Below are 57,671 nucleotides of genomic sequence, written 5' to 3'. Positions count from 1 at the left end.
TTGAAAAAAGGGGCTGCTGCGCGCCCCGGCGGGGATAAATCCCCTCTCCACAAGTGCGGTGCAAATGTTACGAAGCTGTAATCCGCCAAATCCCGAACGGCTGATACGCCGGGTCAATACGCATGAACTGATATTTGCCGTGCCAGTCCCAGCGATGGCCGTTCATCAAATCTTCGCCATGGGTGGTGGCATCATCCGGCAGGCCCATTTCCCACAGCGGCAGTTCGAAATTCGCTTCCTGCACGTTATGCGGATCGAGGCTGACCGCGACCAGAATGAAATTGCTGCCATCGGCGCTGCGCTTGCCGAAGTACAGAATGTTGTCGTTCCAGGCGTTGTAGATTTTCAGCCCCAGATGGGTGTGCAGCGCCGGGTTCTGCCGGCGGATGCGGTTGAGCTGGGCGATCTCGGCAATGATGTTGCCGGGCGCGGTGAAATCGCGGACACGGATTTCGTATTTCTCCGAGTCGAGGTATTCCTCTTTGCCCGGCACCGGCGCCGATTCGCACAATTCGAAACCGGAATACATGCCCCACAGCCCCGAGCCCATAGTCGCGAGCGCCGCGCGAATGAGGAAACCGGGACGCCCCGACTCATGCAAAAACGCCGGGTTGATGTCCGGGGTATTGACGAAGAAATTCGGCCGGTAGCATTCGCGCCACGGCGACTGATTCAGTTCGGTGAAATATTCCGCCAGCTCGGCCTTGGTATTGCGCCAGGTGAAATAGGTGTAGCTCTGCGAATACCCGACCTTGCCCAGACGCGCCATCATCGCCGGCGTGGTGAAGGCCTCGGCGAGGAAGATCACTTCCGGATAAAGCGTGCGCACATCGGCGATCAGCCATTGCCAGAACGGCAGCGGTTTGGTGTGCGGGTTGTCGACGCGGAAGATCTTCACGCCTTCCTTGACCCAGCCGACGACGATGTCGCGCAACTCGACCCACAGGCTCGGAATCGCGTCCGGCGCATAGAAGTCGACGTTGACGATGTCCTGATACTTCTTAGGCGGATTTTCGGCGTATTTGATCGTGCCGTCCGGGCGCCAGTTGAACCAGCCCGGATGCTCCTTTAGCCACGGATGGTCCTGGGAACACTGGATGGCGAAGTCGAGAGCGATTTCCAGGCCATGATCGGCGGCGGCAGCCACCAGGCGGCGGAAATCTTCACGGGTGCCGAGTTGCGAGTGAATCGCTTCGTGGCCACCCTCCTCGCTGCCGATCGCGTACGGGCTGCCGGGATCGTCCGGGCTGGCGGTCAGGGAGTTGTTGCGGCCCTTGCGGTGGGCACGGCCGATCGGATGAATCGGCGTGAAGTACAAAACATCGAAGCCCATGTCCTGAATCATCGGCAGACGCGAATGCACATCGTTGAAAGTGCCGTGACGCTGGGGATCGTCGGTGATCGAGCGTGGAAACAGCTCATACCAACTGGCGAACTCGGCGAGTTCGCGCTCGACGTCCATGGGGAATTCGGCGCTGACGCTGAGGTAGGCGCGGTGATCGGCCTGGGCCATCAGCTCTGCACTGCGCGAGTGCAGAAACAACGCGACCTGCTCGGTTTCGAGCAGGCCCGACAATTCATGGTGCAGCGCGGCGAGCTGCTCGCTGAGCTGGCCTTCGCTGCGTTCGGCGGCCTGTTGCACCATCGTGCGGCCTTCCTGCAACTCCATAGAAACCGGCACCGCCGCGCTGTGCTTCTTTTCCAGTTCGTACTGGAAGCTGGCGAAATGGTCGATCCACGCTTCGATGCAATACAGGTAGCGGCCCTGCTCCTCAGGGCGGAACTGGCCTTGCCAAGTGTTGTTGCCCTGATCGGACATGACCTCGGTCTGCCAGGTTTCCTGGCCTTCCTCGCGCCAGCGAATACGCACGGCGAGCTTGTCATGGCCGTCGGCAAAGACTTTGCTGGTGACCACCACTTCGCGCCCGGCAATCGATTTGGCGGCGAACTGGCCGCCGTCGAGAGTCGGCATGGTGTTTTCGATGACGATACGTGGCAGCAGCAACGCCTGCGACAGCGGCATGTGCGGGTTGTAACTCAGCTCTGAAGGTCTTTCAGCAGTCATTGAGCATCTCTCCTTAACGCCCCAAGGACGCTCTTGTGCCGGAACAGTATTCGCGACAAAGCGCCGGCCCTGTCATGAACTCACTTAGGTTCCGAGCAACCGGCGCGGGGAAAAGTTCAGATGAAATTAACAAGACAAACCTGCGGATCGAATTTGTCGTGGCCGGGTCAACTCACTTAAGCACGTCCCACGCCATGTGCCATACGGAGGTCACCTGATGAGCATCCCGATCCCGGCGGAAACGCCCGATCCGAACATCGACAAACCCACCCTGCCGGACACCGAACCGCCACCGGTGCCCGAGCAAGAGCCGCCAGGCACCACGCCACCACCGAAAGAAGAGCCACCAAGCACGATGCCGCCGGTGATCGTCTGACCCCTGTCGCCTGATCGTTCCCATGCTCCGCGTCTGATCTGATCGTTCCCACGCGCAGCAAAGGAATGCAGCCCGGGACGCTCTGCGTCCCATCCAGAGCCGAACGCGGAGCGTCCGTTGAAGCAATCCCACGCGGAGCGTGGGAACGATCATCAGCCGGCGGGGAGTCAGAGGTGGTCGTTCTTGTCGACATCCTTTTCGAACACTCTCACCACGTACGGCATCACGCTGAAGATCGCCAGCGCCAGAATGGTACTGAGCAATGCCGTCGCTTCCTTGCCCAGCCCCGCCGCCACGCCGATCGCTGCCGTCATCCATAAACCCGCCGCCGTGGTCAGGCCTTTGACATGGGCCTCGTCGCCCTGCTGATTTTTCAGAATGGTGCCGGCGCCGAGAAAGCCGATCCCGGCAATCACGCCCTGCAAGACCCGACTCATGGCATCGGATTCTGCGCCCGAGGTCTGCGGCACCAATACGAATAGCGCAGCACCCAATGCCACCAGCATGTGCGTGCGAACGCCCGCTGCCTTGCCTTTATGCTCGCGCTCAAATCCGAGAATCCCGCCGAGAATCGCCGCCATCACCAGACGTACGGTGATCCGGGTCATTTGCGAGGCGTCGCCGATATCGGCGAACTCGGCTTGCATCGTGGCCCACACTTCATCCCACCAGTCTTCCATCGTGCCTCCCTTGTTATTGGCTTGATAAGCGATGGACAACAGCGACCATTAATCGGTTGCGCAGAACGATCGGCGCGCTGCGCTTCCTAATATGCAGACCTCCCTGGAACAAGGACTGCCGCCATGCCCGTTCGAATCGATGAATCCAACCCCGAGCAGAAAGTGTGTTTTTTTACCGTCGAGCATGGTGAGGAAATTCGCATCTGCGACACCCTCGAAGTCCTGACCGATAGCGACAAAGCCATGTCGTTCGTGGAAATCGAAGGCAAACGCACCTACATCACCGAAGCAGAAGCCGATGCCTTGACCGTCGCCGGGGCCAAGGATGGGCGCAAACATCTGAAGGCTGATGACAGTGATTCGGTGGTTTGATTGACCTCGATCAACATCCGCCGCAGACGCCTGCAATAGGCGTTTGCGCCGCGCCTGGCAGGTTGCTTCAAGTTGTCGCAGGCACTGCGCCAAACCTCATCTGATCCGCTTTTTATTGCCAAACCTGAGTCTGTTCTGCAAACAGATCGGCGCTCATAGTGCATCGGCCTGATGGAGGCTGATGAGCGAACGAACATGAGCGAGCAAATCCCCGTCCGAACCGTAGAAGCAGCGCCGACGATAAGAAGCGTACCCGCGCGCCCACTGAAAGCGACTGCCGGATCCACCGACAAGCAGATCCACACTCGCAGTTTCACCGGCCTGTTCCGCAACCTGCGTATGAGCGGTGCCGGACTTCTGTTCGTGCTGTTCTTCGGCACCGTGTGGCTGAACTGGGGCGGTCGGCAGGCGGTACTGTGGGATCTGGCGGAAAGCAAATTCCACATCTTCGGCGCGACGTTCTGGCCGCAGGATTTCATTCTGCTCTCAGCGCTGTTGATCATTGCTGCGTTCGGACTCTTCGCCATCACCGTGTTTGCCGGTCGCGTCTGGTGCGGTTACACCTGCCCGCAGAGCTCGTGGACGTGGATCTTCATGTGGTGCGAGAAGATCACTGAAGGCGAGCGCAACCAGCGCATCAAACTGCAAGCGGCGCCGTGGAGCCTGAACAAACTGGCGCGGCGTGCCGCCAAACACACGTTGTGGCTGGCAATTAGCGTGATGACCGGCCTGACCTTCGTCGGCTATTTCACCCCGATCCGGCCGCTGGCCGAAGAGCTGCTGACCCTGCAGATCGGTGGCGTCAGTTTGTTCTGGGTGCTGTTCTTCGCCGCCGCCACCTACATCAACGCCGGTTGGCTGCGTGAGGCGGTATGCATGCACATGTGCCCGTATGCGCGGTTCCAGAGTGTGATGTTCGACAAGGACACGCTGACCATTGCCTACGACGCCGCACGCGGCGAAAACCGGGGTCCGCGCAGGCGTGACGTGCGCCCGGTCGAAGCCGGCCTGGGTGATTGCATCGACTGCCAGTTGTGCGTGCAGGTCTGCCCGACAGGCATCGACATCCGCGATGGCTTGCAAATGGAATGCATCGGCTGCGCAGCATGCATCGACGCCTGCGATTCGATCATGGACAAAATGCATTACCCGCGCGGCCTGATCCGCTACAGTTCCGAGCGCGAATTGCAGGGCGGCAAGACCAACCTGCTGCGTCCGCGTTTGATTGGCTATACGGCGGTGTTACTGGTGATGATTGGAGCGTTAGCACTGGCACTCATCGAGCGGCCAATGGTGTCGCTGGACGTGACCAAGGATCGCGGGTTGTTCCGCGAGAACGCTCAAGGCCAGATCGAGAATATTTATTCGCTGAAAGTGATCAACAAGACTCAGCAACGGCAGGATTACCGGTTGAGTCTGGTTGATGGCGACGGGTTTGAGTTGCAGGGCAAAACAGCATTGAGCCTGGCGCCCGGGGAGATTGTCGATGTGCCGGTGTCGGTGGCGATGACCACCGAGCGCCCGGCGAGCAGTTCGCAGACATTGAGTTTCAGGATTGAAGACAGTGACGAGCCGCAGGTATACAGCGTGGCGAAGAGCCGCTTTGTGGCGCCGATGAATCGTTGATTGCCCTTAGACTGCGGTGCTTTCATTCGCGAGCAGGCTCGCTCCCACAGGAAATCGCGGTCGTTGTGGGAGCGAGCCTGCTCGCGAATGGAGGCGACGCGATTCCTTAGAGACCCCATTCGGATCCACCATGAAACGCTACGAAAAATTCGCCGACGACATCGCTGAACTGATCCGCTCCGGCGTCCTCGGCCCTGGCCAGCGGGTACCGTCGGTGCGCTATGCCAGCCAGGCTTACGGGGTCAGCCCGTCGACAGTATTCCAGGCCTATTACCTGCTCGAACGCCGCGGCCTGATCCGCGCCCGGCCGCGCTCCGGTTACTTCGTCAACGCCCATACACCGAGCACATTTTCCGAGCCGGTGATCAGCAGCCAGGTCAACGAATCCACCGAGGTCGACGTCAGCGAACTGGTGTTCTCGGTGCTCGATTCGATCAAAGACCCCAACACCGTGCCCTTCGGCTCGGCCTTCCCCAGCCCGACGCTGTTCCCGCTGCAACGCCTGTCGCGCTCCCTGGCCAGCGCCGCGCGGGAGATGGACCCGCGCATGGTCGTCACCGATATGTCCCCGGGCAACCCGCAACTGCGCCGACAGATTGCCCTGCGCTACATGGTCGGCGGGCTGATGTTGCCGATGGAAGAGCTACTGATCACCAACGGCGCTCTCGAAGCGCTGAACCTGTGCCTGCAAGCAGTGACCGAGCCCGGCGATCTGGTGGCCATCGAGGCCCCGGCGTTCTACGCCAGCCTGCAAGTGTTGGAGCGCCTGAAGCTCAAAGCCGTGGAAATCCCCGTGCACCCGCGTGACGGCATCGACCTCGGCGTGCTCGCGCAAACTTTGGAACGCCATCCGATCAAGGCCTGCTGGTGCATGACCAGTTTCCAGAACCCGATGGGCGCGACCGTGCCCGAGGCGAAGAAACAGGAGCTGGTCGAACTGCTGCGTCAGCATCAGGTGCCGTTGATTGAGGACGACGTCTACGCCGAGCTTTATTACGGGCAACAGGCGCCAAAACCGGCCAAGGCTTTTGATACCGAAGGATTGGTCATGCATTGCGGCTCGTTCGCCAAAAGTCTCGCCCCCGGCTACCGCATCGGCTGGGTGGCGGCCGGGCGTTTCGCGCAGAAGATCGAGCGACTGAAGCTGATGACCTCGCTATGCGCTTCGATGCCGGCGCAAGCGGCAATTGCCGATTATCTGCAACACGGCGGCTACGATCGGCATCTGCGCAAACTGCGTTATGCCCTGGAAGAACAGCAGAGCGCGATGCTCGCGGCGATTGCTCGTTATTTTCCGGCGCAGACCCGGGTCAGCCAGCCGGCGGGCGGCTACTTTCTGTGGCTGGAATTGCCGGAGCAGATGGATTCGCTGAAGCTGTTTCAAATGGCATTGGCGCAAGGCATCAGCATCGCGCCGGGGCCGATTTTCTCGCCGACCCAGCGTTTCAGAAATTGCATTCGCTTGAATTACGGCAGCCCGTGGACCGAGGAATCGGAAAAGGCCATGGAGACGTTGGGGCGGATTGTGCGGTCGTTCTGAGGGATAGATTTTGTCTGGACTGGCCCCTTCGCGAGCAGGCTCGCTCCCACAGTTGATTTGTGAATACAGAACCAATGTGGGAGCGAGCCTGCTCGCGAAGAGGCCGGCGTTAACACCGCAAATCCACCGGCTTAACGCCCACCCCCCAAATCCACAAACGTCCCGGTCGCATAAGAAGCCTTGTCCGACAGCAACCAGACAATCGCTTCCGCCACTTCATCCGGCCGCCCGCCCCGGGCCATGGGAATCGCCGATTCGAGCTTGCTGACCCGATCCGGGTCGCCGCTCAGGGCATGGAAGTCGGTGTAGATGTAGCCCGGACGCACGGCATTGACGCGAATGCCCTCGCCCGCCACTTCTTTCGACAGACCGATGGTGAAGGTGTCGAGCGCGCCTTTGGATGCGGCGTAATCAACGTACTCGTTCGGCGAACCGAGGCGTGCCGCGACCGAGGAGACGTTGACGATGCTGCCGCCCTGCCCGCCGTGTTTGGGCGACATGCGCAGGATCGCGTGTTTGGCGCAGAGGATCGGCGCCAGCACGTTGGTTTTCATGATTTTGAGGATGCGGAATTCGGACATTTCATCGACTCGCGACTTCTGCCCGACGGTGCCGGCGTTGTTGACCAGGGCGGTAACCCGGCCCAGTTCGGCGTCGACGCGCTGAAACATCGCGATCACTTCGTCTTCGATACTGACATCGGCGCGGACCGCGATGGCCTGGGCGCCCAGGGCGCGAACCTGCTCTAGTACGTTGTGTGCGGCCTGTTCATCCGACTGATAGTTGATGCAGATCCGGTAGCCCTGTTCGGCTGCCAGCAATGCCGTAGCCGCGCCGATTCCGCGCCCGCCACCGGTGATGACAATGACTTTATCCATGCTGGCCTTCCCCCACTTGCACACGTAACAGTCGGGGGAAGAATAACTGCGATTGGCGGGTTTTGCATGTGGCGCCGATCCGGCCGCCTTCGCGAGCAAGCTCGCTCCCGCAGGGTCTCTCAGACCACCGCCAGCCGTTGCCCGCGCACGATGTCCTGCATGAAGCGCTCCGCCGGCATCGGGTGGCCAAGCAGATAGCCCTGCAGCGAATCACAGCCCAGTTTGGTCAGGAAATCCTGTTGCGCGCCGGTCTCGACACCCTCGGCGACAATCCGCAGATCCAGGGCCTGCCCCAGCGCGACAATCGCCGAGACGATCGCCGCATCATCGCTGTCGTGCTCCAGATCACGGACGAAACCACGGTCGATCTTCAGCTCATTGGCCGGCAGGCGCTTGAGGTACATCAGGCTGGAATAACCGGTGCCGAAGTCGTCGATCGACAGGTCGACGCCCATGTCCGACAGCTCTCGCAGGACGGTCATGCTCGCGTCAGCGTCGCTCATGGCCGTGGTTTCGGTGATTTCCAGGGTCAGGCTGTTGGCCGGCAAGTGGTGGGTCGCCAGCGCCTTGGCCACGCTTTGCACCAGCCCGGCATGGCAGAACTGCAAGGCCGAGAGGTTCACGGCAATGCGCCAGTCGGTGTAACCGAGCACGTACCATTCGCGCATCTGCCGGCAGGCTTCATTGAGCACCCATTCGCCCATCGGAATGATCAGCCCGGTTTTCTCCGCCAGATCGATGAATTTATCCGGCATCAGCATGCCATGCAGCGGATGCTTCCAACGCAGCAGCGCTTCGGCACCGACGGGGCGACCGTTGGCGGCGTCGAATTTGGGTTGGTAATGCAGGCAGAACTGGTTGTGCTCGATGGCCGCGCGCAGGTCCTGCAACAGTTGCAGTTGTTTGCGCGCGTTGGTGTTCATCGACGCATCGAAGAAGCTGTAGCCGTTTTTGCCGCCGCCCTTGGCGTGGTACATCGCGGCGTCGGCGTTCATCAGCAGTTCCTGGGCGTTGGCGCCGTTGCCCGGATACAGGGCAATGCCGACACTGGCGGAAATCTGCAGATCATGCTCGGCGACGCGGAACGTGCGACCGATCAGGCCGACCTGACGCGCGGCCAGGCTCAAGGCGTCATTGGGCTCGCTCAAGCGCACCAGCAAAACGAACTCATCGCCGCCGATTCGCGCCAGGGTGTCCTGGCTGCGCAAGTCTTCACGCAGACGCGCGCCGACCTCACGCAGCAATTGGTCGCCCATGTGATGGCCGAATGCGTCGTTGACCGGTTTGAAACCGTCGAGGTCGATGAACATCAAGGCGAAGCAGCCGCCCTGCTCTTCAACTTTTCTGATCGCCTGATTGATGCGGTCGTCGAGCAACATGCGATTAGGCAGACTGGTCAGCGGATCGTGCAAGGCCAGTTGGGTGAGTTCGCGGTTGGCTACGGTCAACGAGTGCGCCAGATCAGCGGTGCGCGCTTCGAGGCGGGCATCGAGAATCGAGGTCAACAGGGCAATCGACAGCACCGCCAACGTGGTGACCACGACCAGACTGTCGAGGCCATTGCCCTTCAAGCCATTGAGCGTCGCGCCGCAGAAACTGCCGTCAGGAAATTGCGCCGCCGCCATGCCGGTGTAGTGCATGCCGACAATCGCCACACCCATGATCACCGCCGCGCCGGCACGAATCAGCCGCACATAGGGCGAATGCTGGCGCAGGCGAAAGGCAATCCACAACGCCGCCGCCGAGGCGCCGACGGCAATCAGCAAGGAGGCGCTGAACAATGTCGGGTCGTAATCGATGCCCGGGGTCATGCGCAGCGCGGCCATACCGGTGTAATGCATGGCGCTGATGCCCGCCCCCATGATCAGCGCACCGAAGGCCAGTTGCGCCAGGGGCAGCTTCGGCTGGCTGACCAGCCACAAGGCGAAACCGCAGGACAGCACCGCGATCAGCAGCGACAACGCAGTGAGGGCGAAGTCATAGCCCAGGTCGATCGGCAATTTGAAGGCGAGCATGCCGATGAAATGCATCGACCAGACGCCAACGCCCATCGCCAACGCCCCGCCCGCCGTCCAGAAATGCACGGCCCGGCCTTTCGCCGTGGCGATGCGCCCAGTCAGGTCGAGCGCCGTGTAGGAAGCCAGAATGGCCACGCACAACGAGATGAAAACCAAAGTGAAGGAATAGCTGCCGATGAGCATGGACGTTCTCGTGACAAGCCGAAACCGTACTGCTTCCATTCTCGGTCGGGCAAATGCGGCGATTGTACTGATTGCGCGGAAGAACGCACTGACAAAGTAACCAAATTGCCATCAAGCCGATGAAACGCTTGTTCGATCGTCCTACAAGGCTCTGCACTGGGCTTTAAGCACACCCTGTGAAAGCGATCTCACGCCATACACTAATCCCTGTGGGAGCGAGCCTGCTCGCGAAGGCGTCGGCACAGCCAGCATCGTAGTTGCCTGACCCACCGCTTTCGCGAGCAGGCTCGCTCCCACAATTTTTCAGCGTCCAGCCACCCCTCACCATTCGAACTCGAATCCCTGTGGGAGCGAGGTTGCTCGCGAAGGCGTCGGCACAGCCACCATCGTAGTTGCCTGACCCACCGCTTTCGCGAGCAAGCTCGCTCCCACAGGTTCAGCGGTTGTCGCTGACGTCCAGTTGGCCGTCCCAGCCGCCGCCCAGTGCGGCGATCAGTTGCACGCTGGCGATCAGTCGGTTCTGCAGAATATTCAGCACACTGCGTTCGTTGCTCAGCGCCGTGGCCTGCACAACGACTACGTCGATATAAGCAATCAGGCCCGCCTTGTACTGGTTTTCCGTCAGGCGCAGGGAATCGCGGGCGGCATCCAGCGCTTCCTGGCGTACCGCCGCTTCGTCTTCATACACCTTGAGCTGGACCAGGTAGTTTTCCACCTCGCGGAAGCCGTCGAGCACGGTCTGCCGGTAGCGGGCGACGGTTTCGTCATAGGCCGCCTCGCTGCGGTCAACCTCGGCCGAACGAATGCCGCCGTCGAACAGCGGCAGAGAAAGCTGCGGGCCGACCGACCAGAAACGGTTCGGCAGGCTGATCAGGTTTTTCGAGGTACTGCTGCTGTAGCCGCCGCTCAGGCTCAGGGTCAGGTCCGGGTAATACGCGGCTTTCGCCACGCCGATGTTGGCATTGGCGGCAATCACCGAGCGTTCGGCCGAAGCGATGTCAGGACGGCGTTCCAGCAGTTGTGAAGGCAAGCTCAGCGGTACCTGCGGCAGATTCGGGATGCTCTGGCTTTCGGCAATGCTGAAGTTGGCCGGTGCTTCGCCGGTCAGTACGGCGATGGCATTTTCAAACTGTGCGCGCTGCCAGATCAGATCGACCAGATCGGCCTGGGTGCTTTTCAACTGGGTTTGGGCCTGCGCCACCGCATCGCGCCCGGAAACCCCGGCACGATACTGGTTCTGGGTCATTTTCAGCGAGCGTTCATAAGCGGCAACGGTGGCCTCGAGCAGACGCTTCTGCTGATCGATGACGCGCAGTTGCAGGTAGTTCTGCACCAGTTCCGATTGCTGACTCAGACGCATCGCTGCCAGATCGGCAAAGCTCGCCTGGGCGTTGGCCTCGTCGGCCTCCAGGCCACGGCGCAGCTTGCCCCAGACATCGGCTTCCCAACTGACGCCCAGTTGCGCGGTGTAGGTATCACGAATACCGCTTGAGGAACTGCTCAGGCTCGAACTGCTGCTGCCGGTGCCCTGACTCGAGCGGTTCTTGCCCAGACTCAGGTCGACACTGGGGTAAAACGCCCCGCGTGCACTACGCACCAAAGCCTGCGCCTGACGAAACTGCGCTTCGGACTGGGCAACGGTCTGGTTGGAGCTGTTGAGTTTTTCGATCAAGGCGTTGAGCTGTTGGTCGCCGTACAACTCCCACCAGGCGCCACGGGCCAGCGAGTCGCTGGGATTGGCCTGACGCCAGCCCTCGGCTTCCTTGAACTGAGCGATTTCGGCAGTTTGCGGGCGCTGGTAGTCCGGGCCGACTGCGCAAGCGCTGAGCAGCGCCACGCACAGTGACAGGCTCAACAGGCGCGAGCCGCGAACGGTGGCCAATTGGATAAGCGAACGGTCAGTCATAGCGGAGTTTCCAGAGCGGCATCAGTGCGCACGCCACGCCATTTGTTGAAGCGATGGCGCAGCTTGTCGAGATAAAGGTAAACCACCGGGGTGGTGTAAAGGGTCAGGACCTGGCTGAACACCAGGCCGCCAATGATCGTCAGTCCCAGCGGCTGGCGCATTTCCGCACCCTCGGCACGGCCGAGCAGCAACGGCAAGGCGCCGAGGATCGCCGCCAGCGTGGTCATCAGAATCGGTCGCAGGCGTTGCAGGCAGGCGCTGCGGATCGACTCCAGCGGCGACAGGCCCTCATGCCGCTCCAATTGCAGCGCCAGATCGATCATCAGAATGGCGTTCTTTTTCACCACGCCGATCAGCAGGAATATCCCCAGCAGGGAAATCAGGCTGAACTCGCCCCCCAGTGCATAAATCGACAGCAACGCGCCAACCCCGGCCGAGGGCAAAGTCGAGAGAATGGTCAGCGGGTGAATGTAGCTTTCATACAGCACACCGAGCACCAGATACACGGCCAGCAACGCACCGAGGATCATAAATGGCTGGCTCTTCTGCGTGGCCGCGAAAGCATCAGCGGTGCCGGCCATTTTCGCAATCACATCCTCCGGCAGGCCGACCTTGGCGATCGCCCGTTCAATGGCGGCACTGCCCTGCTCTACGGTCACGCCTTCGGCCATGTCAAAGGAAATGCTTTCGGACGCGAACTGGCCTTCATGACTGACCCGGTCGTTTTCCAGGCTGTTTTCGTAATGGGCGAACGTCGACAGCGGCACCCGCGCACCGTCAGCGGTAATCACCTCGACCTGCTTGAGCGTCACCGGATCCTGGGCGTATTTCGGATTGACCTCCATCACCACCTGGTACTGGTTGAGGCTGTCGTAGATCGTCGAAATCTGCCGCTGGCTGTAAGCGTTATTGAGCACCGCGGTGACCATGTTCATGTCGACCCCCAGGCGTTTGGCCTGATCCCGGTCGACAATCAGCGTCACCTGTTGCGCCCCGGCACCTTCGCGGGCATCGATGGCGGTCAGCTCGGGCAAGGCACGCAACGCGGTGACCACTTTCGGGAACCACTTGCGCAGCTCGGCGAGGTCGCCGCTCTGCAGGATGTAGGTGTATTGCGAACTGGTCTGCTCGCGGCCGCCACCAAACTGCAGATCCTGGTCGGCCATCAGCATCAACTGCGCCCCGGGCACTTTGGGCATTTCCTTGCGCAGGCGTTCTATGACCTTCTGCGCTGAAAGCTGGCGCTCCTTGATCGGCTTCAGGCGCACGATCATGAACGCGTTGTTGGTGCCGTTGTTGCCGCCGATGAACCCGGCCACGCTTTCCACCGCTTCATCCTTGAGCACGGCGCGGCGGAAGGTTTCCATTTTCGGCTGCATGACGTTGAACGACAGACCGTCGTCGCCACGCACGAAACCGATCAACTGGCCGGTGTCCTGCTGCGGCAGGAAGGTTTTCGGCACCACCACATAAAGCGCGATGTTGACGCCAACGGTGAGCAGCAGACTGAACAAGGTCAGACGGCGATGACGCAATACCCAGTCGAGGCTGGTGGCGTATTTGCCGACCATCCAGTCGTTGGTCTTGTGGCTCCAGCGTTGCAGGCGGTTTTCCTGGCCCGGCGTGTGCGGCTTGAGCCAGCGCGCGCAGAGCATCGGTGTCAGTGTCAGGGACACCACCAGCGACACCACGATTGCCGCCGCCAGGGTGATGGAAAATTCGCGAAACAGGCTCTCGACCAGCCCGCCCATGAACAGGATCGACAGGAACACCGCCACCAGCGAGACGTTCATCGACAGCAGGGTAAAGCCGACTTCCTTGGCCCCGAGGTACGCCGCCTGCATCGGTTTGACGCCTTCGTCGATGTGCCGGGAAATGTTTTCCAGCACCACGATGGCGTCGTCCACCACTAGACCCGTGGCGAGAATCAGCGCCATCAGCGACAGGTTGTTCAGCGAGAACCCGTACAGGTACATCACCGCAAAGGTACCGACCAGCGACACCGGCACCGCCAGGGTCGGGATCAGCGAGGCGCGGAAGTTACCCAGAAACAGGTACACCACCAGCACCACCAGGGCGACGGCGATCAGCAAGGTCATCTCGGCTTCATGCAGCGTAGCCTTGATCACTGGCGAGCGATCCATGGCCAGATTGAGTTTGACGCTGGCCGGCAGCACCGCTTGCAGCGCGGGCAACTGCGCCTTGATCTCGTTGACCGTCTCGATGATGTTGGCGCCGGCCTGACGGTTGATCACGAGCAATACCGCCGCGTCGTCGTTGAAGAAACCGCTGTTGTAACGGTCTTCGACGCCATCGCTGACTTTCGCCACATCCTTGAGACGCAATGCGGCGCCGTCGGCGTAGTGAATGATCAGCGACTCATAATCCTTGGCTTTCTCCAACTGGTCGTTGGCCTGGATCTGCCACAAGCGCTCGCCGTCCTCGACCGAACCCTTGGGCCGGCGCACGTTAGCGTCGGCAATGGTCTTGCGTACATCGTCGAGGGCCACGCCGTACTGGTTGAGGGTCTGCGGTTCGAGTTCGATGCGAACCGCCGGCAGCGAACTGCCACCGATCTGCACTTCACCAACGCCCTGCACTTGCGACAGGCTTTGCGAAAGGATGGTCGAGGCCAGGTCGTAGAGCTGGCCTTTTTCCAGCACATCCGAGGTCAGCGACAGCACCATGATCGGCGCCTGCGACGGGTTGACCTTTTTATACGTCGGCATGCTGCGCATCCCGCTCGGCAGCAGATTGCGCGAAGCATTGATCGCCGCCTGCACCTCCCGCGCCGCGCCGTTGATGTCGCGGTCGAGGTCAAATTGCAGAATCACCCGCGTCGAACCCTGACTGGAACGGCTGCTCATGGTGTTGACGCCGGCAATCGCACCGAATGAACGCTCCAGCGGCGTCGCCACCGTCGAAGCCATCACCTCGGGACTGGCGCCCGGCAGACTGGCCTGAACCACGATCACCGGGAAATCCATCTGCGGCAATGGCGATACCGGCAACAGACCGAAGCTGACCCCGCCGAGCAACATGATGGCCAGCGAGAGCAGCATGGTGGCCACGGGGCGTTTGATGAAGGGACCTGAAAGATTCATGCGCTCCAGCCCCTACCGCCGAACCCTGTGGGAGCGAGCTTGCTCGCGAATGCGGTATTACATTCAACATTGAAAGTGACTGACCCACCGCTTTCGCGAGCAAGCTCGCTCCCACAAGGGATATATGCTGATTGCGGGGTCATACCGCGACCTCGTCACCTTCGGCTTTGGCTTTGCCAAAGCGCCTTCCGAGGCGGTCGAAGTACAGGTAAATCACCGGCGTGGTGAACAGCGTCAACACCTGGCTCACCAACAAACCGCCAACCATCACCAGCCCCAACGGCTGACGCAATTCAGCGCCAGACCCGGTGGCCAGCATCAGCGGCACTGCGCCGAACAACGCGGCCAGTGTAGTCATCAGAATCGGCCGGAAGCGCAGCAACGCCGCTTGATAGATCGCCTCCGCCGGGGCCATGCCCTGGGTGCGTTCGGCGTCGAGGGCGAAGTCGATCATCATGATTGCATTCTTCTTGACGATACCGATCAGCAGGATGATGCCGATGATCGCGATCATGCCCAGGTCGTTGCCGCTGAGCAGCAACGCCAGCAAGGCACCGACTGCGGCGGACGGCAAGGTCGAAAGAATGGTGATCGGGTGGATGTAGCTCTCGTAGAGCACGCCCAGGACGATGTACATGGTCACCACCGCCGCCAGAATCAGCAGCAAGGTGCTCGACAGCGAAGCCTGGAACGCCTGCGCCGCGCCCTGGAACTGAGTCTGCACGCCGACCGGCATGCCGATGTCCTGCTGTACCTGCTCGATGATGTCCACGGCGTGCCCCAACGCCACGCCCGGCGCGAGGTTGAACGACATCATCACTGCCGGAAACTGGCCGATGTGGGTGATCGCCAATTGCGCCTGACGCTCTTCGACATGCGCCAGACTCGACAAGCGCACCTGCGCGCCGTCGGTGGTCTTGACGTGAATCTGATCCAGCGCCTGCGGGCCGATCTTCTCCCCGGCCTGGGCTTGCAGCACCACGCGATACTGGCTGGCCTGAGTATAAATGGTCGAAATCTGCCGCTGGCCGAAGGCGTCGTACAGCGCATCGGTGATATTCGCCACCGACACGCCAAGGCGCGATGCGGCGTCGCGGTCGATCACCAGATAGACCTGCAAGCCTTTGTCTTGCAAATCACTGGCAACGTCGGTCAACTCCGGACGCTGCGCCAGGGCTTCGACCAGACGTCCGCTCCACTGGCTGAGCAATTCCGAGTCCGGCGAAGACATGCTGAACTGATACTGGGTGCGGCTGACCCGATCCTCGATGGTCAGATCCTGCACCGGCTGCATGAACAAACGAATGCCGACCAGTTTGTCCAGTTGCGGTTGCAGGCGGGAAATCACTTCGCTGGCCGTCAGATCGCGCTCGCCATGGGGCTTGAGGTTGATCAGCAAGCGGCCGCTGTTGAGCGTGGCGTTGTCGCCGTCGACGCCAATGTAGGACGACAGGCTCTGCACCGCCGGATCTTCGAGAATGATCTTCGCCAGTTGCTGCTGCCGTTCGCCCATCGCCGCGAAGGAGATCGACTGCGGCGCTTCGGAAATACCCTGAATCACGCCGGTGTCCTGCACCGGAAAGAAACCCTTCGGCACGATCACGTACAGGAACACGGTCAACGCCAGTGTGCCGATGGCGACCAGCAAGGTCAGCGGCTGATGCTTGAGCACCCAGCGCAGCATCCGCCCGTATTCGTTGATCATCCAGTCGATGAACGCACCGCTGGCGCGGTAGAAACGGCCTTGCTCGTGCTCCTGCGGTTCACGCTTGAGCAGGCGCGCGCACATCATCGGCGTCAGGGTCAGCGACACCACCAGGGAAATCAGGATCGCCACCGCCAGGGTGATGGCGAACTCGCGGAACAGGCGCCCCACTACATCGGCCATGAACAGCAACGGAATCAGGACGGCGATCAGCGACAGGGTCAGGGAAATCAGGGTGAAGCCGATCTGTTTCGCGCCCTTGAGCGCGGCCTGCATCGGGCTGTCACCCTCTTCGATGAAGCGTGAAATGTTCTCGAGCATGACGATGGCATCGTCGACCACGAAGCCGGTGGCAATGGTCAGCGCCATCAACGTCAGGTTGTTCACCGAGAAACCGGCGAGGTACATCACGCCAAAGGTGCCGATCAACGACAGCGGCACGGCCACCGAGGGAATGATCGTCGCACTGGCGCGGCGCAGAAACAGGAACGTGACCATGACCACCAGCGCGATAGCGATCAGCAGTTCGTGTTGCACATCGGTGACCGAGGCACGGATGGTCTGGGTGCGATCCGTCAGCACCGTGACGTCGAGGCCGGCCGGCAGGTTGTCGGTGATGCTCGGCAGCAAGGCCTTGATGCGGTCGACCACTTCGATAACGTTGGCGCCCGGCTGACGCTGGATGTTCAGCAACACCGCCTGATTCTGGTTGGCCCACGCGGCCAGACGCTCGTTCTCGGCGCCATCGACGATTTCCGCGACGTCCTTGAGCCGCAACGGCGCGCCGTTCTTGTAGGTCAGGATCAGATTCGCGTAGTCCTCGGGCGAGGTCAGTTGGTCGTTGGCATCGAGCATCGACACCCGGGTCGGGCCATCGAAGTTGCCTTTCGGCTGGTTGACGTTGGAGGCGCCGATCAGCGTGCGCACGTCCGACAGGTTGAGGCTGTTGGCCGCGAGCGCTTCGGGGTTGACCTTGATCCTCACGGCCTGACGCTGGCCACCAGCGATGCTGACCATGCCGACGCCGCTGATCTGGGCGATCTTCTGCGCCATGCGCGTATCGACCAAGTCATTGAGCTTGGGCAGCAGCATGGTTTTCGAAGTGATGGCCAGGGTCAGCACCGGGGTGTCCGCCGGGTTGACCTTGTTGTACACCGGCGGCGCCGGCAGGTCGGTAGGCAGCAGGTTGGTCGCGGCGTTGATCGCGGCCTGCACCTGCTGTTCGGCGACGTCCATGTTGATGTCGAGGCTGAAACGCAGGGTCAGCACCGAAGCGCCGCCGGAGCTGGTCGAAGCCATTTGCGTCAGGCCCGGCATCTGCCCGAACTGGCGTTCAAGCGGTGCGGTGACGGCGCTGGTCATCACGTCCGGACTGGCGCCGGGGTACAGGGTCATGACGCGGATGGTCGGGTAATCGACCTGCGGCAAGGCCGAAACCGGCAGCAGGCGATAAGCGATCAGGCCGGCCAGGACAATGGCCAGCATGCTCAGGGTGGTGGCTACCGGACGGAGGATGAACAGCCGCGATATGTTCATGCGCCCTTCTTGGCCTTTTCAGCGGTGGTCGCATCGGGATTGGCGGCGGATTTGCCTTGCAGGTGTTCGGTCGGCGAGGTCGGTACTTCGCTGCTGTCATTGACCACTTCGACTTCGCTGCCCTCCTTCAGGCGATCGGTGCCTTCAAGCACAACGCGATCGCCCGCGGCGAGGCCTTCGGTGACCACGGTGTTGTCACCGTCGCTGGCACCGATTTTCAGTTGGCGAATGGTGACTTTCTTGTCGCCGTCCAGCGCATAGACGAAGGTGCCGTTGGTACCGAACTGGATCGCTGCCGACGGCGCCAGCACTACACCTTTCAGCGTGTCTGCCAGTAAATGGACGTTGACGAACTGATTGGGAAACAGGGACTGGTCGCGATTGTCGTAGCGGGCCTTGAACTTGAGGGTGCCGGTAGCGACGTCGATCTGGTTGTCGAGGCTTTGCAGCACGCCGGTGGCTTGCAGCTTGGTGTCGCCGCGATCCCAGGCTTCGGCAGGCAACTTGGCGCCGCTGCGGTAACGGGCCAGCACGGTGTCGAGGCTGTTCTCCGGCAGGGTGAAGGCCACGCTGATCGGTTGCGTCTGGGTGATCACCGCGAGGAACGTGGTGTCGTTGGCGGCGACGAGGTTGCCGACGTCGACCTGACGCAGACCGACGCGACCGGCAATCGGCGCGCGGATCTTGGTGAATTCGAGATTGAGCTTGGCATCGTTGACCGCTGCCTGATTGGTCTTGACCGTGCCCAAGTATTGGCCGACCAGTGCTTCGGCGGTGTCGAGGGTCTGTTTGGCGATGCTGTCTTCTTTATACAGCCCACGATAACGCTCGACGTCGACCTGGGCGTTTTTCAGTTGCGCCTGATTTTGCAGCAACGTGCCTTCTGCCTGGAGCAAAGCATTCTGGTAAGGACGCGGATCGATCTCGGCCAGCAGGTCGCCCGCCTTGACCATCTGGCCTTCTTCGAAATGAATCTTCACCAGCTCGCCGCCCACCCGGCTGCGCACGTTGATGGTATTGAGCGCGGTGACCGTGCCCAGTGCCTTGTAATACAGCGGGAAGTCGCCCTTCACCGCCGGCGCCACACGCACCGGAATCGGCCCGGTACCGCCGCCGAAGCCCGGCCGCATCATTCCCGAGCGCCCGGTATGGCCGGCGGCCGCTTTGTCGCCGCCCGCCTTGTCAGCAGAGCCGGCGGGCCAGAACTTCCAGCACAGGACAGCGATGACCAACAGGACCAGCAGGCTGATCAGCCAGCGACGGGATTTGCGGGGGGACGATTGCATGGAGTTATTGACCATTGGGCGCGTGGGCTTCTATTACGGGAGGCTGAACGATAAGCACTGAGTGGATTTAAGCAAAGCAGCTTTACCGGCAATTTACCTTCCACTTACGTTTCAAGGTATGAGGCAAAACCCTGATACACAAATGAAAACGGCCTGGACAGGGCCAGGCCGTTAACAATTGTAAAAGCCTTACTTGAGAACGGACAGTGCCGCTTCGTAGTTAGGCTCTTCGGCGATTTCCTTGACCAGTTCGCTGTGCAGGACGGTGTCGTTTTCGTCCAGCACCACAACGGCGCGAGCGGTCAGGCCTTTCAGCGGGCCGTCAGCAATGGCCACGCCGTAGTTTTCGATGAACTCGCTGCCGCGCAGGGTCGACAGGTTCTGTACGTTTTCCAGACCTTCGGCGCCGCAGAAGCGCGCCTGGGCGAACGGCAGGTCAGCGGAGATGCACAGCACCACGGTGTTGCTGATGTCGTTGGCCTGGGCGTTGAACTTGCGCACGGAGGTGGCGCAGGTCGGGGTGTCGACGCTTGGGAAAATGTTGAGGACTTTGCGCTTGCCGGCGAAGTCTTTCAGGGTGACGTCGGACAGATTGCCGGCTACCAGGGAAAAGGCTGGCGCCTTGGAACCGGCTTGTGGCAACTGGCCGTTGACTTGAACCGGATTGCCTTTGAGGGTGACTTGAGCCATGACTTGAGTCCTTCTGTTTTTTGATTGGAAAGCATGCAAGAGGCGGAAGTTAACCACGAAATCGGCTGACGACCTATGCCCCGTTGGAAATTGTTGGGCGCTCGGCTGCGAGATTGTATACAAGTCCTGTGGGAGCGAGCCTGCTCGCGAAATCAGGTATCGATATCAGAAACGTGTGTCAACTGGACTACCGCTTTCGCGAGCAGGCTCGCTTCCACAGAGTTTGCAGTGCCGCCCCAACCACCTTCGATTCAGCCCGGCTCCGACGATTAGAGGTGTGATATGTGCACCGCGTCGCCTCCACCAACGAATTAATTCCTTCGACTGGCTAACCCCCGATTAGCTGCTAGTTTCAGAAGGACGTGTCCTACAGGCTTGATAAGCAAAGGGATAACGCAGTAGCGGCGCGACAGTGCTCAGTTGTCCGGAAAAACACCATGGAATCGGGAATGATCTGCAGTCGAGCCGGGAATAGAGGATTTCTGCCGGGGCCGGGTGGCGCGGCGTTTACCATGCTCAAGCCACGGAGCGGGCGTCTCCTCCTCTTGCTGTGCCTGGGTGTCAGTCCATCGCTGTTCGCTGCGGAAGGTGGCGTGGGCCGGCCGATCACGGGCCAGCAAGTGTTCGCCAATGCTGGCATCGTGCCGCCGGAGCCGGGCTGGGTAATGTCGTTGACCAGCATCTGGTACGACGGCTCGCTCAAGGGCAGCGACGGCGCACCGATTTCCGGCGCGATCAGTGGCGGGATCGACATGAAAGTCTCCTACACCGTGGCCAACTTCACTCATGTCTGGAACACCGGCAAGGGCCGCTGGAATTTCGCTTCGGCAATGGGCCTGCCGGTGCAATACACCGACATCAAGGCGAGCATCACCGGCCCGCGCGGGCGCACGTTGGGTGACAGCGATTCCGGCACGCAGTTTGCCGATGCGCTGATCACCCCGCTCGCCGCCGGTTATCACTTCGACGAACTCAATCATCTCTCGCTGTCGCTACCGATCTACGTGCCGACCGGTGCCTATAACAAGGATCGCCTGGCCAATCCCGGACAGAACAATTACACGTTCATGCCGACCGTGGCCTTTACCCATCTCGACGGCAAGGGCGGCGAGTTCACTTTGTCCAGCGGGCTGGAGTTCTACACCGAGAACGACGCTACCGATTATCGCAACGGCAACATCTTCACCCTCGACGCCCTCTGGACTCACGGCTTGGGCAATGGCTGGAACGCCGGACTTGCCGCTGGCTACGTGCGGCAACTGACTGACGACAAAGGCCAGACCGCCGATGTCTTCAACGGCTATCGCGGCCGTTCGGTCGGCGCCGGCCCGGTAATTGGCTGGGCCGGAAAATTCGCCGATGCCCAGGCCAATATCAGCGCGCGCTGGGTGCCGGAGTTCGACACCAAAAACCGCCCCGAAGGCAACGGCTTCAGCGTCAATCTGACCCTGGCGTTTTTCTAGACCCGGACACAAAGGACTGCCCATGACAGCGCTCACCGACCTCAACGCCCTGCAAGCCAGCATCGCCGAAGCGGTGCTCGGCCAGGATCAAGTCATCCGGCAGATTCTGCTCGGGCTGTTGGCCAATGGTCATTTGCTCCTGGAGAGCCTGCCCGGGCTGGCCAAGACACGCACGGTCAAGGCACTGGCCAAACACCTTGATGCCAAGATGAGCCGAATCCAGTTCACCCCCGACCTGTTGCCCTCGGACATCACTGGCGCCGAGGTGCTGCACCAGGTCGAGGGCAAAAACGAGATCCGATTCCAGCCAGGTCCGCTGTTCGGCAATCTGATCCTCGCCGACGAAATCAACCGCGCCCCGGCCAAGGTCCAGGCGGCGCTGCTCGAAGCCATGGAGGAACGCCAGATCACCGTCGCCGGCAACAGCCATGCGCTACCGGAGCTGTTCATCGTGGTGGCGACGCAGAACCCGATCGAGCAGGAAGGCACCTACCCACTGCCGGAAGCGCAGATGGACCGTTTTCTGATGAAGGTGCTGCTCGATTACCCCAGCGCCGAAAACGAAAGCCAGGTGCTGCGCCTGCTGCGCAACGAAGAGTTTGCCCAAGGTGCGAGCACCACGCCGGTGAAGAATTTCACTTTGGCGCAGGAGGTGATTTTTGCTGCGCGCAAGGAAGTCAGCGCGGTGCACGTTTCACCGGCCATCGACACTTACCTGATCGACCTGATCAACGCCACCCGCCACCCCGCCGACTACGACGAAGACCTCGCACGCTGGATCGCCATTGGTGCCAGTCCCCGTGGCGGCATTGGCCTGGACCGCTGCGCCCGTGCCGATGCGTGGCTGCAGGGGCAGGATTTCGTTTCGCCGGACAACGTCCGCGCCGTGGTCCATCCGGTGTTGCGCCATCGTTTGCAGCTGAGTTACGACGCGGTTGCCGATGGCGTCAGCGCCGATCAGGTGCTCGACCGGATTCTCGACAAAGTGGCGATTCCCGCATGAACGACGAAGGTCTGGTCTACGTCTCTCTCGCGCAATTGATGGCGCTGGAGTTCAAGGCCCATGACCTGAGCTTTCTTGCCCGGCAGCCGCAGGGCAGCATCCTCGCCGGCAACCACGCCTCGCGGCTGCGCGGTCGCGGGCTGAATTTCGACGAGTTGCGCCGCTATCAACCGGGCGATGATCTGCGCCACCTCGACTGGCGCGCTTCGTTGCGTACCGGCAAACCGGTGGTGCGCACTTTCACCGAAGAACGCGACCGCCCGGCCCTGATCGTGGTCGACCAGCGCATGTCGATGTTCTTCGGCTCGCAGCGCAGCTTCAAATCGGCAGTCGCCGCCGAACTCGCCGCGCTGGCGGCGTGGATGGTTTTTCACGCCGGGGATCGGGTCGGCGGTCTGGTCTTCAACGACCAGCGTATCGACAGCATCGCGCCGTTGCGCAGTCGCAAGCGTGTCGAAGCGCTGCTCAGCCGCGTAGTGCAGCAAAACCGCGCGCTGAACGCCGGTAATCCCGACGCCGAAGATGAGGACCAACTGGACAAAGCCTTGCAGCGCTGCCTCGGTGTGGCCGGGCACGACCACTTGATCTGCATCGTCAGCGACTTTGCCGGTGCCGGTGAACGCACCTTGCAATTGATGCGGCAGCTGTCGGCGCACAACGATGTGATTGCCTTGCAGGTCTATGATCCGCTGGCGCTGAAACTGCCGAACAACGGTCGCCTGCTGGTCACCCAGGGCGAGTTGCAGGTCGAACTGGCGATCGAGAAACGTAACGTGCAGCAGCCGCTGGGGGATTTTCTCAGCGGGCGGCTCAAGGACGTCGCCACCCTGCTGCGCCGCAGTCAGGTGCCGCTGATGATGATCAGCACCGCCGAGGACGCCCATGGGCAGCTGCGCGCCGAACTGGGCAAAAGCGCCGGGGGCGCGCGATGAACCCGAATATCCCCAGCATTGATCAGCTCAAGGAGCTGGCCCTGCCCGCGCCCGTCAGCTATGCGCCGCAAACGTGGGGCTGGTGGCTGTTGCTGGCGTTGCTGATATTCGCCGCGCTGTTGCTCGGCCTGCGCAGATATTGGCAATGGCGCCGCGACCGCTATCGCCGTGAAGCCCTTGCCCGACTGGCACAGTTGCGCGGCCGCAGTGACGATCTCAATGCCCTGCGCGAATTGCCAGAGCTGCTCAAACGCACGGCCCTGTCCATGCCCACTCGATCGTGGCGCTGGAGTGCATCCCCTGTGGGAGCGAGCCTGCTCGCGAAGACGTCAGCGCATGCAATACCTCGATCCACTGACACAGCGCTTTCGCCAGCAGGTTCGCTCCCACAAGGGCCGGCGGCGCTTGGCAAAGATGACTGGCAGGAATTTCTACAACGGCATTGCAAAAACAGAATGCCCGCCGACTTCAGCACTCAACTGGCCCAACTCGCCTACGCGCCGGACCCCGTATTGCGCGCCCTCCCCGCAGCGCAACGGCAAATGCTCTTCGACAGCTGCCAATACTGGGTGGAGCATCACCATGTGGCAGCTTGATTACCCCTGGTTGTTACTCCTGCTGCCGCTGCCCTGGCTGGCTTACCGCTTTCTGCCCGCCTACAACGAAGCCCGCAGTGCCGTGCGCGTACCGTTTTTCGGCGCGATGAGCCGCGCGGTCGGCGAAGCGCCAGGCACCGCGGGCAGTCGACGCAATCGCTGGCAACTGCTGCTCAATGTGCTGGTGTGGGCGCTGATTCTGCTGGCCGTGTCACGTCCGGTGTACGTCGAAAAGCCGATCGAACGCCAGCAACCGGTGCGCGACCTGATGCTCGCCATCGACCTTTCGCAGTCGATGGAAACCGAGGATTTCACTAACGCCCAAGGCGAAAAAATCAATCGCCTGGCGGCGGTCAAAGGCGTGGTGCAAGGCTTCATCGACAAACGCAAGGACGACCGCATCGGCCTGATCGTATTTGGCAGCGGTGCCTATCCACAGGCCCCGCTAACCCTCGATCACGCCAGCCTGTCGTTGTTGCTGGCCGATACCGGGATCGGCATGGCCGGCCCCAACACGGCGATCGGTGACGCGATCGGGCTCAGCCTGAAGTTGCTCGACAAGGCCCATGAGCAGGAAAAAGTACTGATTCTGCTGACCGATGGCAACGACACCAGCAGCGCGATCACCCCGGATCACGCCGCCGAAATGGCGGCCAACAAAGGCGTGGTCATTCATACCATCGGCATCGGCGACCCCGACGCTTCCGGCGAAGCGAAGGTCAATCTGCAAGGCCTCGAACAGATCGCCAATACCACCGGCGGCCGCTTCTTCCGCGCCGAAGATCGCGCGGCACTGGATCAGGTCTACACCACCCTTGACCAGCTCACCCCGCATCAGGTGAAAACCCTTAGCCATCAACCGCAGCGAGAACTGTTCTACTGGCCGCTGGGTGCAGCATTGCTGTTGTTGGCGCTGTATCAGCTCGGCGCGTTGTTGAACCCGCGTCTGATGGATGCGCGGCACCGGCAGGAAGCCTGAGATGGAAATCAACCTCAGCGATTTCCACTTTCTGCGCCCGCTGTGGCTGTTGCTTGCGCTGTTCGGCGCAATGCTGCCACTGATCTGGCGTCGCAGCCGCGACCTGCAAAAACGCCTGCGCGGCAATATCGCCGAACACTTGCTGCCGCACTTGTTGATCACCCCGCAGGATCACCAGCGCTGGCGCCCGGTGCACCTGCTCTGTGCGCTGCTGATCCTCGGCGCACTCGCCGCGGCCGGGCCGACGTGGGAACAGGATCGCCCGGACTTTCTCGAGAACCGCGCACCACTGATCGTTGCCGTCGACCTTTCGCCGTCGATGGACGCCAACGATGTGCAGCCGACGCGGCTGGAGGCGGTCAAGCACAAGCTGCATGATCTGCTGCAACGTCGCGCCGCTGCGCGGACCGCACTGATCGCCTATGCCGGCAGCGCGCATCTGGTGCTGCCACCGACCGACGATCCGGCGCTGCTCGACAGTTTCATCCAGGCCCTGGGCACGGGCTTGATCGACAAACCCGGCAAGAACGTCGCCGCCGTGATCGATCAAGCGAAACGCTTGCTCAGCGCCGAGAACACCCCGGGCAGTCTGCTGCTGATGACTGATGGGGCCGATACCACGCAACTCGATGATCTGCAAAAACACCTCGACGGCAGTGCCTTGCAGGTTCTGGTTCTGGCGGTGGGCAGCGAAGACGCGGGCGTCATCACTAACGCCAGCGGCCAACCGAAAATCGACAGTAGCGGGCGACCGGTGCTCGGCAGCTTCGATCAAGCGGCCCTCAAGCAATTGGCCTCGGCCGTCGACGCGCCGCTCGGCAGCCTGACCCTCAATAACGATGACCTGGAGTGGATCGAGTTGCACGCCCGCCAACACTTCCAGAGCGCCAGCGCCGAACAGCGCGAATTGCACTGGAAGGACGCCGGTTACTGGCTCTGCTGGCCATTGCTGTTACTGGCGCTGTTCAGCGTACGCAAAGGCTGGAGCGTCAACTGGATGCCGGCGCTGTTTTTGGCCGTAGGGTTGGGCTGGCCTGCGGCGCCGGCGCAGGCCAACGCCCTCACCGATGCGTTTTTCACCCGCGACCAACAAGGCCGCTGGGCGTTTGAGCATGATCGTTTGCCCGAAGCCGCGGCGCTGTTCGTCGACCCGTACTGGAAAGGCGTCGCGGCCTATCACGCTGCCGATTACGACTTGGCTATGGCGACCTTTGCCCGCCTGGACACGCCGCAGGCGTATTTCTACCTGGGCAACATTTACGTGCGCCGCTTCAAGTTCTATCAGGCGATTGCCGCCTACAGCGAGGCGTTGAAACTGCAGCCGCAATTTCCCGAAGCGAGCGCCAATCTGGCCTTGGCTCAGGCACTGCTCAAGGACACCGAAAGCGCCGAGAAAAACGCTCCGCAAACCAAACCCGATGAAGTCAAATTCGACAAGGAACCCGGTAAAGGTCAGAGCAAAAAGGTCGAGACCCAGCAAGCGGCGTCCGACGCGCTGTGGCTGGAGAACCTGACCACCTCGCCGGCGAAGTTTCTACGGCAGAAATTCAGTCTGCAGGATCAGCAGGGAGATCGGCCATGAACCGTATTGCGGCCTTCGCGAGCAGGCTCGCTCCCACAGGAAAACCGTGGACTCCAAGTGGGAGCGAGCCTGCTCGCGAAGAGGCCCGGACGCTCAGCGCAAAGCTCAGCGCCCTGCTGCTGACCAGCCTGCTCTCTCTGAATGTTTTTGCCGCCCCAGCGCAACTGAAGGTCGAGGCTCACCTCAACCCCAGCGAAGGCGCGATGGTCGGCGGCCTGGTCGAACTGCAACTCGACGTGCTCACCGACACCTGGTTCACCAGCGCCGCCGCCCTGCCCGATCTGCAACTCGACGGTGCGCTGGTAATGCCGCCGAACGGCCAGGCGCAGCATCTGAACCAGACCATCGATGGTCAATCGTTCAATGGCTTGCGCTATAGCTATCTGATCACGCCCAACGTCGCGCGCAGTTTCGATATCCCGGCGCTGACCGTACGCGCCAGACTGGGCCAGGCCACTGAAGAAATCAGCGCACAAAGCCAGCCGCTGAGTTTCAGCGCCGCCCAGCCGCCCGGTTTCGCGCCCGGGGAGACGCCTTTGGTCGCCAGTGGGTTGCGCTTGAAACAGATCGTTACCAATTCGGCCACACCGCTGAAAGTCGGCGACAGCATCACCCGTGAGCTCACCCTGCAAGCCGATGGCGCGCTGGCGATGGCCCTGCCGATTCCGACCTTCAGTGATGTCGACGGCTTGAGTCGCTACGCGAAGACGCCACAAGTCACTGCGCTGGATGATGGTCGCGGCAATATCCTCGGCGGCCAACGTGTCGACAGCGCCAGCTATCGCATCGACAGTGCCGGTACTTACACGCTGCCGGCGATCCGCGTGAAATGGTGGGACGCCTCTGCGAAGCAGATACGTAGCGCTGAGGTGCCGGCCGTGAGCTTCGAGGCCGCGGCCAACAACGCCTATAAACCGGTGTTTTCGCTCGCCGAAGACCTCAGGCAACTGCAACAGAATCACTTGCACTTCTCCAGCCGCTGGCTGCTCTGGCTGGCGCTGGCGGTCGGCCTCGCCGTCGGTGTGTACTTGCTGCGGCCCGTCGCCGTTCGCGCCCATCAACGCTGGCTCGCACATAAACGGGCGAAGCAATTGGCCTGGCAGCATTCGCCCGCTTTCGCCTGGCAACAGATCGCCCCGCAACTGCAAGCCAGGCCGGCGCAACTGACCGCGCTGTACCTGTGGCTGCGGCGTAGTCGTCTGGGCTTGAAACTCACGGGCGCCGGTCCGCGCTTGCAGGGATTGTTACGCGGGCTTTACGGCCGTCAGTCTGCCGCCGATCAAACACTTGTTCAGCTTCGCCAATCGTTGTCTACGCTTCAAAGTCAGGTCGCCCGGCAACAGGCGAAACCCGCACCGGCCCTGCGCCCGCTCAACCCTGTGCATGAGAAGGATTTCACATGATCAACCCGTTGCTGCGTCGCCAACGTTTCGGTTTCGCCCTGCTGTTGACACTGGTTCTGCCCCTGCTGGCACAGGCGAATGAACCGCTGCCGTCATGGAACGAGGGCCCGGCCAAGAAGAGCATTATCGAGTTCGTCCAGGCCGTGACCGACCAGAGCAGCAAGGACTTCGTCAAACCGGCCGATCGCATCGCCGTGTTCGACAATGACGGCACCTTGTGGAGCGAACAACCGGCGTACTTCGAATTGCTGTTTGCCTTCGACGAGGTCAAGCGCACCGCCGCACAACACCCGGAATGGAAAACCACACAGCCGTTCAAAGCGGTGCTGGAAAATGATCACAAAGCCCTCGCCGCGTCGGGCATGGAGGGTTTGCTGAAGATCGTCGGCGCCACCCACAGCGGCATGACCACCGAAGCCTTCGATGACTACGCGAAAACCTGGTTCAGCCAGGCCCGCCACCCGAAAACCGGCAAGCCCTACACGGAAATGATCTTCCAGCCGATGCTGGAAATGCTCGACTACCTGCGCAGCCAGAACTTCAAGACCTACATCGTTTCCGGCGGCGATACCGGCTTCATGCGCGCCTTCGCCGAGAAGGTCTACGGCATCCCGCCGGAACAGGTGATCGGTACCACGTTCGTCACCTCTTACCAGTTCAAGGACGGCAAAGCGTCGATCGTGCGCACGCCGAAAGTTGCGCACAACGATGACGGTCCGGGCAAACCGGTCAGCATCGATGCGGTCATCGGTCGGCGGCCGATCCTCGCCTTTGGCAACTCCGACGGCGACCTGCAAATGCTGCAGTGGACCGCCGCCGGGCCGGGCAAGCGCCTGATGGGGCTGGTGCACCACACCGATGCCAAGCGCGAGTGGGCTTATGACCGGCAATCGAATATCGGCCGACTCGACAAGGCCCTCGATGAAGCGAATTCCCGTGGCTGGACGGTGGTGGACATGGCGTCGGAATGGCGCCGGATCTATCCGTTCGATCCGCCGGCAACCGAGCAAGTGCAATAAGAAAGCGTGATGCAGGAGAGCAGTAAACGTTTTTCGCAAAAAACGACCCCCGTGCAAAAGGAGCAAGTCAGATGACTCGCATACGCAAGTGGCTACCGAAACTCGCCCTGGTGGCAACCTCGGTGATGGCGCTGTCGGCAACCGCCACAGCGGCTGAAAAACCCAACATTCTCGTGATCTTCGGCGACGACATCGGCCAGACCAACATCAGTGCCTATTCCATGGGCGTGGTCGGATACAAGACGCCGAATATCGACCGTATCGCCAAAGAAGGCATGATCTTCACCGATTACTATGCCGAAAACAGTTGCACGGCCGGACGCTCGTCGTTCATCACCGGGCAGACGCCATTGCGGACCGGCTTGTCGAAAGTCGGCATGCCGGGGGTTCCGGTGGGCTTGCAGCCACGCGATGTGACCATTGCCCAAGCGCTGAAAGCCCAGGGCTATGCCACGGGTCAATTCGGCAAGAACCACTTGGGCGACAAAGACGAATATCTGCCGACCAACCATGGTTTCGACGAGTTTTTCGGCAACCTGTATCACCTCAACGCCGAAGAGGAACCGGAGCGTCCGTACTGGCCCAAGGATGATGCCGAGTTCGTCAAGGCCGCCTCGCCTCGTGGCGTGATCCACAGTTTTGCCGACGGCAAGATTGAAGACACCGGCGCGCTGACCAAGAAACGCATGGAGACCATCGACGACGAAACCACTGCGGCAGCGCAAGCGTTCATCGAGAAACAGGCCAAGGCGGACAAACCGTTCTTTGTCTGGATGAACACCACACGCATGCATGCCTTCACTCACGTGCGCGAATCCATGCAAGGCCAAAGCGGCATGGTCGGCAACGAATATGCCGATGGCATGCTCGAGCATGACGGCGACGTCGGCAAGCTGCTCAAGACACTGGATGACTTGAAGCTGACCGAGAACACCATCGTTGTCTACACCACCGACAACGGCCCGAACCAATGGTCGTGGCCTGACGCTGCAACGACGCCGTTCCGCAACGAGAAAAACTCGAACTGGGAAGGCGCATACCGGGTACCGGCGATGATTCGCTGGCCGGGCAAAGTCAAGGCAGGCGAAGTCTCCACGCAGATGTTCTCCGGTCTGGACTGGTTCCCGACACTGTTGGCCGCCGTGGGCGACACCGACATCAAGGACCGCTTGCTCAAGGGCGCCGACATCGGCGGCAAGAACTTCAAAGTGCACCTGGACGGCTATAACCAGCTGGACTACCTGACGGGTAAAACCGACAAGAGCGCGCGCAAGGAGTTCTACTACTTCAACGATGACGGTGCGTTGGTCAGCATGCGTTTCAATGATTGGAAACTGGTGTTCTGTGAGCAGCGCGCGCCCGGCGGACTGCAGGTGTGGAGCGAACCGTTCACCTGCCTGCGTGTGCCGAAAATGTTCAACCTGCGCATGGACCCGTACGAACGCGCCGATGTCGTGTCTGACCAGTACTATGACTGGCTGACGAAAAACGATTATCTGATTTTCGACGGTACCCGCCGCGCGGCGAAGTTCCTGCAGACGTTCGTCGACTATCCACCTAGCCAGCGTCCGGCGAGCTTCAGCATCGACCAGATCCGCGAGGATGTGGACCGCCGTATCGAAGAAAAAATGAAGAAAGCCCAGTAATAGCGCTGTACCGCCGCTCGCCTTCATCGGCGGGCGGCCCTGTTTTCAACAAGCGACCGGGTCGGTTTCGTTCGCGAGCAGGCTCGCTCCCACAAGGTTTTCTGCGATCGTTCCCACGCTCTGCGTCCAATGCCGAAGCGGACGCGGAGCGTCCAGTGAGGCATTCCCACGCAGAGCGTGGGAACGATCAACATCAGCCAATCCATAACAAGGCTCACCGCATGTCCTCACGTATCGCCAGCAAGCCGTCGGCCATACCCGTTCCGCAAGCCGCGTCCGCCACCTCAATGATCCCTGCCCTGCTGCTATGCATCTCCGGCGCGGCGGCGTTGGTCTATCAGGTGTTGTGGATCAAACAGCTATCGCTGGTAGTCGGCGTCGAGGTCTATGCGATCACCACCGGCATCAGCGCGTTTTTCGCCGGGCTCGCCCTCGGCGGCTGGCTGTTCGGGCGCTGGGCCGATCGCTTGCAACAGCCGGTTCTGCTGTATGCCGGGCTGGAGGTACTGGTGGCGACACTCGGGGTTGGCGCGACAGTGGCGATGAGTCTGGCGGCCGGTGCGTTTGCCTGGTTGCAAGGTCATGTCGGCGTGCTTGCGTGGTTGCTGCCGTTTGCGCTGGTGGGCATTCCGGCGGTGTTGATGGGCGGGACACTGCCGGTGCTGGTGCGCGCACTGGCGGCTGAGCCGGGCAAGGCCGGCGGTCAGTTGTATGCGGCGAATACGCTGGGCGCGATCATTGGCACTTTGCTCGCCGCGTTCGTACTGATCGCCAGCCTCGGCGTGCGCGGCAGTGCGCTGTTCGCCGCGATGCTCAACCTGCTCGCCGCGGCCGGTGCGCTGTGGTTGCAGCGCCAGCAGCCAGTAGCGCTGGCCACACCGGTCAAACACGGCAACGCCAAAGCAGCCGACCGCACTGCGCTGTGGCTTTACGCGATCGCCGGGGGCGTGGCGTTGGGTTATGAGGTGGTCTGGTCGCAATCGATCGTGCAGTTCATGAGCACGCGCACCTACGCGTTCGCCGTGGTGCTGGCGACTTACCTGACCGGGCTGTTTATCGGCAGCGCCCTGCTCGCCCGTCGCGTCGAGCGCATTCGCGACCCATGGGGCGTATTCGGCTTGTTGATTGCCGGTGCAGGTTTGATTGCGCTGCTGGAGATCGCCGTGCTGGGTCGTTGGCTGGTGCTCGCGCAGAGCCATGCGGAAACCTGGCTGCTGAGTCTGGGCGTCAGTGAGCTGGCGGGTATGAGCGCGCGCTTTGCCGTGGCGGCGCTGAGCATCGTGTTTGTGCCGACCCTGCTGCTCGGCGCGGCGTTTCCTCTGGCGTTGCGCCTGAGTGTCGGCAGCGAACGTGTGGGCCGCGATGTCGGCGCCGTTGTCGGGTTCAACACCTTGGGCGGGATCATCGGTGTGATGCTTTGCGGCTTCGTATTGATTCCTTTGCTGGGACTTGTGCGCACCCTCGGTCTACTGGCGCTCGTCGCAGCGACAATTGGTTATCTGGCGGTGCGCAAGGGCCATGGCGTGGCGAAAGGTCGGCGCCAGGCCGTGGTCGCACTAGGTCTGGTTTGCGTTGCAGTGGCGGTACTGACGCCCGTCGACAAACTGGCCAGCCTGTTGCCCGGCGCACGCAATGGCACGCTGGCCTTCTACGAGGAAGGACGCGGCGGCACGGTTGCGGTGGTCACTCAGGGACGTGGCGAAAACACCTTCCACCGTTTGTACATCCAGGGCGTGTCGAACACCGGCGATGCCATGCCGTCGCTGCGCTACATGCGCATTCAGGCGCTGCTGCCGCTGCTGATCCACAACGGTGTACCGCGCTCGACCCTGGTCATCGGCTTCGGCACCGGCATCACCGCAGGCGCCATGCTGCGCTATCCGGGGCTGGAACATCGCGTGGTTGCCGAATTGCTGCCATCGGTGGTGAAAGCGGCGCCCCTGTTCAAGGGCAACTTCAATGCGGCCACCGATCCCGGCGTCGACGTACGCCTGCGCGACGGCCGCCAGGAACTGCTGCGCAGTGCACAGACCTACGACGTGATCACCCTGGAACCGCCACCGCCCTCCGCCGCCGGCGTGGTCAATCTGTATTCCCGGGATTTCTACCAGCTGGCCGCCAGTCGCTTGCAGGACCAGGGCATCGTTGCCCAGTGGCTGCCGCTGCCGACGCAGAATATCGACGACTCGCGCTCACTGGTGCGCAGCTTCCTCGATGTCTTCCCGCATGCCTCGCTGTGGACCAGCGAGTTTCACGAAATGCTGCTGGTTGGTTCAATGAAACCGATGCAACTGGACGCCGCGAAAATCACCGCGCGCTTCCAGCAGGACAGCGTACGCAACACCTTGCAGGACGTCGGCATCGGCTCGGCGGCGGCGCTGCTGGCCACCTGGGTCACCGATCGCACCGGCCTGGAGCGCTTCGCCGCCGATGCACCGGCAGTGACTGATGATCAGCCGCGCATCGAATACGCGCCGTGGGTACGCAGCAAGGAAATCACCCGTGTGCTACCGGCGCTGCTGGACTTGTATCAGCCACCGACACTGGTGAATGCCGATGGCGGATTCAGTGAACGCATGGAAACGCATCGGCAGCGGTTGATGCAATTTTATCGGGCAAGCCTGCACGCCTACGACGGCGATCGGGACGCCTGGGGTCGGGATATCCGGGAAGTGATGCAAGGGGATCGGGCGAACCCATACTTTCGCTGGTTTGTCGGGCAGTAAGGCGGGGGCTGACAGAATGCCTTCGCGAGCTGGCTCGCTCCCACAAAAGCAAAAGCAAAAGCAAAAGCAAAGCAGCGCAGCTGCCGCGGCGAAGCCGCCCCACTCAACAATGAGCGTTAGCTCGAGTGCTCTTGATCTTGATCCACCGGCGACGTCGGAAGGCTGAGTGGAGGGATTGATTCGGGCGTGGGAGCGCAGCGACCGTCTGGCGCAGCCAGACACAGCGCAAGGAGGTGCAGCGAAGCAAACCGTAGCCGCTGCGCCCGGACCGATCCCGGAGCGAAGGAACCCGAGCCTGCGAGGGCCGAACGCAGGAGCAAGCCTTTTCGGTTACCTTTTCGGCGTTTGGAAAAGGTGACTCGCCGTAAGGGCGAAACCGTAATCAGCAACACCCGCAGCAACGGATATGTACCCAAACAGCCAGCAGACAAGCCCCCACCAAAATAGCGGGAGCCAGCCTGCTCGCAAAGAGGCCCCAAGCCTCACGACATCACTTGGCCTCGGACTTGAGCTTCAGATACGTCTGATGCATATCACTCGCCCAACCATCGATCACCGCTTTGAAATCATTGGATTTCAACACCTGCGATGAATTGTCCAGCGGCTGGCCAGTGCCCTTGCGCACCACCTGAGCCACCACCTTGTTACTGCTGCCATCAAGGAAAACCGCCTCGGTGGCCAACGTGGTTTCCTGATCGCGAATACCAGTGGCCGTACTCACCGCAGCAGCAACCAGCGCAATCGGAATCACCTCATACACATGCAGGCCTTCGGTCTTGCTGCTCACTGCAGTGATCGCCGGACGCACCACAATCACACCTGGTCCCGGGCCGGTGGCCAGCGGCAGCGACTTGCTCAGCTCACGCTTGAGCGCCTGATCGTAATAACTGGTGATGCCATTGAGGGTCTGCTGGGGGATTTTTTCCGTCGCTTGCGGCTTCGGATACAACTGGCTCGGTTCGACATAGACGCTGCTGAATTTGTTGATGTCGAGTTTCGGGTCCATCCAGCGCATCACCTCGGCACCCGACGGTGATTTGGTCTCCTTCAGTTGACTGTAATCCTTGAGAAAACCGGAGTACTGGTCTGGCTCGACGGTTTTGCTGGAACAACCCACCACACCCAGGGTGGCGATGCACAGCGTGCCCATCATTACGGCTAGCTTCATGCTGTAACTCCTGTCAGAAGGCCAAATCGTTTGCATAGGGGGAGTTACAGGTATAGCTAAAACCGCAGCAATTGCGATTGCAAATTACAAAATTCACACGGCGCTGCGCAGCAAGTCACAGCGCTTATTTGACAGACGCGCTGCATGCGGCAAAGCTGCATCCAGATGTATGCACGCCAGAAGGCCAACGCACCGGACTACGGAAGTCGCAATGCCCAAGCACAAAAACAAAGCGGTGCAACCTCAGCCTGACGCGTCACCCTCCTCTTTTTCACGTTACCTGTTTCCAATCACCATCGGTGTGCTGCTGGCGGCCGTGGCGGGGATTGGCTGGTTCCTGTTCAGCCCGGCGCCGGCCCCCGTCAAACCCGCGGCGATCAGCACGCCTGTAGCACCGCCAGCCAAGCCGCAGCCGCCAGTGGCAAGCAAACCGGCAAGCATGGTCGATGAGCAGCAATGCCAGGGCTGCCACAGCGAACAGGTCAAGGACTGGCAAGGCTCGCATCACCAATTGGCCATGCAGCCGGCGACCGCCGAAACCACCCTCGGCGACTTTAACAACGTGACCTTCAAGGCCGAGAACGAGACCACACGGTTCACCCGCAAGGGCGATGAATTCTGGGTCAATGCGCCCGGCATCGACGGCAAGAATGCCGACTTCAAAGTGGCCTACACCTTCGGCATCGCGCCGCTACAGCAATATCTGATCGAGGTCGGTCAGGGGCGTTTGCAAGCCCTCGGTGTGGCGTGGGATACCGAGAAAAATCGCTGGTTTCATCTGTACGCCGGCCAGGGCGTGAACTTCAAGAATCCGCTGCACTGGAGCAAACCGAGCCAGAACGCCAATTTCATGTGCGTCGAATGCCACACCACCGGTTTCAAGCGCAATTTCGATGCGGCCAGCAACAGCTTCAACAGTCAGTGGAACAGCCTCGGAGTCGGCTGTCAGGCCTGTCATGGCCCGGCGTCGAATCACCTGGAGTGGGCGCAGAAAAAAGACGATTTGATCCATAAGGGCTTCGACGTCGATCTCAAGGACAAGAACGCCACGGTAGAAATCGAAACCTGCGCGCGCTGCCATTCCCGCCGCGCGCCGCTGGGCGATGGCTTTACCGTCGGCAAGCGGCTGATGGACGATTACCTGCCCAGCGCCCTGACCCGCGAACTCTATGCGCTGGACGGCAAAATCAAGGACGAAGTGTTCGAACACGGCTCGTTCCTCCAAAGCAAGATGTTCGACAAGGGCGTGCGCTGCAGCAATTGCCATAACCCGCACAGCAACGAGCTGAAGGCACCGGGCAACGCCGTGTGTCTGCAATGCCACAACACGGCGGGCAAGACCTCGGTCGCTGGCGTCGACGGCACGGGTCTGCAAGCGAAGAATTACGACTCCATCGAACACACCCGCCACGCCATGGGCCAGCCCGGCTCGCAGTGCGTCGATTGCCACATGCCTGGCAAGTTCTACATGGGCAACGACTTTCGGCATGACCACAGTTTCAGTATTCCCAACCCGGAGCGTGCGCAGAAACTCGGCACGCCAGACGCCTGCCTGACCTGTCACCAGGGCAAGGCCGGCGACAAGGTTACCGCGCAGTTCAAATTGTGGAACGCCACCGCCTCCCCGGCTCAGCAGGCGCCACGCTATGACGAAAGCCTGTGGCTGATCCGCAATGGCCAGCCCGGCGCCGCCGACGCGCTGTACCAGCAATTGCAGCGCAGCAACCTGCCGGCGATCCAGCGCGCGACGTTGCTGGCGGAATTGCCGCTGTACCCGAGCGAACAGGCGCTGAAACTGGCCACTCAGGATCTGAAACATCCAGAGCCACAGGTGCGTGACAGTGCGGTGCGGGCAATCAGCGCATTCCTGCCACCGCCTGAGCGTGCGCCATTATTGGCGCCGTTGCTCAATGATCCAGTGAAAGCCGTGCGCATCGTCGCCGCGCGGGATCTGCTAGGTGCCTCGCGCAACAATGGCCTGGGTGCGGCGCAAGCCAGCTGGAACGCGGCGATCGGCGAGTATGAGGCCGTGCAGAAGAGCCTGCTGGAGCGTGCCGAGGCCAATCTCAATCTAGCCATGCTGTACCAGGCCAGCGGGCGCAGTGTCGAGGTCGAACCGTTGCTGCGCAGCGCCCTGCAACGTGACCCGGACTTCTACCCGGCGCTGGTCACGCTGGCACAGTGGCTGGAAGCGAATGGTCGCGCCACCGAAGCCCAGAAGCTATTGGATGACAGCCTCAAGCAGCATCCGGATGCGGCGCTGTTACAGCACACGCGCGGGTTGTCGCTGATCCGTGCCGGCCAGTCCGCCGAAGCCATGTCCTACCTGCGCAAAGCCGCGCAACTGGAACCGGACAATGCGCAATACGGCTATGTACTGGCGGTGGCGCTGCATGAGAGCGGCAAGGTTGATGAGGCGTGCGCGATTCTGGAAAGTTTGCTCAAGGTACAACCGGCCAACCGCAATGCGCGGCTGTCGCTGATTCAGTACTACCTCGATAGCGGCCAGGAACCCAAGGCGCAGGTGCTGCTGCAGGGCTGGAAGAAAATGAATATGGGGGATCCGGCGCTCAAGTGATCGATGGGATGCCCCCCGATCACCTGTGGGAGCGAGCCTGCTCGCGAATGCAATCTGTCAGTGACATCGCAGTCGGCTGACGTAGCGTTTTCGCGAGCAGGCTCGCTCCCACAGGGCTACCACCGCGCTTGCTTCACCAGGACGATGTTTCGCCACTGCGCAAAGCCATCTCCCGCCGGCTATTAGCACGCATCGCCTTGATCAGCGACACCGTACCCACCAGCAGAATCGCCGCACCAAACAAAAAGTCGATGTTGTACAGCTGGAAATCCTCCACCGGCCCGATCAGCAATGTGCGCACCACCGCAATCCCCACCAGCGTCGCGAGAAAGTCGATCCCCGGTTCATCGCGGTAGAACACCAGCATCAGCGGCAGGCACAGCACCAGCAGAAGCAACAGCACCACCACCTTGAACGAGCCTTTGCGCTCGACGCTGAACGCGCACTCATGCGCGCCGTAAGGCTTGTAGTCCTCATCGCGAATCATCGAGTTTTTCTCGTTGATGTAGTCGGCGCGGTTGTACTTCTGGATCGGCGTGAAGGTGTTGGACATCTCCATCAGCGTGGTGATGTTCTTGAAGCGCAAGTCGATGCGCTCGCTGCCCTTGAGGTAATACAGCACCGGTTTGTAGCCGTAGCGATAAGTGTCGAACGGGAACGCCGCGGTCTGGGCGTGCACGCCGATCGGCCGTGGTTCGAGTTCAGCGAAGGCGCTTTTGTTGGTCGACGAGAGGTTGCGGCTCAGCGGCTGCACCTTGATCTGCTCGAGGAAGATCGGCGTCACGCCGAACGACCACTGCAACGGTTCCAGACGCAGGCGCAGTTCGTTGCGGCCCAGGTCGTAGCGGTTGAAGGTGCGTTCGGAAACCACCAGCGAACCGCCGACCATGAACTCGCCGCGCAGGTTGTTGGTGACGCGCAAGGTCAGTTGATCCTTGCCCAGCAACGCCGCTTCACTGCTCGGTGGCGTGCCGCACCACGCGGTGCTTTCACCGACACCGCCAAGCTGGCCGTCGCGGTTTTCCTTGAATACGTAAAAGTAACTGGCCCACAGCGTCAGCAGCAAAAGCGACGCCGTGAGACCGAGGATTTTTTTGCCCGGACTCACTGATCAGACTCCCTTCTTCGGTTCCATCGTCCAGCCGAAAACCCGCTGGCGACGGCGACTCTACCAAAAGGCCATCAGTGACCCAAGGGAAAATGCCGGATTGGCACCGAACCTAAGGGTTTCCCCGGTACTCGCCTCACCCCCCCAAGGAGCGAGCCTGCTCGCGATAGCGGTGTTTGATCGTTCCCACGCTCTGCGTGGGAATGCAGCCCGGGACGCTCTGCGTCCCAATCTAGGTGCGATCGCGAGGAATCAGGCCTTGCAGTTGCTGAGCAAGGAAATCGGCGTCGAAGGCAAACGTATCCGGATCCTTCAAGCCATTAGTCTTGCGCCACTGCCACGCACCATCCGCCAAGCCAACCAGGGAAATGCTCCCGTACCGCGCCGCCGTCAGCCCCATCACTGCCAGGGAAATCTGCCCGCCGCTGCCCATCACATCCGGCACAAACTCCACCGGTTTGCCGGCAATCACAATGCTCAATTTTTCCGTCTTGAATGTCGAGGTTTCCACCGGCACGCTCGGCCCGGACGCGACATACGCCTCGCGACTCACCTCCAGCAGATTCGGCGCCTTGACCGGTTCAAGCCATTGCTCGATCTGGTCGAACAGCGCGCCAATCCGTCTTGCCCATTCAGCTGATTGCGTAGTGAACAGTTGCTTCTTGTGCGCTTCGCTTTCGGCATAGTGGCGAAGCATCTCGCCCAGTTGCTGTACGTCGTTCATTGCGGTGTTCCTCGGAAAGGACCTGCGAAGGGTGATAGTGGCAGATCCCCGGCGCGGCGTACGTTTAGTTCTTGCAGATGCACAGTTGCGGGAAAGATCGGCGGTACAGTCAGTCGGTACTGGCGTCGACTCTCGAACAGAAGGAAACTTCGGGCACACCTGAATGCCCGACACTGACATTTGCTTGAGGAAATCCAATGCGCACCATCGGCCTTATCGGCGGCATGAGCTGGGAGTCCAGCGCCGAATACTATCGCCTGATCAACCAACAGGTTCGCGAGCGCCTCGGCCCTTTGCGTTCGGCGCAGTTGCTGATGTTCAGCGTCGACTTCGGCCCGGTCGAGCAAGCCCAGCATGCCGGGCGCTGGGACGATGCGGCGGCGATTCTGGTGGATGCCGCACGCCGGCTTGAAGCTGGCGGCGCCGATTGCGTGGTGCTGTGTACCAACACCATGCACAAGGTCGCCGAGCAGATTCAGGCCGCGATCAGCATTCCGTTCCTGCACATTGCCGAACCCGCCGCCCAGGCTGCATTGGAAATCGACGCGCGCACGGTCGGGTTGCTCGGCACCGCGTTCACCATGGAGCAGAACTTCCTCAAGCAGCGACTGATCGCCCAAGGCCTGACCGTATTGGTGCCGGATGATGCCGAGCGCAAAGAGGTGCATCGGATCATCTACGACGAACTCTGCGTGGGCGTGATCAGCGAACAATCGCGAGAAATCTACCAAGGCATCATCGAATCCCTGACCGCCCGTGGCGCCCAGGCGATCATCCTCGGCTGCACCGAAATCGGCCTGCTGATCAAACCCGAACACAGCGCCCTGCCTCTGCTCGACACCACCGAGCTGCATGCGCAGTCAGCGGTGGCATTCGCACTGGGTGACTGACTCAGGGTTTCGACGAACCGCGCAGACGGGCCATGCTCAAGGTGTCGACCCACTGCCCGTCGCGCACCGCGTAGTCACGCAACAGCCCTTCGGCCTCGAAACCGAACTTGCGGTAGAGGCCGATGGCTGCCTCGTTATCGGCGTACACCGTGAGTTCGACGCGGTGCAGATTCATCCAGTTGTCGGCAACGTCCAGCGCCGCTGCCAACAACATCGATCCCACGCCTTTGCCCTGCCAGGCTACCGCGACCGCCATGCCGAAACTGGCGGCGTGGGCGCGGCGCATGCGTGAATAAGCTTCCAGGCCCAGATTGCCGATCACCACGCCTTGGTGCAGGGCAACCAGTTTCAGCGCGCGCTCGTTGTCGGCCTGCAGTCGCTGACGCCAAACTTCGGTGGACTGGAACGGCATCTGCAGCACTTGCCGCGCAACGGCGGGGTCGTTGTAAAGCGCAGTGATGCCTTCGAGGTGGGATTCGTTGGAGCGTTCGAGATGGATCGTGGTGGTTGGGTCTGGCATGGGATCGGTCCGTGATCAACGTGTGGCTGGTCACTCTAAACCGCTGATCTGGAATCTGGCGAGATGAAATTGTGGGAGCGAGCCTGCTCGCGAAAGCGGCGTGTCGGTCAATGAATTCGTAGCTCGGGTTGTCGCATTTGCGATGCAGGCTTACTCCCGTCAACGGACGCATAAACAACGGGTAACAAGACCGCTCGTCTGAAAAACGCTTTTACCTGTCAGATCTGACAGGTGTTTTTTTCTTCAGATTGGCGTCAGATGGGTCACGCCTCAGCCAATGCAAAACTCTCAAGGAGTGACCTCATGGATATCCAGTCTTCGGCGTTCGACAAGCTTTTTGTTTTATACCCGATCATCATTCAAGGCTGGGTAACCCCCGTGAAACCAGACGGCGTTGCTGACGGCGGTATCCCCAAGTCGCTTTACGATGATCAGCCGCAAGGCCTGGAAATCCTGATCGACCCCTGGACAGAGATGAAACACGCCGGCTGGACCATGGCGATCGATGACCGTGTGGATCTGTATATCAATGACAGTCCAACTCCCATAACCGGCACAACAATAAAGCCCGGTGAAGAAAATCAGCGCTGCCGCCTACTCCTGGTCCACGGACGGCTGATTCAGGGCCCCAATCGCATTTATTACATCGTCACCCGTGCGGGCAGCGGCAATGAACAACAGTCTCGGGATCTGTTCGTGCTGTACCACCGAAACCTGCCTGATACGCTAAAGCTGGTCATTCCGCCCCATGTAATCGAAAACGGGGTCGGGCCAGAGCAAGCGGCGCAGGGTGTCAAGTTCGGTTTCAGTTACAACAATCGGCGGCAGTTTGATCGCATCGAATTTGCTATAGGCGATACAACAGTTTACTTCGACACGCCTACCCCGCCGACCGCCATCACTCACACACTGTTTACCGACGCCTTTCTGCGTGCAGGGGATAATCCCAGTGCGATTCTGAAATTCAATGTGTTTGACCAACTGGGCAATTTTGTCGATTCTTCGGATGAACGTCTGGATATCCACCTCGGACGCCTGACCCTCGAACCACCGACCGTGCGGGGCATGAATGGCAACCAATTCAGTCCCACCAATCCAGAGATCCGTATGCTCGTGCCGCAGGGGTCGTTACTGCCCACTGACACATTGTGGGTGAAGTGGCAAGGCGCGACGGCTGTGCCGGAGGGCTCTCACACCAGCCCCGCAAGATTGGTCAGTGCCGGTCTGGAATTCGCAGTACCGCGCTCGGTGCTCGCATACAGCCTTGGCCAGCAGATCAAATGCACTTATTTCACAGAGCGTGACGGCAAGCCCATAGAATCGGCGGCCTTGCTGCTGGACATCCTGCCTCTACCGGCAACCGCTTTGATTACTCCAAAAATCGTCGAGGCCGACACCAATAACTTTCTGGACATCACAGCACTGGGAACCAAAGACGCAACCATTCATGCGCTGCTGCACACCTTGATTGAAGCCGAACAGCCTTGCTGGTTACGGCTTGAGGGTAAAAAAGCTGACGGCACCGCGCATAACCTGACGGTCTGGGAGGGGTTGCCGGCAAGGGTTAATAGTGTATGGATCAACCAGGGATTCTGGCCTCAGACGCTGGCGAACAGTTATCTATTGGAGTTGGGCCATGATACGACGCTAACCATCAAATACCTGGTTGCGATGGACAAGAGCAATATCGAAGCCAACGCTGTGAAATTCCCGGATCGGGTATACACGGTCAAGGCTGTGGAATTGGTTGTGCCTACACTGGAAGAGGTGTTGGACTCGAATGGAGAAAAAGTGCTGCAGGACGGCTGGACGGTCAGCACTGAGCTGACGTTGTCAGGCAAAGCCAGCCTCGGGCTGGAAGTTGAAATCTTCGATGATGATGGTTCGACGATCCTTTCCAAAGGGCCGGCGACGGCTGACCCAGTATCGGGTCGCTGGACTCATGAGATTTCGGTTGATGAAGGGCAGCATCGGTTGTTTGCGAGGTCGTTGTATCACAGTGGTGAGGTGGATTCTGGGGATTGGAGTTTAACGGTTGTTGCCGAAATGATCGTCGACATAACGCCGGTAGTTCTCTCAGGACGCAACTTTACAATTGATTTAGAAATAATTAAATGGGAACTAACTGGCAAAGATCTTTCAGGAACAGCTCTCCAAAGAAGCGCCATGGGAGGACTGCCTCCGTATACTTACACCTCAGACAATATCACAGTCGCTTCAGTTGATGGGGACGGAACTATCCGCAGTCAAGGAAATGGTGCAGCCATGATATCCGTATCAGACCAATCTGGCCAGACTAAACAAATCGCGGTGCATGTTTCCAACGTGCGGCAATTGGCTTGTTCAGCTAGTGTGATGACAACTGACCAAGCGAATCTGTGGATGAAAAACATCAACGGCTCCCCATGTCCTGCGGCATATGGCGACGATGATCTCGTTCAAAGATTGAATCTAAAATACCATATCAAGCCGACTAGCGAATCTGGAACCCCACAACGGCATTTTCTGCCGGGATTTATAGTGACGACATCCCCGCACACCTACTATATTTATTTAACATCACCGCCTGACGGACATTTTAATGCACCATTGAGATACAGCTCCGTTCCGTCAACCACAATTGGCTATCCACTTTGTTTTAAGGACTAATATCAAAATCGAGACCATAAAATTCAAATATGGCTCAGACATACAGAGAAAAAAGATGACAATGGGGACAGATCTATTTAATTTTTTAAACTCCACTGTTTAAAAGACACCTCCAGACACGCCTTCCAGGCTACAAATTCTTGCGCCTTTGCCTACAGCTACGCCAGAATCCGCCGGCTTGTGCGTCTTGGGGGCGGATTCTATTGTGGTGCGGTCGCTGAATGTTCAGTGACCGGGTTTAGCAGCCCGGGTTATCTCTAGACACACAAGGTCTTGCCGTTATGGCGGCTTTGCGTGGGGCACTTCGGTGCGCCGGGTTCTAGAGTCCTGGTCTGCTAACCCGCGTACAGCCGCCACCTCCTTCGTTAGCAGCGAACGGTGGCAGCTTCACCACTCTAGAGGCTTCACCCATGATCAAACCAACACCCAACCCACCCGAAACCGACCCCACCTCCCCCTACGAATCCCTCGACTCCAAAAAACTAAACCAAGCCGCCGACCGCGCCCTTGATCACTACCTCTGCCCACCCGGCTCTACTCCACCGCCGTACAGCCCCCGCGCCATGTACGCCGTCACCGCCGACACCAAAAACGAAGACCTTCTGGCCAACGCCTGCGAAACCCTTGCCTCAGCGAAAACCATCGCCCAGGAATTCGCGGGACTGGTCAAACCATCGCAGCGGGGGACGCTGATGGGGATTGCGAAGTTGATCATGCTCGGCGAACTGGCGGTGAATCGGGTGCTGGATAATCTGGAGTTGCCGGGGTAGCGGGACTCGCGACAGGTTCTGAGTAGGGCGGTCGGCAGTGCTGACGCCATCGCGGGCAAGCCCGCTCCCACAGGGGATTTGTGTCGCTGACTCGGCTGCGGTTACACGCTCCCACTATTGACTCGGTTTGTTCAGTTACGGGTGTGGTGTCTGGAGTGGCGTGATCGCGAGCAGGCTCACTCCTACAGGGGGTTCGCGTTAAGGCTGGAACCATTCGTGGCGTTCGTTGAAGGTTTGCTGGATGAGGTCGGTGAGGGCTTGGGTTTCGGGTGCGTTTTTTGAATCAGCGTTGATCGCCAGCCACGCGTGAAGCTGCATCGGTTCGGCGAATAATCCGGGCAGTGCGATGAGGCCTCGGTCGAAGCGGCTCATGTATGTCGGCAGCAAACCGATGCATGCGCCGCAGCGGATCATCTCCAGCATGAGTTCATAAGACTGCATCTGCACCACCCCGGCCAACCGCTGCTCGACCAATTCATTCCACGGTCGAAAACTCGGAACCTGTCGATCATGCTGCCACTGCACCAGCATGAAGTCCGCCAGATCATCCGGCGTTTCCGGTCGCGCTGTCACCCGCGAATAGCGCTTGGCGATGTGCGGCAGATACGCAATCCGCGCGATGTGTTGCGGTTCGCTGATGGCAAATGCTGGGCCGGGATCTGGGCTCTCCCCGGGTGCGAGCCACAGGACAATGTCGGCGCTGACCGCACGCAAGGCCAGTTCACTATCCAGAGCAATAATTTCCAGGCGCAGGCTGGCGTTGCGCCGCAGCAGGGCGATGAGGTCGCGGCCGAGAATGTCGTGGAGGATGGATTCGGCGATGGCCAGGCGGATCAGTGGTTGTTCAATGACCGGGAGCTTGCGTTCGTGGGCCAGGGTGCAGAGTCGGGCCTGCAACTGTTGGCCTTCGCGGGTGAGCGTTAGGGCGCTGCCCTGGAAGCTGAACAGGCTGTGTTGCAGTTGTTGTTCGAGTTGCGCGAGTTGTTTGCGCAGCAGCGTCGAGCGCACATTGAGGCTGCGCGCGGCTTGCATGAAGCAGCCGCAACGGGCGCTGGCGAGGAAGTACCGGGCGACTTCGCTGTCGATGGTTGCGGCCTGGTTGAGCCAGGGTTCGGGGCTGGTTTTGGGCGTTTGGTAATCAGCGGTGCCCGGGCGTCCTGCGGGTTCGGTGAATGACATTGATGACTCCCTGTCGATCTAATGTGGTTGCTCTGAATACACCGGATCTCATTGTGGGAGCGAGCCTGCTCGCGAAAGCGTTGGCACATTCAACATCTTCGCTGACTGACCCACCGCATTCGCGAGCAAGCTCGCTCCCACAGGGGTGATTGGTGTTTGGCTGACGTCAGTGTTTTTCCTCGAGGATTTTGTTCAGTTCAGCGCCGTCGATGCTCAGGGTGGCAGTGTTGAGCATGCCGTCCAGATAAGCCTGGGCGATCTGTTCCTGGCGTTGCGCACGCAGGGCCTGGGTCAGTTGGTCGCGCAGTTCCTCCAGCGTCGCGGTGCGGGTCGGTTGTTGGTCGGTGAGTTTGATCACGTGGAAACCTGCGGCGCTTTGCACCGGATCAGACACGGCGCCCACCTTGAGCCGCGCCACGGCGCCACGCACTTCCGGCACCAGCTGTTGCAACGGTTGCAGGCCGGTATCACCGCCCCGCTCTGCCGTCACTCGATCCTGCGAATATTGCGTAGCGAGCGCCGCAAAATCGCCCGGTGCTGCCTGAGCTTTCTTGCTCAACTCAAGTGCTTGCTTGCGCACCGTTTCCGCACTGGAAGCATCACTGACGCCAAGGAAAATCTGACTGACCCGGTACAGCGCCGGCGTCTGCCAATTGGCCTTGCCCGCGTCATAGGCCTGCTGCAACTCGGTCGCGCTCGGATAGTCCGCCGGCACCTGGCTCACCGAGCGCAGGTAATCACGGAAGACAATTTGCTCAGTCGCCGCGCGAGTCTGCCGGGCGACGTCCGGCCGCTGCGCCCAGCCCTGCGCATCGGCCTGCTCGAGCACCGCTTTCTCGGCCAGACGCGTACGAATCCAGCGTTCCAGCGCCTCACGGTTGCCACGCAGTTGTTCGCGGGTTTGCGCCGGGACAGTGGCCAGCAGCGCCTGCAATTCCTCTGGCGAAACCTGCTGATTGCCCAACCGCGCGACCGCTGGCCCGGCTGCAACCGCCATCACCGGCGACGGCTGCTGAGCGGCAACCGGATCACTGCCCGGCCGCAGCACCAATGCCACGGCCACCACCAACAACGCCAGCGCTCCGGCGCCGATCACCATGGCAGGCTTTTTCACAGCGTGACTTCCTCTTGTTCGGCGATAGCTGATTTGGCGGTGTGCGCAGCAGCGGTCTGGCTGAAATCGCGCAGGTACACGATGAATTCCTGCAACAGGCGATCCCACAACTCCAGATTGCCGCGCAGGTGCTCGTTGCTCACCCCTGCGGCCACGACCACGTCCATTTCCATCAGCAGAAACTCCCCCTGCAACGACAACCGCGCAAACCGCCGTGTCGCGTTCCACTGCTCGGCCACGCCTTGGGGCAAATCACCCTGCACGCGCAGCGCACAGCTGAAGGTGAAATCAACAAAGCTGCCCTGCTCCACCGCCGGGTTGCCGAACCGCACGGCGTAGCCGATGCCCTGACTGGCGCTGAGCAACTGGACGATGCCGTTCTGTTCACTCTGGTTGACGCGGTAACCGGCGGCTTGCAGGACGTCGGTCAGTGATTGCGGGGAAACGTGGGTGATCAATTGAGTCATGGCTTTCTTCCTTGTTATCAGTGAGCGATCGCGGCTTGCGGCGCGTCGAATTGGGTTTTGTACAGTTCGTCGCCGAAGCCTTGCGCCAGCTCATCGAACTTGACCCGGGCGCTGCCGGCGAAGGGCTGGCGGATCTTCATCACCTCGGCGACGTCGATGTTTTCGTAGGCCGTGAGGATCTGTTTGGCGACGCCGTACATTTGCTGATTCTTGGCTGAACATTGCTGCACTTGTGTGTCACGTTCCGCCAGTTGCGCTTGCAGCTTCGTGCGTTCGGCTTCTTTGCCACGAGCGAGGACGAGCAACTCGTCGTAGGCTTTCTTGAACTTGCCAGTCTGCTCGGCACTGGCCGCCACTTGCGCCTGCGCTTGGCTGTGCAGGCTCTGCTGCTGCCCGGCCAGTTGCTCGGCAAGACCTTTGGCTTTGGCCAGTTCGGCGGTCAGCTGCTTGATCTGCGCTTGCGCTGCCTTGGCTTCGTTCTGCGCCGCCAGTTGCGCGGCGCTGGCCTGGGCCTGTTGGCTTTGCAGGGCCTGCAATTGCTGGGTGGTGCTGCGCAGTTGCGTGCGCAAGCGTTCTTCCATGCCTTCGCCGTTCGCCCCGGTGACAATCAACAAACCCAGGCCCAGCGCGAGAAAACGCGTGTTCATAAAGCTCTCCCGGCGCCTTAGAAGCGCGTGTTGATCTCAAGCTGCAAGACGTCGATGTCGAACGGCGCGCCGTACACCGCTTCGGTGCTCATCCAGCGACCCGTGGCGGAAACGTTCTTCGCCAGGCCGTAGTTGCCGCCCATGAAATAGCCCTTGGCGTTGGTGCCGCCGAGGTGGAACGACGAGTCGTTGAAGCCGTCCGGCAAGGCGTCCGGCTGGATGTACTTGTAGCCGGCGAACAGGTTCCAGTCGCCCTTGCGTTTGAGGTCCAGCGCGTTGCCGAGGGTGAACTGCACCATCCATGCATTGGCGCCGCTTTCGATCTCGCCGTTGCTGTCGAGGTTGTTGACGATCTGCCCGGCGGAACGCTTGCGCATGTCGCCTTCGTCGTAGCTGAGGTTGTGGATGTAGTTGCCTTGGCTGCGCAGTTTGAAGTCCTGCGGCAGGTCGGCGTCCCACACGACGTTGAGATCGAGCAGGTTGAACTCGGAGGCGAGACCGACGAATTGCGGCTGCGGCGTGGCGCTCGGGTTGAGCGGGTTCGGCGTGATGTCACGCAGCAGGAACACGCTGTTGCCCTTCTGCATGAACGCCGCGCGCGTCCCGTCGCTGTCGCAGCCCGGCGCGCCGGCCCACGGTTCGCAAGGGCTGGAGCGCTGGCCCTGGATGTCGTCGAAGCGGTAGTAAGCCAGCGCGCCCTTCAAGCGGTTGTTGCTGTTGATCGCCCATTTCGCGCCGAGCTGAGCGCCGTACAGCCATTTGTTGTCGCTCTCTTCCTTGTCGAAACCGTTGCTGCTGGAGGTGTCGTTGGTGTAGTCCACCGGGAACGCGCCGACGGTGCCGAACACGCCCCAATCGCGGTTGAGCTTGTGATCGAAAATCGCCGCCACACCGTCGAAATTCAGGTCGTTGGAATAGAGCATGTCGGTGGACATGAACGGGTTGGCGAAGCGCCCGCCGGTCAGGGTCAATTCGTCCATTGGCTTCCAGGTCAGGTAGCCCTGATCGAGCCAGATGTCCTTCTTGGCGAAGCCGCCGCCGAGGTTCTGCGTGGTCGATACCGGGTTGTTGTCCGAACCGGTGCCGATGCGAATGCCGGCGGTCCATTCCTCCGAAATCACCGCTTTCATGCCCAGGCGTGCGCGCAGGCGAAAGAGGTTTTCGCGGTCTTCGCGGGTGTTGAGCAACGGCGGCAGGCTGGTGCTGCTGTTGGGATTCACGTCGTACGGGCCGTTGTTGTTGAGCTTGGCGAAGTCGACGATTTCGTTGCTGTTGTTGCCCGAGTAGTACCGCGATTCGTCTCGCAGACGAATGTCGCCGTCGAAGCTGATGCGCGAGGCCCAGTCCGGAAAGGTATTCGGCGCGGCCCAGTTTTCCTGTTTGGCGGTGGCCATGACCTCGGCTTTGACCTGATCGCGGATCTGGTCGCGCACTGCTGCCGGTACGTACTGCACGCGCACATCCCCCGGCGCGGCGACCGGTCCGGCCGCGACTGCGGTGGACGCGGCAGCCTGTTTGGCCTGCGCCGCTTCGTTCTGCGCCTGGGCGATCAGCGCGTCGGCCTTGTCCTGTTTGAGAATGCCCTGCTCGACCAGCAAGCGGATCAGATTGATCGTGGCGTTCTCCGACGGCGCAGGCGCTGCCACGGCCTGACCGACCAGGGTCGCAATGACCATGCCGACCGCCAGGGACAATCGATTCACGTTGGAAATCATCTGCACACAACTCCTTTTGCCGAAGCTTGAATAAGTGAATTAACCCGGACGCCGCCCTTGCAGGGACAGGCGCACGGGCAAAGTGATGGAGGCCGGAGGCCGTTCGCTGAGGGCTGGCGCACCGCGTAAAGCGGCCAGCACCTGGGTATCGATTTGCGGGTTGCCACTGGACTTGATCAGCTCGACACGGGTGATCTCGCCGACGCTGCTCAGCCAGACATCGGCCTGCAGCGAGAATGCGAGGTTGCGCAGCTCGGGGTTCTCGCGCAGCAAACGCTGGAAAGTGAACGCGAGAAACTGGCTGTACGTGCCCGTACCCAACCGCCCACCACCCGCGCCGGCCATGCCGCCGCCCTTGCCCGCGCCGATGTTGAAAGCGTCGCTGCCGGCCTGCGCGTCGCCGTCCATTTGCATCGGATTGGCCAGATCGTCCGCCGGCGATGGCGGCGCCTCTTCTTCAGGCTTGACCTCTTCCGGCTCCGGCGTTGGCTCGGGCTCGACGACTTTTTCTTCCACCGGCGTTTCCGGCTCTGGCGGTTTTTCCGGCGGCGGTGGTGGCGGTGGTGGCAACGGAATGATCGTCGGCACCTTCGGCGCTTCGCGGCGCACGCCGGCCATGTCGTTGGCCCACTGCCAGAGGAACCACGCGGCGAGCGCGGCGACCAGCAGTCCGGCGCCCCACTTCACATAGCGCAACGGCGACTTTTGCACGGGCGGCGGATCAATCGGGAGTTGTGCGGTCATGACTCAGCCCTGACTCGGTTTGCCGGTAACGAGACCGACCTGGGACAGTTCGAGCCGGCGCAGCAGGTCGAGCACTTCGATGACTTTCTGGTACTGCACCGTCGCATCGCCGCGCACGATCACCGGAAAATCCGGGCTCTGCGCTTTCTCGATGCGCAGGCGCTCTTCCAGCTCGGCCAAAGTGACCGGATAGGCATCGAGGAACACCTGGCCGCCGTCGTTGACCGAGATCGCCTTGGTCTTGGCTTCCGACAGCGACACCGACGCGCTGGCCTTGGGCAGGTTGATCTGGATCCCGGAGACCTGCGCGGTGGCGGTGAGGATGAACATCACCAGCACCACCATCAGCACATCGACCAGTGGGGTGATGTTGATGCTGTCGACGGCGGCATCGTCATCATCGTCGTGGGAGGCATTTACGGACGCCATGGCAATGCTCCTCAGGCCAATACGGAGTGGTTGGCGTGATGGCCGCGCTGGTGCGACGCCTCACTGAACTGGCTCTCGCCATGCATCTCCGCCAGACGGGTGATGAACTCGTCGACGAACACACGCATGTCGGCGCTGACTTCCTTGTTGCGGGTGATCAGGCGGTTGTAGCCAAACAGCGCGGGGATCGCGACGAACAGGCCCATCGCCGTGGCCAACAGCGCGGCGGCCATGCCCGGCGCGATGGCGTTGATGTTGACGTCGCCGGCCATTGCCGTACCGAGGAACACCACCATGATCCCCAGCACCGTGCCTAGCAGGCCGATATATGGCCCGCCGGCGATAGCGTTGGACAGGGTCGAGAGTTTCGAACTCAGCTGCTGGTTCTCGCGGGTGCGCACGCCGTCCATCGAGCAGCGGATGGCTTCGATGGTCGCCGCTGAAACCGAGGAGGTATCGGCGCCCTGCTCACGGCGGGTGCGGATCTCTTTGACCGCCACCAGGTACAGGCGCCACAGCGACGAATGCTGCAGACGCTGAGCCAGTTGCGCGTCGTCAGCGAACATCTCCAGACGCGTGCCGACCTTGGCGAATTGCACGCGGAAGTCTTCGTTGGCAGCGGTGACGCGGCTGAGGCTGCGGTTCTTGCGCAGCATGATGATCCACGACTGGAACATCATCAGCACCAGCACGGCGATGATCACCCAGGCGTCGACTGGCACCGCGTTGAGCAGGAAGCCGAGGCTACCGAAGCCAAACCCGGATTGTTCCTCATCGACGCCGTAAGCCACCAGCTTCGACTCGGCGCCTTGCGAGGTGGCATCAGCCAGCAACAGCGCGGGCGGACGGGCGACTTTCGACAGGCGCAGCTCATCAATAGCGCCAGCGAATGGCTGGAACGCGCCTTCCTGCAGATCAGCGCCGATGGCCATGACCGAGTTGAACGCCGGCATCGCCTGAGCCAACGCAGCGCTTTCGCGACCGTTGATGTACAGGGTGACTTTCGAACCCTCGGCGGTCAGCGCAACGTGTTGCCATTGCGCCGGAGCCAGAGCTTGCGTGGCGGCGGCGCGCTGGCCGTCGATTTCCACGAACGGCAGGCCTTGGCTGACGCCGATCAGCAGACTTTGCGTGCCTTCGCGCCGAGCGAGAATCAGTTGCTCGCCACTTGCCTGATCCAGACGCAGCCAGGCGCTGAAAGTGAACGCGCTACCAGCGTTGTGTTGCAGCGACGGACTGGCCGGCAGGAGCAATGGTTGACCGCTGAACTGCAAGGCACGCCCGACGACGCCATCAATCGCTGTGCCGGTCGCGCTTTGCACGGTGTTGCCGTACGCCGTGGTGTCTTTCGCCGGGGTGCCGGTGGCGCCGTCGAAGTGATACAGCGCGGTGTAATTCGGATCGAAAGTGAGTTGGCCGTTGCCAGTGGCCGGGGCTTTCTGGTTGCCGTAGTACATCCAGATGTCCTGACGCTGACCGCCCTCTACATTCGGCACATCAACCCAGATCAGCGCCATGCCCATCAGCGCGTCAAAACTTTCGATCTGGTGGTTGAGCACGGTTTTGTCATCCGCCGCGACAAAGCGCAGATCGGAGCCGTCCTCTTTCACGCCGTCGAAGGTGAAGTTGCCAGTGTGCAGGCGCACCAGCAGCGCGGTGCGGCCGAGGGCCTGATTGATCGCCGCGCCTTGTGGCGTGGTGTCGACGGCGATCTGTTTGCGGTAATGCCAGTCGTCCTGCCACCAGGCCTGAGCCGTGGCCGGGAGCACGAAGCCCAGGCAGATCAACAACGAAAGGAAGAGGCGTTGCATGGACGTGCTCCGTTAGAAAGTGGCTTGGAGGTTGAAGTGCAGGCGCGATTCCTGCTTTGAGGTGTTCGGCCCTTCGAGTAGCGGGTAGCCCCAGTCGAGGCTGCCGGACAGCCATTTACTGAGGCTGGCGCGGGTGCCGAGGCCGACGCTGGCCAGGGCGTAATTGGCGTCCTGATCCGGCAGTTCGTCGCGCAGGTACAACTGCGCGCCTTCGGCGAAGGCATAGAAGCGCCAGTCCTGCATCCACGTGCCGGCAAATTTCGCCAGCGACGGTGTGCGCAATTCCTGGCTGAGCAAATAGCCGTCATCGGCGGTACGTTCAGCCGCGAGATAGCCGCGCACGGAGGTGGCGCCACCGGCGGAGAATTGTTCGTTGGAAACCAGCGGCCCCGAGGCGAGTTGGAATGCGGCTTTGCTTGCGCTCTGCCAGTCGCTGTCGAAGGTCCAGGTGTAGTTGGTGTCGCCCTTGAGCACGGCGAAACCCGGTTTGGCGCGATAACGTTTGTAGTCGAAGTCTTCGTCGTCGCTGCCGTAGCCGAACACGCTGCGCGTGGCGGCCACCAGACTCAGGCCGAGGCCGAGCTGGCTCTTTTCGCTGTAGCGAAAGCCGTTGTAGGCGAAGGTGAACGGTGCGTATTTGAGCGGCACCTTGTCGCTTTCGCCGGACAGGCTCAGGCGCTCGTCGAAGTCCTTGAAGTCGATGCCGGCGGACAGCGAGTTCGACCAATTGCCGCTCGAGGGCAACGTGTAAATCGCCGCGACGCCGTAGCTGTGACCCTTGCCGAGCACGTTGCTGCCGCCGATGGTGGCAACGTTGCTGTCGGACTGGTAACCGGAGAACTGCACGCTCCAGCGCTCGCTCAGCGGCGCGGTGTAGGACCCGGACCAGACCTTGGCGTTGTCGGTTTCCTGCGGCGCGGTGAAGAACGTCAGGTTGACGCTGTGGCCGAGCTGCCAGAGGTTGTTGTAACCGAGACTGGTGACGCTGCGCAGCTTTTCGGTGTCGGCACTGTAATCGTTATTGAGGCCGACGCTGGCCGTCCACGGGTTCTGGTCTTCGACCTGCAAGTCGACATCCATGGTGCCGGGGCGCTGACCTTCGCGCACCAGCGGCATGACCTGGCGACCGGGGGTCTTGTTGAGCTGCGCGAGTTCGCCCTGGACCTTGGCGAAGTCCGGCACCTCGCCTTCTTTCAGCGCCGGGACGTTGTCGCGAATGTCCAGCGGCGAATAGTGTTTGGCGCCGACCACGCGCACCCGGCCGACCTTGGTTTCGCTGACTTGCAAATAGACGATGCCATCGGCCACGGCCTGCTCGGGCAGCTCGACAAACACCGATTGATAGCCGCGTTCCTGATAGGCCTTCTGCAACGCATCGCGGGCGCCTTCGATGTCGCTCAAGGCTTTCTGCGGGCCGAGAAACGGGTACACCGCTTCTTCGATAGCCCGGGCATCGAGCACGGTATTGCCGCGCACGAAGTATTCGTTGACGTCGACCAGTCGCTGCGCGGCGGGCGCTTCTGTGCCCTCCTCGGCCAGCGCCGGCTGCGCGCCCGCCGTCACCAGCAGCCAGCCCCACAGTGCCAGCCGTGACGTGAAAATCCGTTCCACATTACCCCCTGAAATACGCGATGACCTGTGGGCGTTAGCGCCCGGTGTGCTGCGTCAATTGCTGATCGTTGTGGCGCAGGCGTGCTTGCCCAGCCAGGTGTGCAACAGCGCAAAGTTCAGCGAGAACTCGGGCATTTGCAGCAAGGCGCCGCAGAACACTTCGCCGATGATTTTCTGAATCAGCAGCACCGCGCGCGGCTCGTTGAGCAGCGTGGCGATGTCACGGCTGAGGGCGGTGAAACTCCAGACTTTCTGGTTCAGGCCGAGGCCGACGAACCAGCGGAACAGCAGGTTGTAGTTCAGTTGTTCATAGAGCTGCTGTTCACTGGGCACCGAATAGAGCAATTGCAGGAGCAGGATGTGCATCACCGTCTGCGCGGGAATGAGCATGCCGGGCGCGGCGTTCAGGTCGCGCAGCAGATCCTGGTGAGCGTCGAGCAGGTCGTCGATCTGCGGGCGCAACAACACCAGCGAATGGCCCGGCGGAATGTAGCTGGACACTTCCTTCAGAGCGCCCTGCCAGTCATCCTGCGAGACGATCCAGACCCACGGCGCGCCGTAGCGATACACCGAAACCGGCTTCTTGCGCGCGGCTTCGACGATCTTCGACAGGCGTTGATCGAGCTCCTGCATGCCCACTTTCGAATAGCGTTCCATAGTCCCCATTGCCTCACTCCCGGCGTCCCGCCTCGGCTTGCAAAGTACGCCCCGAAAGGCCCCTCAAGCGCGTTACACAGGCATGACCGGACTGGCAAAGGGCTACCGAACTTTTGTCATAAAAGCTTCATTACAGAATTGGTCGATGGCTAACGGGCAACACAAAACTCCAAGGGAACTAGCAGGCTAGCTCCCTCAGGTTTACTGTTTATTTGTATTTGGCTTTAAGGCTCGGGCGGACTTGAGTCCGGAGGCGATATCAATATCAAATAGATGATTAATCCAGTACCCCGCAGACGCCATACTGCAATTTAGTCACCTTACCCGATTAACGCTATTCACTCTTCAAATGAAAGAAACCTGTTACTTTGAGCCTCTGCGGTCCTGGTGGAACCGGAGAGCCTTTCAACGTCATATCCATACTGAACAATCCAGTGGCTTTCCTGGGTGACTCTGTATACGAGACAGCAAATGAACCAGACTCAACAACATACTCGAAATGGTAAGATTCGCTGTAGTCCATGTACATTACATCCAGCAAATCCTTCGCGTCATATATTGAAAACAACTCTCTTTTGGGGAACGTTAATAGCAATAGTTTTTTTGGCTCCATATTTCCTCCCAGACCCTGACGTACAGAAACGCTAAAACCGTAGGTTGTGTCGTCAAGGGTACAAACATCTGCGCGCATGCTTCCGAGCTGATCGGTTTCCACCTCAAACAGGCCCGTAGCATTTGCTTTAACCACTTCAGTGTCCGTCTTCATTTCTGTCATCCTGATAGGCTATTTGGCTATTGAAGAGCGGCACAGCCTGAACTTTCAATGCATGCTGCATAGACTGTGTCACCTACTACAAGTACAACTGGCGCGAACATGATGTCTACTGTCAGACTTGACAGTAGACAACGCCAAGAAATTGAGGCCAGTCTTTAACTGGCCACACTTTAACTAACAGCAAAACATCGCAACCATCGACAGCTCCTACAGGTTTTTTCGGTGTGAATGCCTGCTCTGCTCTGCTCTGCGTCTCTGCGTGACATACGCATGACATTTTCGGGGTTAAATCCGAGGGCATTCAGGCGTATAACCTGTAGAGACTTTTTGTTCTGCGTGCAGACTTCAATACAGGGTTGTGACATGACCACAGCAAACATCCTTGGCAACCTGTTCCCTTCGGTCAGCGACGTCCCGGAAAAATATCGCCTCGACGCTCAGGTCGAGCAGCGTGAATACCTGGTCGATGGCCAATTGCACCGCTGGGACGGCCCGCTCGCGCAGGTGCGCAGCCCGGTTTATCTGAAAAGCGAAAACGGCGAAGAACAGGTGATCCTCGGCAGCACGCCGCTGCTGGATGCCGACACCGCGCTCACCGCCCTCGACGCTGCCGTTCGCGCTTACGATAGAGGTCAGGGCCTGTGGCCGACGATGCGCGTTGCCGAGCGCATCCAGCACGTCGAAGCATTCCTCGGCCGCATGCGCGAGCAGCGCGAGGCCGTGGTCAAGCTGCTGATGTGGGAGATCGGCAAGAACCTCAAGGACTCGGAAAAAGAGTTCGATCGCACCTGCGATTACATCGTCGACACCATCAATGCCCTGAAAGAACTCGACCGCCGTTCCAGCCGCTTTGAGCTGGAGCAGGACACCCTCGGCCAGATCCGCCGCGTGCCGCTCGGCGTCGCCTTGTGCATGGGGCCTTACAACTACCCGCTGAACGAAACCTTCACCACGCTGATTCCGGCACTGATCATGGGCAACACCGTAGTGTTCAAACCGGCCAAGCTCGGCGTGCTGCTGATTCGGCCGTTGCTCGAAGCCTTCCGCGACAGCTTCCCGAGCGGCGTGATCAACGTCATCTACGGCAGCGGCCGCGAGACCGTCAGCGCGCTGATGGCCAGCGGCAAGATCGACATCTTCGCCTTCATCGGTACCAACAAGGCTGCCAGCGACCTGAAGAAGCTGCACCCGAAACCACACCGCTTGCGCGCTGCCCTCGGTCTGGACGCCAAGAACCCGGGCATCGTTTTGCCCGAAGTCGATCTCGACAACGCCGTCAGCGAAGCGGTCACCGGTTCGCTGTCGTTCAACGGTCAGCGCTGCACCGCACTGAAAATCCTCTTCGTCCATGAAGACGTGGTCGACAGCTTCATCGAGAAATTCAACGCCAGACTGGCCACACTCAAACCGGGCATGCCGTGGGACAGCGGCGTGGCGCTGACGCCGCTGCCGGAGTCGGGCAAGGTCGATTATCTGCATGGTCTGGTCGCGGATGCGCAAAGCAAAGGCGCACAGGTGGTCAACCCGAATGGTGGCGAGTCCCACGCCTCGTTCTTCTACCCGGCAGTGCTGTATCCGGTGAATCCGCAAATGCGCGTGTATCAGGAAGAACAGTTCGGCCCGGTCGTGCCCATCGTGCCGTACCGCCACCTCGATACCGTGATTGACTACGTGCTGGAATCCGATTTCGGCCAGCAGTTGAGCATCTTCGGCACCAACCCGGTGGCGGTCGGCCGCCTGGTCGACACCTTTGCCAATCAGGTCGGGCGGATCAACCTCAACGCCCAGTGCCAGCGCGGCCCGGACACCTACCCGTTCAACGGTCGCAAAAACTCCGCCGAAGGCACGCTGTCGGTTCACGATGCCTTGCGGGTGTTTTCGATCCGCACGCTGGTGGCGACCAAATTCCAGGAGAGCAACAAGGACCTGATCAGCGAGATCATTCGCGGGCGTGATTCGAGTTTCCTGACCACCGATTACATCTTTTGACGGGTGATCGGCAGGATTGAATGATCCTGCCGATCCGTCAGCCCCCCGGCGATTCAGTGACTACACTGAGCCCAGCATTGCTGGATGCCCGGGAGGCTGACCATGCTCGATTACTTCGCATTGGGTCTGTTGGTTTTTGTCGGTCTCGTGCTGTTTTACGGGATCATCGTGCTGCATGACATCCCGTACGAGATCGCTGTCCACCGCAACCATCCGCATCAGGACGCGATCCATGCCACTGGTTGGGTCAGTCTGTTCACCCTGCATGCGCTCTGGCCGTTTCTGTGGATCTGGGCGATGGCTTATCGCGAGGATCGCGGTTGGGGTTTCGGCGATGGCAAACCCATCCAGAATCACGTCAATCAACTTGAGCAGCAGGTCGTCGAGCTGCAAGCCCGGATCGAGCGGCTCGAAGCGCAGTCGCCGGTTGCGCCTCACTCTGACAGCCGGGGGATCTGAGCATGGATCTGTTGCTCATCCTCACATACGCCGCACTCTGCGTCGCCATCTTCAAGGTCTTCCGCATTCCGCTGAACAAATGGACCGTGCCCACCGCTGTCCTGGGTGGCGTGCTGATCATCGGCGCGCTGATTTTCACCATGAACTACAACCATCCCTATTCCGAGGTGGCGCGCTCCTACTTTGTCTCGGTGCCGGTCATTCCGATCATCAGTGGCCAGGTGATCGACGTACCGGTAAAGGGCAACGAACCCCTGGAAAAAGGCGACGTGCTGTTCCGCATCGATCCCACGCCTTTCCAGAACCGCCTGAAATCGCTGAAGGCGCAACTGGTTGCGGCCAAGGGTGACCGC

General features: G+C 60.7%; 45 protein-coding genes (1 of these 45 cut by a window edge). 21 read left to right on the top strand and 24 right to left on the bottom strand.

All coding sequences use genetic code 11. From position 1 onward, the window contains the following. Nucleotides 1-67: 67 nt before the first annotated feature. Nucleotides 68-2,065, bottom strand: a complete 1,998-nt coding sequence (locus AC0IXA_RS00960; RefSeq protein ID WP_471811196.1) for an alpha-1,4-glucan--maltose-1-phosphate maltosyltransferase — start codon at nt 2,063-2,065, stop codon at nt 68-70. Nucleotides 2,066-2,282: 217 nt separating this feature from the next. On the opposite strand from AC0IXA_RS00960, the gene AC0IXA_RS00955 reads away from it, so the two are divergent. Next, a complete protein-coding gene (locus AC0IXA_RS00955) occupies nt 2,283-2,441 on the top strand; it encodes a hypothetical protein (RefSeq protein ID WP_163012245.1) in 159 nt (52 codons plus the stop codon). Nucleotides 2,442-2,608: 167 nt separating this feature from the next. Here the strand turns inward: AC0IXA_RS00955 and AC0IXA_RS00950 are convergent, their stop codons facing one another. Beyond that, on the bottom strand, nt 2,609-3,121 hold the full coding sequence (locus AC0IXA_RS00950; RefSeq protein ID WP_016774631.1) for an MgtC/SapB family protein: 513 nt from the start codon (nt 3,119-3,121) through the stop codon (nt 2,609-2,611). 123 nt (nt 3,122-3,244) lie between these two features. Here AC0IXA_RS00950 and AC0IXA_RS00945 point away from each other — a divergent pair, with 123 nt between their 5' ends. The 3 genes from AC0IXA_RS00945 (at nt 3,245) to mapR (ending at nt 6,659) form a co-directional block, all read left to right on the top strand. Beyond that, nucleotides 3,245-3,493, top strand: a complete 249-nt coding sequence (locus AC0IXA_RS00945) for a DUF3203 family protein (protein WP_016774630.1) — start codon at nt 3,245-3,247, stop codon at nt 3,491-3,493. Between the two features lie 195 nt (nt 3,494-3,688). Next, a complete protein-coding gene (gene ccoG / locus AC0IXA_RS00940; RefSeq protein WP_471811193.1) occupies nt 3,689-5,119 on the top strand; it encodes a cytochrome c oxidase accessory protein CcoG in 1,431 nt (476 codons plus the stop codon). Nucleotides 5,120-5,249: 130 nt separating this feature from the next. Beyond that, on the top strand, nt 5,250-6,659 hold the full coding sequence (mapR, locus tag AC0IXA_RS00935) for a GntR family transcriptional regulator MpaR (RefSeq protein ID WP_160769086.1): 1,410 nt from the start codon (nt 5,250-5,252) through the stop codon (nt 6,657-6,659). A gap of 131 nt (nt 6,660-6,790) precedes the next feature. On the opposite strand, the gene AC0IXA_RS00930 is transcribed toward mapR, so the two are convergent. From AC0IXA_RS00930 to tpx, 7 genes are all read right to left on the bottom strand, one after another. Then, nucleotides 6,791-7,537 carry an SDR family oxidoreductase gene (locus AC0IXA_RS00930; protein WP_123442552.1) on the bottom strand — a complete coding sequence of 249 codons (747 nt, stop codon included), beginning with the start codon at nt 7,535-7,537 and terminating at the stop codon, nt 6,791-6,793. Between the two features lie 119 nt (nt 7,538-7,656). Further along, nucleotides 7,657-9,738 (bottom strand): putative bifunctional diguanylate cyclase/phosphodiesterase, encoded by a 2,082-nt coding sequence (locus AC0IXA_RS00925; protein ID WP_471811191.1) that lies wholly within the window; start codon nt 9,736-9,738, stop codon nt 7,657-7,659. Nucleotides 9,739-10,174: 436 nt separating this feature from the next. After that, nucleotides 10,175-11,644, bottom strand: a complete 1,470-nt coding sequence (locus tag AC0IXA_RS00920; protein ID WP_465918105.1) for an efflux transporter outer membrane subunit — start codon at nt 11,642-11,644, stop codon at nt 10,175-10,177. Continuing rightward, nucleotides 11,641-14,748: an efflux RND transporter permease subunit gene (locus AC0IXA_RS00915; protein ID WP_471811189.1), complete on the bottom strand. Its 3,108-nt coding sequence runs from the start codon at nt 14,746-14,748 to the stop codon at nt 11,641-11,643. Before AC0IXA_RS00915 ends, AC0IXA_RS00920 begins: the two co-directional genes overlap by 4 nt. Before the next feature lie 139 nt (nt 14,749-14,887). Continuing rightward, on the bottom strand, nt 14,888-17,989 hold the full coding sequence (locus AC0IXA_RS00910) for an MdtB/MuxB family multidrug efflux RND transporter permease subunit (RefSeq protein ID WP_471811187.1): 3,102 nt from the start codon (nt 17,987-17,989) through the stop codon (nt 14,888-14,890). Next, nucleotides 17,986-19,290, bottom strand: coding sequence for an MdtA/MuxA family multidrug efflux RND transporter periplasmic adaptor subunit (locus AC0IXA_RS00905; protein ID WP_129998667.1), 1,305 nt, complete (start codon nt 19,288-19,290; stop codon nt 17,986-17,988). Before AC0IXA_RS00905 ends, AC0IXA_RS00910 begins: the two co-directional genes overlap by 4 nt. Nucleotides 19,291-19,464: 174 nt before the next feature. Next, complete coding sequence (tpx, locus tag AC0IXA_RS00900) at nt 19,465-19,965, bottom strand: thiol peroxidase (RefSeq protein ID WP_016774621.1); 501 nt, start codon at nt 19,963-19,965, stop codon at nt 19,465-19,467. 512 nt (nt 19,966-20,477) lie between these two features. Between tpx and AC0IXA_RS00895 the strand changes: the two genes are divergently transcribed. The 10 genes from AC0IXA_RS00895 (at nt 20,478) to AC0IXA_RS00850 (ending at nt 33,314) form a co-directional block, all read left to right on the top strand. Next, nucleotides 20,478-21,428, top strand: coding sequence for a SphA family protein (locus AC0IXA_RS00895; RefSeq protein ID WP_471811617.1), 951 nt, complete (start codon nt 20,478-20,480; stop codon nt 21,426-21,428). 22 nt (nt 21,429-21,450) lie between these two features. After that, nucleotides 21,451-22,431 carry an AAA family ATPase gene (locus tag AC0IXA_RS00890; RefSeq protein WP_125926892.1) on the top strand — a complete coding sequence of 327 codons (981 nt, stop codon included), beginning with the start codon at nt 21,451-21,453 and terminating at the stop codon, nt 22,429-22,431. Beyond that, nucleotides 22,428-23,363: a DUF58 domain-containing protein gene (locus AC0IXA_RS00885; RefSeq protein ID WP_471811184.1), complete on the top strand. Its 936-nt coding sequence runs from the start codon at nt 22,428-22,430 to the stop codon at nt 23,361-23,363. The genes AC0IXA_RS00890 and AC0IXA_RS00885 overlap by 4 nt, the downstream gene beginning before the upstream one ends. Continuing rightward, the gene (locus AC0IXA_RS00880) at nt 23,360-23,959 is read left to right on the top strand and encodes a DUF4381 domain-containing protein (protein ID WP_471811182.1); all 600 of its coding nucleotides are present in this window, start codon (nt 23,360-23,362) and stop codon (nt 23,957-23,959) included. The genes AC0IXA_RS00885 and AC0IXA_RS00880 overlap by 4 nt, the downstream gene beginning before the upstream one ends. Beyond that, nucleotides 23,946-24,938: a vWA domain-containing protein gene (locus AC0IXA_RS00875; RefSeq protein ID WP_471811180.1), complete on the top strand. Its 993-nt coding sequence runs from the start codon at nt 23,946-23,948 to the stop codon at nt 24,936-24,938. Before AC0IXA_RS00880 ends, AC0IXA_RS00875 begins: the two co-directional genes overlap by 14 nt. A 1-nt stretch (nt 24,939) precedes the next feature. Beyond that, on the top strand, nt 24,940-26,520 hold the full coding sequence (locus AC0IXA_RS00870; protein WP_471811178.1) for a VWA domain-containing protein: 1,581 nt from the start codon (nt 24,940-24,942) through the stop codon (nt 26,518-26,520). Next, nucleotides 26,517-27,923: a BatD family protein gene (locus tag AC0IXA_RS00865; RefSeq protein ID WP_471811176.1), complete on the top strand. Its 1,407-nt coding sequence runs from the start codon at nt 26,517-26,519 to the stop codon at nt 27,921-27,923. Before AC0IXA_RS00870 ends, AC0IXA_RS00865 begins: the two co-directional genes overlap by 4 nt. Continuing rightward, nucleotides 27,920-28,942: an HAD family hydrolase gene (locus AC0IXA_RS00860; protein WP_130910288.1), complete on the top strand. Its 1,023-nt coding sequence runs from the start codon at nt 27,920-27,922 to the stop codon at nt 28,940-28,942. Before AC0IXA_RS00865 ends, AC0IXA_RS00860 begins: the two co-directional genes overlap by 4 nt. A gap of 71 nt (nt 28,943-29,013) precedes the next feature. Further along, nucleotides 29,014-30,588, top strand: coding sequence for an arylsulfatase (locus AC0IXA_RS00855; RefSeq protein ID WP_016774612.1), 1,575 nt, complete (start codon nt 29,014-29,016; stop codon nt 30,586-30,588). A 221-nt stretch (nt 30,589-30,809) separates the two neighbouring features. Further along, nucleotides 30,810-33,314 (top strand): spermidine synthase, encoded by a 2,505-nt coding sequence (locus AC0IXA_RS00850; RefSeq protein ID WP_471811173.1) that lies wholly within the window; start codon nt 30,810-30,812, stop codon nt 33,312-33,314. Nucleotides 33,315-33,804: 490 nt separating this feature from the next. Here the strand turns inward: AC0IXA_RS00850 and AC0IXA_RS00845 are convergent, their stop codons facing one another. Beyond that, nucleotides 33,805-34,482 (bottom strand): DUF3313 domain-containing protein, encoded by a 678-nt coding sequence (locus tag AC0IXA_RS00845; protein ID WP_471811171.1) that lies wholly within the window; start codon nt 34,480-34,482, stop codon nt 33,805-33,807. A 211-nt stretch (nt 34,483-34,693) separates the two neighbouring features. Here AC0IXA_RS00845 and AC0IXA_RS00840 point away from each other — a divergent pair, with 211 nt between their 5' ends. Then, a complete protein-coding gene (locus AC0IXA_RS00840; RefSeq protein ID WP_471811169.1) occupies nt 34,694-37,060 on the top strand; it encodes a tetratricopeptide repeat protein in 2,367 nt (788 codons plus the stop codon). A gap of 133 nt (nt 37,061-37,193) precedes the next feature. On the opposite strand, the gene AC0IXA_RS00835 is transcribed toward AC0IXA_RS00840, so the two are convergent. Both AC0IXA_RS00835 and AC0IXA_RS00830 read right to left on the bottom strand, forming a co-directional pair. Further along, complete coding sequence (locus AC0IXA_RS00835) at nt 37,194-38,168, bottom strand: hypothetical protein (protein ID WP_122612274.1); 975 nt, start codon at nt 38,166-38,168, stop codon at nt 37,194-37,196. 232 nt (nt 38,169-38,400) lie between these two features. After that, nucleotides 38,401-38,892, bottom strand: coding sequence for a hypothetical protein (locus tag AC0IXA_RS00830; RefSeq protein WP_471811167.1), 492 nt, complete (start codon nt 38,890-38,892; stop codon nt 38,401-38,403). Between the two features lie 197 nt (nt 38,893-39,089). Here AC0IXA_RS00830 and AC0IXA_RS00825 point away from each other — a divergent pair, with 197 nt between their 5' ends. Then, nucleotides 39,090-39,782, top strand: coding sequence for an aspartate/glutamate racemase family protein (locus AC0IXA_RS00825; protein ID WP_471811165.1), 693 nt, complete (start codon nt 39,090-39,092; stop codon nt 39,780-39,782). 1 nt (nt 39,783) lies between these two features. Here the strand turns inward: AC0IXA_RS00825 and AC0IXA_RS00820 are convergent, their stop codons facing one another. Then, nucleotides 39,784-40,302, bottom strand: a complete 519-nt coding sequence (locus AC0IXA_RS00820) for a GNAT family N-acetyltransferase (RefSeq protein ID WP_471811163.1) — start codon at nt 40,300-40,302, stop codon at nt 39,784-39,786. 303 nt (nt 40,303-40,605) lie between these two features. On the opposite strand from AC0IXA_RS00820, the gene AC0IXA_RS00815 reads away from it, so the two are divergent. After that, nucleotides 40,606-42,951, top strand: a complete 2,346-nt coding sequence (locus AC0IXA_RS00815; RefSeq protein WP_341637626.1) for a hypothetical protein — start codon at nt 40,606-40,608, stop codon at nt 42,949-42,951. Nucleotides 42,952-43,361: 410 nt separating this feature from the next. Next, complete coding sequence (locus AC0IXA_RS00810) at nt 43,362-43,721, top strand: DUF6124 family protein (RefSeq protein ID WP_471811161.1); 360 nt, start codon at nt 43,362-43,364, stop codon at nt 43,719-43,721. Between the two features lie 198 nt (nt 43,722-43,919). Here AC0IXA_RS00810 and AC0IXA_RS00805 read toward each other — a convergent pair whose 3' ends face one another. The 11 genes from AC0IXA_RS00805 to AC0IXA_RS00755 all read right to left on the bottom strand — a co-directional run bounded on the left by AC0IXA_RS00805 (nt 43,920) and on the right by AC0IXA_RS00755 (nt 54,861). Then, nucleotides 43,920-44,900 (bottom strand): LysR family transcriptional regulator, encoded by a 981-nt coding sequence (locus AC0IXA_RS00805; protein ID WP_471811159.1) that lies wholly within the window; start codon nt 44,898-44,900, stop codon nt 43,920-43,922. Nucleotides 44,901-45,066: 166 nt separating this feature from the next. After that, the gene (locus tag AC0IXA_RS00800) at nt 45,067-46,014 is read right to left on the bottom strand and encodes a peptidylprolyl isomerase (RefSeq protein ID WP_471811157.1); all 948 of its coding nucleotides are present in this window, start codon (nt 46,012-46,014) and stop codon (nt 45,067-45,069) included. Continuing rightward, nucleotides 46,011-46,481, bottom strand: a complete 471-nt coding sequence (locus AC0IXA_RS00795) for a YbjN domain-containing protein (RefSeq protein WP_471811155.1) — start codon at nt 46,479-46,481, stop codon at nt 46,011-46,013. Before AC0IXA_RS00795 ends, AC0IXA_RS00800 begins: the two co-directional genes overlap by 4 nt. A 17-nt stretch (nt 46,482-46,498) precedes the next feature. After that, nucleotides 46,499-47,128: a DNA repair protein gene (locus tag AC0IXA_RS00790; protein WP_471811153.1), complete on the bottom strand. Its 630-nt coding sequence runs from the start codon at nt 47,126-47,128 to the stop codon at nt 46,499-46,501. 17 nt (nt 47,129-47,145) lie between these two features. Beyond that, on the bottom strand, nt 47,146-48,843 hold the full coding sequence (locus AC0IXA_RS00785) for a putative porin (protein ID WP_024012852.1): 1,698 nt from the start codon (nt 48,841-48,843) through the stop codon (nt 47,146-47,148). 39 nt (nt 48,844-48,882) lie between these two features. Next, entirely contained in the window at nt 48,883-49,587 is a 705-nt protein-coding gene (locus AC0IXA_RS00780; RefSeq protein WP_471811150.1) for an energy transducer TonB family protein, read from the bottom strand. A gap of 3 nt (nt 49,588-49,590) precedes the next feature. Beyond that, a complete protein-coding gene (locus tag AC0IXA_RS00775) occupies nt 49,591-50,016 on the bottom strand; it encodes an ExbD/TolR family protein (RefSeq protein ID WP_003201710.1) in 426 nt (141 codons plus the stop codon). Nucleotides 50,017-50,027: 11 nt separating this feature from the next. Continuing rightward, nucleotides 50,028-51,827: a DUF2341 domain-containing protein gene (locus AC0IXA_RS00770; protein WP_471811147.1), complete on the bottom strand. Its 1,800-nt coding sequence runs from the start codon at nt 51,825-51,827 to the stop codon at nt 50,028-50,030. Nucleotides 51,828-51,839: 12 nt separating this feature from the next. After that, nucleotides 51,840-53,396 carry a ShlB/FhaC/HecB family hemolysin secretion/activation protein gene (locus AC0IXA_RS00765; protein WP_471811615.1) on the bottom strand — a complete coding sequence of 519 codons (1,557 nt, stop codon included), beginning with the start codon at nt 53,394-53,396 and terminating at the stop codon, nt 51,840-51,842. A gap of 96 nt (nt 53,397-53,492) precedes the next feature. Continuing rightward, on the bottom strand, nt 53,493-54,104 hold the full coding sequence (locus AC0IXA_RS00760; protein ID WP_095179898.1) for a transposase: 612 nt from the start codon (nt 54,102-54,104) through the stop codon (nt 53,493-53,495). A gap of 325 nt (nt 54,105-54,429) precedes the next feature. Then, nucleotides 54,430-54,861, bottom strand: coding sequence for a hypothetical protein (locus AC0IXA_RS00755; RefSeq protein ID WP_471811145.1), 432 nt, complete (start codon nt 54,859-54,861; stop codon nt 54,430-54,432). A 372-nt stretch (nt 54,862-55,233) separates the two neighbouring features. Between AC0IXA_RS00755 and AC0IXA_RS00750 the strand changes: the two genes are divergently transcribed. The 3 genes from AC0IXA_RS00750 to AC0IXA_RS00740 form a co-directional block, all read left to right on the top strand. Continuing rightward, nucleotides 55,234-56,859: an NADP-dependent glyceraldehyde-3-phosphate dehydrogenase gene (locus AC0IXA_RS00750; RefSeq protein WP_471811143.1), complete on the top strand. Its 1,626-nt coding sequence runs from the start codon at nt 55,234-55,236 to the stop codon at nt 56,857-56,859. A 102-nt stretch (nt 56,860-56,961) separates the two neighbouring features. Then, a complete protein-coding gene (locus AC0IXA_RS00745) occupies nt 56,962-57,318 on the top strand; it encodes a DUF3302 domain-containing protein (RefSeq protein WP_110599509.1) in 357 nt (118 codons plus the stop codon). Between the two features lie 2 nt (nt 57,319-57,320). Next, nucleotides 57,321-57,671: the 5' end (the start) of an HlyD family secretion protein gene (locus AC0IXA_RS00740; RefSeq protein ID WP_323164878.1), read on the top strand. The gene runs 609 nt beyond the window's last position; only the first 351 of its 960 coding nucleotides appear in the window; its start codon is at nt 57,321-57,323; its stop codon lies beyond the right edge, outside the window.

It is taken from the genome of Pseudomonas sp. AC083, assembly GCF_979253165.1.
This window is presented reverse-complemented; position numbering and strand designations above follow the sequence as displayed.

What these genes read in the sequence shown, in the direction of transcription:
- ccoG (WP_471811193.1), top strand. Translation starts at nt 3,689, where the DNA reads ATGAGCGAGCAAATCCCCGTCCGAACCGTAGAAGCAGCGCCGACGATA.
- AC0IXA_RS00955 (WP_163012245.1), top strand. Translation starts at nt 2,283, where the DNA reads ATGAGCATCCCGATCCCGGCGGAAACGCCCGATCCGAACATCGACAAA.
- AC0IXA_RS00895 (WP_471811617.1), top strand. Translation starts at nt 20,478, where the DNA reads ATGCTCAAGCCACGGAGCGGGCGTCTCCTCCTCTTGCTGTGCCTGGGT.
- AC0IXA_RS00960 (WP_471811196.1), bottom strand. Translation starts at nt 2,065, where the DNA reads ATGACTGCTGAAAGACCTTCAGAGCTGAGTTACAACCCGCACATGCCG.
- AC0IXA_RS00885 (WP_471811184.1), top strand. Translation starts at nt 22,428, where the DNA reads ATGAACGACGAAGGTCTGGTCTACGTCTCTCTCGCGCAATTGATGGCG.
- tpx (WP_016774621.1), bottom strand. Translation starts at nt 19,965, where the DNA reads ATGGCTCAAGTCACCCTCAAAGGCAATCCGGTTCAAGTCAACGGCCAG.
- AC0IXA_RS00830 (WP_471811167.1), bottom strand. Translation starts at nt 38,892, where the DNA reads ATGAACGACGTACAGCAACTGGGCGAGATGCTTCGCCACTATGCCGAA.
- AC0IXA_RS00905 (WP_129998667.1), bottom strand. Translation starts at nt 19,290, where the DNA reads ATGGTCAATAACTCCATGCAATCGTCCCCCCGCAAATCCCGTCGCTGG.
- AC0IXA_RS00810 (WP_471811161.1), top strand. Translation starts at nt 43,362, where the DNA reads ATGATCAAACCAACACCCAACCCACCCGAAACCGACCCCACCTCCCCC.
- AC0IXA_RS00825 (WP_471811165.1), top strand. Translation starts at nt 39,090, where the DNA reads ATGCGCACCATCGGCCTTATCGGCGGCATGAGCTGGGAGTCCAGCGCC.
- AC0IXA_RS00875 (WP_471811180.1), top strand. Translation starts at nt 23,946, where the DNA reads ATGTGGCAGCTTGATTACCCCTGGTTGTTACTCCTGCTGCCGCTGCCC.
- AC0IXA_RS00910 (WP_471811187.1), bottom strand. Translation starts at nt 17,989, where the DNA reads ATGAACATATCGCGGCTGTTCATCCTCCGTCCGGTAGCCACCACCCTG.
- AC0IXA_RS00805 (WP_471811159.1), bottom strand. Translation starts at nt 44,900, where the DNA reads ATGTCATTCACCGAACCCGCAGGACGCCCGGGCACCGCTGATTACCAA.
- AC0IXA_RS00755 (WP_471811145.1), bottom strand. Translation starts at nt 54,861, where the DNA reads ATGAAGACGGACACTGAAGTGGTTAAAGCAAATGCTACGGGCCTGTTT.
- AC0IXA_RS00850 (WP_471811173.1), top strand. Translation starts at nt 30,810, where the DNA reads ATGTCCTCACGTATCGCCAGCAAGCCGTCGGCCATACCCGTTCCGCAA.
- AC0IXA_RS00775 (WP_003201710.1), bottom strand. Translation starts at nt 50,016, where the DNA reads ATGGCGTCCGTAAATGCCTCCCACGACGATGATGACGATGCCGCCGTC.
- AC0IXA_RS00820 (WP_471811163.1), bottom strand. Translation starts at nt 40,302, where the DNA reads ATGCCAGACCCAACCACCACGATCCATCTCGAACGCTCCAACGAATCC.
- AC0IXA_RS00815 (WP_341637626.1), top strand. Translation starts at nt 40,606, where the DNA reads ATGGATATCCAGTCTTCGGCGTTCGACAAGCTTTTTGTTTTATACCCG.
- AC0IXA_RS00870 (WP_471811178.1), top strand. Translation starts at nt 24,940, where the DNA reads ATGGAAATCAACCTCAGCGATTTCCACTTTCTGCGCCCGCTGTGGCTG.
- AC0IXA_RS00865 (WP_471811176.1), top strand. Translation starts at nt 26,517, where the DNA reads ATGAACCGTATTGCGGCCTTCGCGAGCAGGCTCGCTCCCACAGGAAAA.
- AC0IXA_RS00945 (WP_016774630.1), top strand. Translation starts at nt 3,245, where the DNA reads ATGCCCGTTCGAATCGATGAATCCAACCCCGAGCAGAAAGTGTGTTTT.
- AC0IXA_RS00920 (WP_465918105.1), bottom strand. Translation starts at nt 11,644, where the DNA reads ATGACTGACCGTTCGCTTATCCAATTGGCCACCGTTCGCGGCTCGCGC.
- mapR (WP_160769086.1), top strand. Translation starts at nt 5,250, where the DNA reads ATGAAACGCTACGAAAAATTCGCCGACGACATCGCTGAACTGATCCGC.
- AC0IXA_RS00930 (WP_123442552.1), bottom strand. Translation starts at nt 7,537, where the DNA reads ATGGATAAAGTCATTGTCATCACCGGTGGCGGGCGCGGAATCGGCGCG.
- AC0IXA_RS00925 (WP_471811191.1), bottom strand. Translation starts at nt 9,738, where the DNA reads ATGCTCATCGGCAGCTATTCCTTCACTTTGGTTTTCATCTCGTTGTGC.
- AC0IXA_RS00790 (WP_471811153.1), bottom strand. Translation starts at nt 47,128, where the DNA reads ATGAACACGCGTTTTCTCGCGCTGGGCCTGGGTTTGTTGATTGTCACC.
- AC0IXA_RS00780 (WP_471811150.1), bottom strand. Translation starts at nt 49,587, where the DNA reads ATGACCGCACAACTCCCGATTGATCCGCCGCCCGTGCAAAAGTCGCCG.
- AC0IXA_RS00770 (WP_471811147.1), bottom strand. Translation starts at nt 51,827, where the DNA reads ATGCAACGCCTCTTCCTTTCGTTGTTGATCTGCCTGGGCTTCGTGCTC.
- AC0IXA_RS00785 (WP_024012852.1), bottom strand. Translation starts at nt 48,843, where the DNA reads ATGATTTCCAACGTGAATCGATTGTCCCTGGCGGTCGGCATGGTCATT.
- AC0IXA_RS00915 (WP_471811189.1), bottom strand. Translation starts at nt 14,748, where the DNA reads ATGAATCTTTCAGGTCCCTTCATCAAACGCCCCGTGGCCACCATGCTG.
- AC0IXA_RS00880 (WP_471811182.1), top strand. Translation starts at nt 23,360, where the DNA reads ATGAACCCGAATATCCCCAGCATTGATCAGCTCAAGGAGCTGGCCCTG.
- AC0IXA_RS00845 (WP_471811171.1), bottom strand. Translation starts at nt 34,482, where the DNA reads ATGAAGCTAGCCGTAATGATGGGCACGCTGTGCATCGCCACCCTGGGT.
- AC0IXA_RS00860 (WP_130910288.1), top strand. Translation starts at nt 27,920, where the DNA reads ATGATCAACCCGTTGCTGCGTCGCCAACGTTTCGGTTTCGCCCTGCTG.
- AC0IXA_RS00855 (WP_016774612.1), top strand. Translation starts at nt 29,014, where the DNA reads ATGACTCGCATACGCAAGTGGCTACCGAAACTCGCCCTGGTGGCAACC.
- AC0IXA_RS00890 (WP_125926892.1), top strand. Translation starts at nt 21,451, where the DNA reads ATGACAGCGCTCACCGACCTCAACGCCCTGCAAGCCAGCATCGCCGAA.
- AC0IXA_RS00950 (WP_016774631.1), bottom strand. Translation starts at nt 3,121, where the DNA reads ATGGAAGACTGGTGGGATGAAGTGTGGGCCACGATGCAAGCCGAGTTC.
- AC0IXA_RS00840 (WP_471811169.1), top strand. Translation starts at nt 34,694, where the DNA reads ATGCCCAAGCACAAAAACAAAGCGGTGCAACCTCAGCCTGACGCGTCA.
- AC0IXA_RS00745 (WP_110599509.1), top strand. Translation starts at nt 56,962, where the DNA reads ATGCTCGATTACTTCGCATTGGGTCTGTTGGTTTTTGTCGGTCTCGTG.
- AC0IXA_RS00760 (WP_095179898.1), bottom strand. Translation starts at nt 54,104, where the DNA reads ATGGGGACTATGGAACGCTATTCGAAAGTGGGCATGCAGGAGCTCGAT.
- AC0IXA_RS00750 (WP_471811143.1), top strand. Translation starts at nt 55,234, where the DNA reads ATGACCACAGCAAACATCCTTGGCAACCTGTTCCCTTCGGTCAGCGAC.
- AC0IXA_RS00795 (WP_471811155.1), bottom strand. Translation starts at nt 46,481, where the DNA reads ATGACTCAATTGATCACCCACGTTTCCCCGCAATCACTGACCGACGTC.